Annotated in this window: 58 protein-coding genes (2 of these 58 cut by a window edge); 21 read left to right on the top strand and 37 right to left on the bottom strand. The window is 38.5% G+C overall.

Annotation, left to right across the window (positions count from 1 at the left end):
* Positions 1–556, top strand: partial view of an orotate phosphoribosyltransferase gene (gene pyrE, locus G6Q48_RS14205; RefSeq protein ID WP_166267144.1) — the 3' portion only. 89 nt of this gene lie to the left of the window's left edge; 556 of the gene's 645 nt are visible here — the last part of the coding sequence; its start codon lies off the left edge, out of view; the stop codon is at positions 554–556.
* Between the two features lie 50 nt (positions 557–606).
* Here pyrE and slmA read toward each other — a convergent pair whose 3' ends face one another.
* The 3 genes from slmA to coaBC all read right to left on the bottom strand — a co-directional run bounded on the left by slmA (position 607) and on the right by coaBC (position 3077).
* Positions 607–1206: a nucleoid occlusion factor SlmA gene (gene slmA, locus G6Q48_RS14200; RefSeq protein ID WP_004265112.1), complete on the bottom strand. Its 600-nt coding sequence runs from the start codon at positions 1204–1206 to the stop codon at positions 607–609.
* 217 nt (positions 1207–1423) lie between these two features.
* Positions 1424–1879 carry a dUTP diphosphatase gene (gene dut / locus G6Q48_RS14195; RefSeq protein WP_166267142.1) on the bottom strand — a complete coding sequence of 152 codons (456 nt, stop codon included), beginning with the start codon at positions 1877–1879 and terminating at the stop codon, positions 1424–1426.
* Positions 1866–3077, bottom strand: a complete 1212-nt coding sequence (coaBC, locus tag G6Q48_RS14190; RefSeq protein ID WP_166267140.1) for a bifunctional phosphopantothenoylcysteine decarboxylase/phosphopantothenate--cysteine ligase CoaBC — start codon at positions 3075–3077, stop codon at positions 1866–1868. The genes dut and coaBC overlap by 14 nt, the downstream gene beginning before the upstream one ends.
* A gap of 183 nt (positions 3078–3260) precedes the next feature.
* On the opposite strand from coaBC, the gene radC reads away from it, so the two are divergent.
* From radC to mutM, 11 genes are all read left to right on the top strand, one after another.
* Positions 3261–3926, top strand: a complete 666-nt coding sequence (gene radC / locus G6Q48_RS14185) for a RadC family protein (protein WP_166267222.1) — start codon at positions 3261–3263, stop codon at positions 3924–3926.
* 274 nt (positions 3927–4200) lie between these two features.
* Positions 4201–4437, top strand: coding sequence for a 50S ribosomal protein L28 (gene rpmB / locus G6Q48_RS14175; RefSeq protein ID WP_004265123.1), 237 nt, complete (start codon positions 4201–4203; stop codon positions 4435–4437).
* An 11-nt stretch (positions 4438–4448) separates the two neighbouring features.
* Complete coding sequence (gene rpmG / locus G6Q48_RS14170; protein WP_004265124.1) at positions 4449–4616, top strand: 50S ribosomal protein L33; 168 nt, start codon at positions 4449–4451, stop codon at positions 4614–4616.
* 198 nt (positions 4617–4814) lie between these two features.
* Positions 4815–5879, top strand: a complete 1065-nt coding sequence (rfaQ, locus tag G6Q48_RS14165) for a lipopolysaccharide core heptosyltransferase RfaQ (protein WP_166267138.1) — start codon at positions 4815–4817, stop codon at positions 5877–5879.
* 1 nt (position 5880) lies between these two features.
* Positions 5881–7002 carry a glycosyltransferase family 4 protein gene (locus G6Q48_RS14160; RefSeq protein ID WP_166267136.1) on the top strand — a complete coding sequence of 374 codons (1122 nt, stop codon included), beginning with the start codon at positions 5881–5883 and terminating at the stop codon, positions 7000–7002.
* A complete protein-coding gene (rfaP, locus tag G6Q48_RS14155) occupies positions 6999–7796 on the top strand; it encodes a lipopolysaccharide core heptose(I) kinase RfaP (protein ID WP_166267134.1) in 798 nt (265 codons plus the stop codon). Before G6Q48_RS14160 ends, rfaP begins: the two co-directional genes overlap by 4 nt.
* A gap of 23 nt (positions 7797–7819) precedes the next feature.
* The gene (waaO, locus tag G6Q48_RS14150) at positions 7820–8830 is read left to right on the top strand and encodes a lipopolysaccharide 3-alpha-galactosyltransferase (RefSeq protein WP_166267132.1); all 1011 of its coding nucleotides are present in this window, start codon (positions 7820–7822) and stop codon (positions 8828–8830) included.
* Positions 8831–8848: 18 nt separating this feature from the next.
* A complete protein-coding gene (gene rfaL / locus G6Q48_RS14145; protein WP_166267130.1) occupies positions 8849–10087 on the top strand; it encodes an O-antigen ligase RfaL in 1239 nt (412 codons plus the stop codon).
* Positions 10080–11096 (top strand): glycosyltransferase family 8 protein, encoded by a 1017-nt coding sequence (locus G6Q48_RS14140; RefSeq protein ID WP_166267128.1) that lies wholly within the window; start codon positions 10080–10082, stop codon positions 11094–11096. The genes rfaL and G6Q48_RS14140 overlap by 8 nt, the downstream gene beginning before the upstream one ends.
* 1 nt (position 11097) lies before the next feature.
* Positions 11098–12243: a glycosyltransferase gene (locus G6Q48_RS14135; protein ID WP_239979016.1), complete on the top strand. Its 1146-nt coding sequence runs from the start codon at positions 11098–11100 to the stop codon at positions 12241–12243.
* Positions 12244–12264: 21 nt separating this feature from the next.
* A complete protein-coding gene (mutM, locus tag G6Q48_RS14130) occupies positions 12265–13074 on the top strand; it encodes a bifunctional DNA-formamidopyrimidine glycosylase/DNA-(apurinic or apyrimidinic site) lyase (RefSeq protein WP_166267126.1) in 810 nt (269 codons plus the stop codon).
* A 10-nt stretch (positions 13075–13084) separates the two neighbouring features.
* Here the strand turns inward: mutM and coaD are convergent, their stop codons facing one another.
* Positions 13085–13570 (bottom strand): pantetheine-phosphate adenylyltransferase, encoded by a 486-nt coding sequence (gene coaD / locus G6Q48_RS14125; RefSeq protein WP_166267218.1) that lies wholly within the window; start codon positions 13568–13570, stop codon positions 13085–13087.
* 191 nt (positions 13571–13761) lie between these two features.
* Between coaD and waaA the strand changes: the two genes are divergently transcribed.
* Together waaA and G6Q48_RS14115 are read left to right on the top strand one after the other, a co-directional pair.
* The gene (gene waaA, locus G6Q48_RS14120) at positions 13762–15042 is read left to right on the top strand and encodes a lipid IV(A) 3-deoxy-D-manno-octulosonic acid transferase (RefSeq protein WP_166267124.1); all 1281 of its coding nucleotides are present in this window, start codon (positions 13762–13764) and stop codon (positions 15040–15042) included.
* A 199-nt stretch (positions 15043–15241) separates the two neighbouring features.
* Positions 15242–16702 carry a glycosyltransferase family 39 protein gene (locus tag G6Q48_RS14115; RefSeq protein ID WP_166267122.1) on the top strand — a complete coding sequence of 487 codons (1461 nt, stop codon included), beginning with the start codon at positions 15242–15244 and terminating at the stop codon, positions 16700–16702.
* A gap of 55 nt (positions 16703–16757) precedes the next feature.
* Here G6Q48_RS14115 and G6Q48_RS22445 read toward each other — a convergent pair whose 3' ends face one another.
* The 5 genes from G6Q48_RS22445 to rfaD all read right to left on the bottom strand — a co-directional run bounded on the left by G6Q48_RS22445 (position 16758) and on the right by rfaD (position 20649).
* Complete coding sequence (locus G6Q48_RS22445) at positions 16758–17102, bottom strand: WlaTC/HtrL family glycosyltransferase (protein WP_256372934.1); 345 nt, start codon at positions 17100–17102, stop codon at positions 16758–16760.
* A 38-nt stretch (positions 17103–17140) separates the two neighbouring features.
* Positions 17141–17584 (bottom strand): WlaTC/HtrL family glycosyltransferase, encoded by a 444-nt coding sequence (locus G6Q48_RS22440; RefSeq protein ID WP_256372933.1) that lies wholly within the window; start codon positions 17582–17584, stop codon positions 17141–17143.
* A 94-nt stretch (positions 17585–17678) separates the two neighbouring features.
* A complete protein-coding gene (gene rfaC, locus G6Q48_RS14105; protein ID WP_166267216.1) occupies positions 17679–18641 on the bottom strand; it encodes a lipopolysaccharide heptosyltransferase RfaC in 963 nt (320 codons plus the stop codon).
* A complete protein-coding gene (rfaF, locus tag G6Q48_RS14100; protein WP_166267120.1) occupies positions 18641–19687 on the bottom strand; it encodes an ADP-heptose--LPS heptosyltransferase RfaF in 1047 nt (348 codons plus the stop codon). The genes rfaC and rfaF overlap by 1 nt, the downstream gene beginning before the upstream one ends.
* A 23-nt stretch (positions 19688–19710) precedes the next feature.
* On the bottom strand, positions 19711–20649 hold the full coding sequence (gene rfaD / locus G6Q48_RS14095; RefSeq protein ID WP_166267118.1) for an ADP-glyceromanno-heptose 6-epimerase: 939 nt from the start codon (positions 20647–20649) through the stop codon (positions 19711–19713).
* A gap of 229 nt (positions 20650–20878) precedes the next feature.
* Here rfaD and G6Q48_RS14090 point away from each other — a divergent pair, with 229 nt between their 5' ends.
* Complete coding sequence (locus G6Q48_RS14090; RefSeq protein WP_166267116.1) at positions 20879–22075, top strand: glycine C-acetyltransferase; 1197 nt, start codon at positions 20879–20881, stop codon at positions 22073–22075.
* A gap of 10 nt (positions 22076–22085) precedes the next feature.
* Positions 22086–23111 (top strand): L-threonine 3-dehydrogenase, encoded by a 1026-nt coding sequence (tdh, locus tag G6Q48_RS14085; protein WP_166267114.1) that lies wholly within the window; start codon positions 22086–22088, stop codon positions 23109–23111.
* A gap of 67 nt (positions 23112–23178) precedes the next feature.
* Here the strand turns inward: tdh and G6Q48_RS14080 are convergent, their stop codons facing one another.
* Both G6Q48_RS14080 and envC read right to left on the bottom strand, forming a co-directional pair.
* On the bottom strand, positions 23179–24189 hold the full coding sequence (locus tag G6Q48_RS14080; protein ID WP_242685818.1) for a divergent polysaccharide deacetylase family protein: 1011 nt from the start codon (positions 24187–24189) through the stop codon (positions 23179–23181).
* 78 nt (positions 24190–24267) lie between these two features.
* Entirely contained in the window at positions 24268–25557 is a 1290-nt protein-coding gene (envC, locus tag G6Q48_RS14075; protein ID WP_166267110.1) for a murein hydrolase activator EnvC, read from the bottom strand.
* A 433-nt stretch (positions 25558–25990) separates the two neighbouring features.
* On the opposite strand from envC, the gene G6Q48_RS14070 reads away from it, so the two are divergent.
* From G6Q48_RS14070 to cysE, 4 genes are all read left to right on the top strand, one after another.
* Entirely contained in the window at positions 25991–26428 is a 438-nt protein-coding gene (locus G6Q48_RS14070) for a rhodanese-like domain-containing protein (RefSeq protein ID WP_004265159.1), read from the top strand.
* Between the two features lie 304 nt (positions 26429–26732).
* On the top strand, positions 26733–27209 hold the full coding sequence (gene secB, locus G6Q48_RS14065; RefSeq protein WP_004906947.1) for a protein-export chaperone SecB: 477 nt from the start codon (positions 26733–26735) through the stop codon (positions 27207–27209).
* Positions 27209–28237: an NAD(P)H-dependent glycerol-3-phosphate dehydrogenase gene (gene gpsA / locus G6Q48_RS14060; RefSeq protein WP_166267108.1), complete on the top strand. Its 1029-nt coding sequence runs from the start codon at positions 27209–27211 to the stop codon at positions 28235–28237. Before secB ends, gpsA begins: the two co-directional genes overlap by 1 nt.
* Before the next feature lie 23 nt (positions 28238–28260).
* A complete protein-coding gene (gene cysE / locus G6Q48_RS14055; RefSeq protein ID WP_094962928.1) occupies positions 28261–29082 on the top strand; it encodes a serine O-acetyltransferase in 822 nt (273 codons plus the stop codon).
* A 321-nt stretch (positions 29083–29403) separates the two neighbouring features.
* On the opposite strand, the gene trmL is transcribed toward cysE, so the two are convergent.
* The 24 genes from trmL to cpxR form a co-directional block, all read right to left on the bottom strand.
* Positions 29404–29907: a tRNA (uridine(34)/cytosine(34)/5-carboxymethylaminomethyluridine(34)-2'-O)-methyltransferase TrmL gene (gene trmL, locus G6Q48_RS14050; RefSeq protein ID WP_096863620.1), complete on the bottom strand. Its 504-nt coding sequence runs from the start codon at positions 29905–29907 to the stop codon at positions 29404–29406.
* Between the two features lie 159 nt (positions 29908–30066).
* Positions 30067–31092 (bottom strand): UDP-glucose 4-epimerase GalE, encoded by a 1026-nt coding sequence (galE, locus tag G6Q48_RS14045; RefSeq protein WP_166267106.1) that lies wholly within the window; start codon positions 31090–31092, stop codon positions 30067–30069.
* A 17-nt stretch (positions 31093–31109) separates the two neighbouring features.
* The gene (locus tag G6Q48_RS14040) at positions 31110–33188 is read right to left on the bottom strand and encodes a polysaccharide biosynthesis tyrosine autokinase (protein ID WP_207393041.1); all 2079 of its coding nucleotides are present in this window, start codon (positions 33186–33188) and stop codon (positions 31110–31112) included.
* A 35-nt stretch (positions 33189–33223) separates the two neighbouring features.
* Complete coding sequence (locus tag G6Q48_RS14035; RefSeq protein ID WP_166267104.1) at positions 33224–33652, bottom strand: arsenate reductase/protein-tyrosine-phosphatase family protein; 429 nt, start codon at positions 33650–33652, stop codon at positions 33224–33226.
* Positions 33653–33657: 5 nt separating this feature from the next.
* Positions 33658–34812: a polysaccharide export protein gene (locus tag G6Q48_RS14030; protein ID WP_166267102.1), complete on the bottom strand. Its 1155-nt coding sequence runs from the start codon at positions 34810–34812 to the stop codon at positions 33658–33660.
* Between the two features lie 56 nt (positions 34813–34868).
* Positions 34869–36773: a nucleoside-diphosphate sugar epimerase/dehydratase gene (locus tag G6Q48_RS14025; RefSeq protein WP_166267100.1), complete on the bottom strand. Its 1905-nt coding sequence runs from the start codon at positions 36771–36773 to the stop codon at positions 34869–34871.
* A 22-nt stretch (positions 36774–36795) separates the two neighbouring features.
* Positions 36796–37347: a sugar transferase gene (locus G6Q48_RS14020; protein WP_166267096.1), complete on the bottom strand. Its 552-nt coding sequence runs from the start codon at positions 37345–37347 to the stop codon at positions 36796–36798.
* Positions 37344–38273, bottom strand: coding sequence for an NAD-dependent epimerase/dehydratase family protein (locus tag G6Q48_RS14015; protein ID WP_166267094.1), 930 nt, complete (start codon positions 38271–38273; stop codon positions 37344–37346). The genes G6Q48_RS14020 and G6Q48_RS14015 overlap by 4 nt, the downstream gene beginning before the upstream one ends.
* A gap of 97 nt (positions 38274–38370) precedes the next feature.
* Entirely contained in the window at positions 38371–39801 is a 1431-nt protein-coding gene (locus G6Q48_RS14010) for a phosphomannomutase (RefSeq protein ID WP_305849244.1), read from the bottom strand.
* 67 nt (positions 39802–39868) lie between these two features.
* Positions 39869–40630, bottom strand: a complete 762-nt coding sequence (locus tag G6Q48_RS14005; RefSeq protein ID WP_166267090.1) for a glycosyltransferase family 2 protein — start codon at positions 40628–40630, stop codon at positions 39869–39871.
* A gap of 55 nt (positions 40631–40685) precedes the next feature.
* Positions 40686–42095 carry a mannose-1-phosphate guanylyltransferase/mannose-6-phosphate isomerase gene (locus G6Q48_RS14000; RefSeq protein ID WP_166267088.1) on the bottom strand — a complete coding sequence of 470 codons (1410 nt, stop codon included), beginning with the start codon at positions 42093–42095 and terminating at the stop codon, positions 40686–40688.
* 6 nt (positions 42096–42101) lie between these two features.
* Positions 42102–42578, bottom strand: a complete 477-nt coding sequence (locus tag G6Q48_RS13995) for a GDP-mannose mannosyl hydrolase (protein ID WP_166267086.1) — start codon at positions 42576–42578, stop codon at positions 42102–42104.
* A gap of 14 nt (positions 42579–42592) precedes the next feature.
* On the bottom strand, positions 42593–43555 hold the full coding sequence (gene fcl, locus G6Q48_RS13990) for a GDP-L-fucose synthase (protein ID WP_166267084.1): 963 nt from the start codon (positions 43553–43555) through the stop codon (positions 42593–42595).
* Between the two features lie 10 nt (positions 43556–43565).
* On the bottom strand, positions 43566–44675 hold the full coding sequence (gene gmd, locus G6Q48_RS13985) for a GDP-mannose 4,6-dehydratase (protein WP_166267082.1): 1110 nt from the start codon (positions 44673–44675) through the stop codon (positions 43566–43568).
* Positions 44668–45576: a hypothetical protein gene (locus G6Q48_RS13980; protein ID WP_166267080.1), complete on the bottom strand. Its 909-nt coding sequence runs from the start codon at positions 45574–45576 to the stop codon at positions 44668–44670. Before G6Q48_RS13980 ends, gmd begins: the two co-directional genes overlap by 8 nt.
* A complete protein-coding gene (locus tag G6Q48_RS13975; protein ID WP_166267078.1) occupies positions 45573–46565 on the bottom strand; it encodes a glycosyltransferase in 993 nt (330 codons plus the stop codon). Before G6Q48_RS13975 ends, G6Q48_RS13980 begins: the two co-directional genes overlap by 4 nt.
* Complete coding sequence (locus tag G6Q48_RS13970; protein WP_166267076.1) at positions 46555–47472, bottom strand: hypothetical protein; 918 nt, start codon at positions 47470–47472, stop codon at positions 46555–46557. Before G6Q48_RS13970 ends, G6Q48_RS13975 begins: the two co-directional genes overlap by 11 nt.
* Positions 47473–47842: 370 nt before the next feature.
* Positions 47843–48700 (bottom strand): alpha-1,2-fucosyltransferase, encoded by an 858-nt coding sequence (locus G6Q48_RS13965; protein ID WP_166267074.1) that lies wholly within the window; start codon positions 48698–48700, stop codon positions 47843–47845.
* Positions 48697–49395 (bottom strand): hypothetical protein, encoded by a 699-nt coding sequence (locus G6Q48_RS13960; protein ID WP_166267072.1) that lies wholly within the window; start codon positions 49393–49395, stop codon positions 48697–48699. Before G6Q48_RS13960 ends, G6Q48_RS13965 begins: the two co-directional genes overlap by 4 nt.
* Positions 49388–50275: a hypothetical protein gene (locus G6Q48_RS13955; RefSeq protein WP_166267070.1), complete on the bottom strand. Its 888-nt coding sequence runs from the start codon at positions 50273–50275 to the stop codon at positions 49388–49390. The genes G6Q48_RS13960 and G6Q48_RS13955 overlap by 8 nt, the downstream gene beginning before the upstream one ends.
* 9 nt (positions 50276–50284) lie before the next feature.
* The gene (locus tag G6Q48_RS13950) at positions 50285–51475 is read right to left on the bottom strand and encodes a hypothetical protein (protein ID WP_166267068.1); all 1191 of its coding nucleotides are present in this window, start codon (positions 51473–51475) and stop codon (positions 50285–50287) included.
* A 680-nt stretch (positions 51476–52155) separates the two neighbouring features.
* Positions 52156–53595, bottom strand: coding sequence for a capsule assembly Wzi family protein (locus G6Q48_RS13945; RefSeq protein ID WP_166267066.1), 1440 nt, complete (start codon positions 53593–53595; stop codon positions 52156–52158).
* A gap of 454 nt (positions 53596–54049) precedes the next feature.
* Positions 54050–55420 (bottom strand): envelope stress sensor histidine kinase CpxA, encoded by a 1371-nt coding sequence (gene cpxA, locus G6Q48_RS13940; protein WP_004906999.1) that lies wholly within the window; start codon positions 55418–55420, stop codon positions 54050–54052.
* On the bottom strand, positions 55417–56115 hold the full coding sequence (gene cpxR, locus G6Q48_RS13935; RefSeq protein ID WP_004265224.1) for an envelope stress response regulator transcription factor CpxR: 699 nt from the start codon (positions 56113–56115) through the stop codon (positions 55417–55419). The genes cpxA and cpxR overlap by 4 nt, the downstream gene beginning before the upstream one ends.
* A gap of 150 nt (positions 56116–56265) precedes the next feature.
* Between cpxR and G6Q48_RS13930 the strand changes: the two genes are divergently transcribed.
* Complete coding sequence (locus tag G6Q48_RS13930) at positions 56266–56838, top strand: Spy/CpxP family protein refolding chaperone (protein WP_166267064.1); 573 nt, start codon at positions 56266–56268, stop codon at positions 56836–56838.
* Between the two features lie 294 nt (positions 56839–57132).
* Here the strand turns inward: G6Q48_RS13930 and G6Q48_RS13925 are convergent, their stop codons facing one another.
* A complete protein-coding gene (locus tag G6Q48_RS13925) occupies positions 57133–57414 on the bottom strand; it encodes a type II toxin-antitoxin system YafQ family toxin (RefSeq protein ID WP_166267062.1) in 282 nt (93 codons plus the stop codon).
* On the bottom strand, positions 57395–57671 hold the 3' portion of the coding sequence (locus G6Q48_RS13920) for a type II toxin-antitoxin system RelB/DinJ family antitoxin (RefSeq protein WP_166267060.1). It continues 8 nt past the right edge of the window; only the last 277 of its 285 coding nucleotides appear in the window; the start codon falls outside the window, past its right edge — the gene reads right to left on this strand; the stop codon is at positions 57395–57397. Before G6Q48_RS13920 ends, G6Q48_RS13925 begins: the two co-directional genes overlap by 20 nt.

Raw genomic sequence — 57671 nt, 5'->3', positions numbered from 1 at the left:
AAGCCCTTACTTTTTTAATGCAGGGTTATTTAATACAGGGCGTGATCTGGCACTTGTCGGTCGTTTTTATGCACAAGCATTACAAGATAGTGCCATCGAGTGTGATGTCATATTTGGTCCAGCGTATAAAGGGATCCCAATCGCAACGACGACAGCAGTAGCGCTTTCTGAGCACCATGATATCGATATGCCATATTGCTTCAATCGCAAAGAAGCTAAAGACCATGGCGAGGGTGGTATGTTAGTCGGGAGTCCTTTGCAAGGGCGTGTTGTGGTCGTTGATGATGTCATTACTGCAGGAACGGCAATCCGTGAGTCAATGGAAATTATTAAACAACAACAAGCTACGTTGAACGGTGTTCTGCTATGCCTTGACCGCCAAGAAAAAGGGAAAGGTGAAATTTCAGCAGTACAAGAGGTTGAGCGTGACTATGGTTGTAAAGTTTACTCAATTATTACCATGAGCGATTTAATCACTTACCTCTCTGAGCAGGAAGGTATGCAGGAACATTTAGCGGCTATGAAGGCTTACCGTGAACAATACGGAATTGAATAAAAAAAAGCCCTCGCCCAATGATGGGCGGGGTGAGTAGTATAAATAATCGGTTATTGTAACTGAGCTAGAATTAAAGGCCAGCGTGATTCAAATTCGACGGTTGGCCGATAACGAAACTCAGAACGCACAAAACGAGAGAGCATTCCTTCACAAAAGGCTAGTAGCTGAGAAGCAAGTAGTGACTCATCATGAATAAACCCATGGCCATCACGTATTTTTTTCTCTTTTAGCACTTGCCGTAATTGTGATTCTATACGTTCAAATAATTGATTAATACGATCTTGCAGCCTATCTTGCTCAAACATCAGAGCATGGCCGGTCATTATACGCGTTAGCCCAGGGTTTTTCTCGGAAAAACCCAGTATTAGGGCAAGTATTAGTTTAATTCTAATTATCGTATCTTTTTCATCACTTAATATCAGATTAATGCGCGAAACCAACGAGTCTTCAATAAACCCAATGAGGCTATCGAACATTTTCATTTTACTCGGAAAATGACGATACAGCGCAGCCTCTGAAACACCAACCGTAGCAGCAAGTTTTGCTGTTGTGATACGTTGGCTACCATCACTACTTTCTAACATTAACGCAAGAGCCTGTAAAATCTCATCACGCCTGTTACGTTTTTGTGTTGTCGCTTTTTCTGCCATGTCTAATAAGACCCCTGCTAAAACAGCAAAACAAACTATCCAAAATTTTGCTCTTAGTAAAGAGACTTACGAAGCAAAATGGATTTAAACAATATTTAAAATGTAAGTAATGTTGAGCAAGCTTCCTGAAAGAAAATATGCGGCTGATTGTTTTTATCCATAAAGATAGAACCTAATTCAGGTTCTATCTAGCATATTCGTTATCAGGATATTCTATTTATTGACGGCCAGAGTGGCCGAAACCGCCAGCCCCACGCTCTGTTGCGTCAAAGTCATTAACAATATTAAATTCAGCTTGAACAACTGGGACAAATACCATTTGCGCCATACGTTCACCAGGTTCAACGGTAAAAGCTTTGTCACTGCGGTTCCATACAGACACCATGAGTTGGCCTTGGTAATCCGAATCAATGAGACCAACTAAGTTACCAAGTACAACACCATGTTTATGACCTAAACCGGAGCGAGGTAAGATGACAGCAGCAAGACTTTCATCAGCAATGTGAATAGCTAAACCTGTTGGAATAAGCTCTGTTTGACCTGGTGCCAAATCAATTGGTGCATCAATGCATGCACGTAAATCTAAACCAGCAGAACCCGTGGTGGCATAGGCTGGTAGAGGAAATTCATTACCGATACGGCTATCAAGGATTTTTAGGTCAATTTTTTTCATAACGTTGAAGTATCTCGTCAAGTAAATAGTGGCTTAATTCATTTTTATTACAGTGAGGCAAACGGGTATCACCGTTGGCATCAAAAAGATGTAACGCATTGTTATCGCTATTAAATCCGTTATCTGCTAGTGATACATCATTGGCACAAATAAGGTCGAGTTGTTTTTGTTGTCGTTTTTGGCGTGCATATTCTTCCACATTTTGGGTTTCAGCTGCAAACCCAACAACATATGGCCTATTGTGTTTTAGATTTCCAACACTCGCGACGATGTCTGGGTTTTTGATAAGTGTAATCGAAACTTCATCACCTTGTTTTTTTATTTTATTTTCAGCAATGTTTTTTGCTCGATAATCTGCAACTGCTGCGCAACCAATAAAAATATTTTGCGTTGAAATCGTTTTATGGACTTGTTCATACATTTCTAAGCCACTAATGACATCAACCCGGTTAACCCCTTCAGGTGTTCCAATATTTACAGGGCCCGCAATTAAAGTGACTTCTGCTCCACGTTGGCTAGCAGCCTTAGCAATGGCAAAACCCATCTTTCCCGAACTATGGTTACTGATAAAACGAACGGGGTCGAGTGCTTCCCGTGTTGGGCCCGCAGTGATCATTAATTTGATGCCTTGTAAGTCGAATTTAGGGGTAAAAAACTCACTGGTTAGACGAACAATTTCTAGTGGGTCAATCATGCGACCTGGGCCAATATCACCACAAGCTTGGCTACCTGCGTCTGGCCCCCAAATCATACATTGGCGTTGTTGCAATTTGATTAAATTTTCTTGCGTTGCTTTTGCTCTGTACATTTGCTGGTTCATTGCCGGCACAAGTGCAACTGGTGCTGCGGAAGCAAGACAAACCGTTGTGAGCAAATCATTTGCCATTCCTGCACTGAGGCGAGCAATTAAATCCGCAGTAGCAGGCGCGAGAATAATAATATCCGCCCACTTAGCGAGCTCAATGTGGCCCATTGCGGCCTCTGCGGCTGGGTCGAGTAGGTCATCAGAAACAGGGTGCCCTGAAACGGCTTGTAAGGTTAAAGGCGTAATAAAGGCTTTTGCACCGTCAGTCATGACAATGCGCACAACTGCCCCTTTATCGCGCAAACGGCGGGTGAGTTCAGGGATCTTATAAGCGGCAATGCCCCCACTGATACCTATAACTATCTGCTTACCTAATAGTGATAGTTGATTCATTATTTTTATCCAATACGGTCAACATGGGTGGCATATTACCACAGAGAAGCTAGAGGTGGCGCGCTCGATTTTTCGTCACAGTACTATTTTTGCGAAGCGCTACGCAAACCCATATGCGAGGGGTTGTGAATGTTTTCTAGGCTAGATAAAAAAGGTGAAATGGATTTAGGGACAAAGAATATGATGAGTGAACATCTAGACTTACCACCAAGAGAAAAGCTACTTGCATACGGTGCGGCTGCGTTATCTGATGCTGAGCTACTTGCTATTTTTTTGCGTACAGGGAGCCAAGGTGAACCTGTCTTGCAACTTGCGAAGCGTTTAATACAGGAGTTTGGTTCGGTCTATTTGCTTTTACAAGCAGACTACGAAAAACTAAAACAATGTAAAGGAATGGGGAGCTGTAAATTTACCCAATTGCAGGCTGTCAGTGAGTTGGCTCGCCGTTTTTTCTCTGAACAGTTTTTACATGAAGATGTGATGACTGGGCCTGAGCAATTGAAAGCAAAGTTGCTGGATTTATTCGCAGGGCAAGAGCGCGAAGTCTTTGTCGTGATATTTTTAAATAATAAAAATCAGATTATTTGTCATGAGGAATTGTTTAAAGGTACTTTGAACAAAGTTGAAGTTCACCCCAGAGAAATCATTCGCTTTACCATAAAAATGAATGCAAACGGGATTATACTTGCCCATAATCATCCATCTGGTAACCCAGAACCCAGCACCGCAGATAGGCAGGTGACAGAACGGATCCAGCGTGCTTGCGTTATTATGGGGATTAAACTACTTGACCATTTTGTCGTCGGACACAAGCAATGTGTGTCATTTGTAGAGCGAGGATGGTTATAAAATTATTTTTTTGTCTAAAAAATGACAACTTTCTTTGCGTTGGGCTTGAGTGAAAACGATGTAAAGCGTATACTACGCCACCTTTAAGGATCTTGGGTTTGGCGAGAAGGGCCTATCTCAGTAAATTTTTACGTTTTAGTAAAGTAAATCTTTATTTAGGTATCAACGGTTTTTTCAGTCAATGAAAGTTTGCTGAGATGGGCTCCTAAGCCTGACGAGGCGGCCATACCCTGAACAAAAAAGCTCGAGCTGATTAGATTTTTGGAGAATAGACATGTCACGAGTCTGCCAAGTTACTGGCAAGCGTCCAATGAGCGGCAACAACCGTTCACACGCATTAAACGCGACCAAACGTCGTTTTTTGCCAAACCTGCACTCTCACCGTTTCTGGGTTGAGTCTGAGAAACGTTTCGTAACACTGCGTGTATCTGCTAAAGGTATGCGTGTTATCGATAAAAAGGGTATTGATGCTGTTCTTGCTGAACTGCGTACCCGTGGTGAGAAGTACTAAGGAGCTAAAAAATGGCTAAAGGTATTCGCGAGAAAATCAAGCTAGTCTCTTCTGAAGGTACAGGTCATTTCTATACCACTACGAAGAACAAGCGCACAATGCCAGAAAAACTGGAACTGAAAAAATTCGATCCAGTTGTTCGTAAGCATGTGATCTACAAAGAAGCAAAAATCAAATAATTTTGCTTTCTGCGTTAAAAACTCAGCTTCGGCTGAGTTTTTTTTTATCTAAAATTTGGGTTGTCGCTGATATGTGCATTCGAAGCTATGACCATGATTATGAAAGTAGTAACATAGTAAGTATTCATTGAATTAATAATGATATTTGTTGTCGAATGACTATCGTCTTTTACATATAGACTTGACTAAGAGTGCCTGGTGAAAAAACAGTTTAAAAAAATTCTTGTGATCAAGATGAGGTTTCATGGGGACATGTTGCTGACAACACCGGTTATCAGCTCATTAAAACACCGATATCCTGATGCTGAAATTGATGTTTTACTTTATCAGGATACTATCCCCATTCTCTCTGAAAATGCTGAAATTAACGCGTTATACGGCATATCTGGGAAAAAAAGTGGTGGGCTGAGTAAAGCATGTAATTTTATTAAGTTGCTGCTAAAGCTGCGTAAAAATAAATATGATTTAGTTGTTAATCTAGCAGACCAATGGATGGTGAGTGTATTGGTTCGGGCTATTCCTGCTAGCACAAAAATTTCCCATCAGTTTGCCCATCGAGATTCTAAATATTGGCGTAACAGTTTTACGCATTTGACAGAGCCTGAGGGCGAGCATGTTGTTCTAAATAACTTATCAGTGCTCAAGCCGTTAGAAATAAAAGAACTAAAAACACATCTAACGATGGCTTATTCAGAGCAGGATTGGAAAAATATTGATGAAAGGCTGTTAAGACTGGGTGTTCATAGCAGTTATGTCGTTATTCAACCAACAGCACGCCAAGCTTTTAAGTGCTGGGATAATGAAAAATTTTCAGCCGTCATCGATGCATTGCAATCTCGTGGCTATCAAGTAGTTTTAACTTCGGGGCCGAGTAAAGAAGATTTAGAATGTATCAATGAGATTGCAAATGGCTGCCAAACAAAGCCTGTTACTGAACTTGCAGGGAAAACTTCATTTCCTGAGCTAGGCGCATTGATTGCTCATGCCGCGTTATTCATTGGTGTTGATTCTGCACCAATGCACATTGCTGCAGCAGTCAATACACCCATTGTGTGCCTTTTTGGTGCGACAAATCATGTTTTTTGGCGGCCTTGGAGCGATAATAGCGTGCAATTTTGGGCGGGAGACTATGAACCCATGCCGCCGCGAAATGAACTTGATCGCAGTAAAAAATATTTATCTATTGTCCCTGCATCCGATGTAATTAAAGCAACAGAGAAAATGTTGCCGATGAATATTCGCTCTATGATGACAAGGTATTAACATGAATTTGGCATTTTGCTTATATAAATACTTTCCGTTTGGTGGGTTACAACGGGATTTTCTACGTATTGCAACCGAATGCCAATCACGTGGGCATCACGTACGTGTCTATACCCAATCATGGGAAGGTGATAAGCCGGATGGTTTTGAAATTATTATCGTGCCGGTGACATCGAAGACGAATCACGGACGCAATGCACAATATTATGACTGGGTGTTGGCGCATTTAAAGCAGCATCCTGTTGAGCGGGTAATTGGCTTCAATAAAATGCCAGGCCTGGATGTGTATTATGCAGCAGATGTCTGCTATGCCCAGAAAGTCGCTGAAGAAAAAGGTTTTTTTTATAAGCTGACACCTCGCTATAAACATTATGCCGAATTTGAAAAAGCCGTTTTTGCTGTGGGGAAACCGACACAGTTATTAATGTTAACGCCACATCAAATTAGTCATTTCAAAAAGCATTATGAAACCGAAAATGAGCGTTTCCATATGCTGCCTCCCGGTATCGCCCAAGATAGAAAGTATGATAAGCAAATTGTAGATGCGAAAAGAGTTTATCGTGAAAAAAATCAAATACCTGAGTCTGCATTTTTAGTATTACAGGTGGGTTCTGACTTCAAACGCAAAGGTGTTGACCGTACGATAAAAGCCATTGCGGCATTGCCCGATGAGATTAAGAAAAACACGTTATTGATGGTAGTTGGCCAAGATAAACCGGCGAAATACCAACAATTAGCGAAAACGTTAGGCATCGGTTCGCAAGTTTCTTTCTTTAGCGGCCGTAATGATATTGCAGAATTAATGGCTGCAGCCGATATATTAATGCACCCGGCTTATCAAGAAGCGGCAGGTATTGTGTTATTAGAAGCGATTACTGCAGGTTTACCGATTATTGTCACAGAAGTGTGTGGATATGCTTCATTTATTAGCCAAGCTCAATGCGGTATTGTGATAAGCGAACCCTTTGAACAAACGGTTTTAAATTTGGCATTAGTCGATAGCTTAAAGAATTCGGTTCAATTAGCGCAATGGGCAAGTAATGCGCGATATTTTGCGGATACAGAAGATTTGTATAGTTTACCAGAAAAAGCCGCAGATATTATTTTAGGGGGAAACAAATGATTGACTTAAAAACCCCTTTTAATGAATTGTGGAAAAACAAAGATCCTTTTATCGAGACAGATAAGTTACAAGGTGAAGTTTTTCGTGCGTTAGAGACGCGTAAAACGCTGCGTTTTGAACTTGAAGGGCGCAGCTATTTTATAAAAATTCATTATGGGACTACACTGAAAGAAGTCCTTAAAAACTTATTATCTTTTCGGTTACCTGTATTAGGGGCGGATAGAGAGTGGAATGCTATTCATCGACTTACTCAAGTGGGAGTTGATACTATGAATGGCCGAGCTTTTGGGCAAAAAGGGATTAATCCTCTTCGTCGCCACTCCTTTATTATTACTGAAGATTTAACTCCGACGGTGAGTTTAGAAGATTATTGTGCGAATTGGCTAGATAACCCACCAACGTTTAGTACTAAACAAATGATTATTCGTCGAGTGGCGAAGATGGTGCGTAAAATGCACGCGGCTGGTATTAACCATCGTGATTGTTATATTTGCCATTTTTTACTGCATTTGCCATTTGCGGGAAATGAAGAACAGCTAAAAATATCGGTTATTGATTTGCACAGAGCACAACTCAGAAATTCTGTTCCAACTCGCTGGCGAAATAAAGACTTAATTGGTTTATATTATTCATCATTAAATATTGGGCTCACTCAGCGTGATATTTTTCGTTTTATGAAGATCTATTTTGGCTTATCGCTACGAGATATCTTGCAACAGGAAGCGCTATTGATCGCTAAAGCGGAAAGTAAAGCAGCACAAATTAAAGAACGTACAATTAGAAAGTCATTGTGAGTCAAGAGAGAAGAGAGATATAAATGTTCTTCAATAAAGAAAATGCGGTTACACAGCAAATTGATTTATCGTCACCTGATGCGATTGTTAATAATGATAGCTTACATATTTCCTATGGTATTGACCGTAATTTTTTATATGGTTGTGGGATCTCGATGGCTTCTTTATTAAAAACAAATGCTGATATCTCTTTTTCATTTCATGTATTTACTGACTACTTTGATAACGAGCAAAGTCAATTATTTAAACAGCTTGCAGAGCAATATAAGACGAGTATTAGAGTTTACTTGGTTGACTGTGAACAGCTTAAATCGCTGCTGAGTACCAAAAATTGGTCATATGCAACGTATTTCAGGTTTATTATTGCGGATTACTTTTCAAATCAGCTAGATAGAATGATCTATATGGATGCAGATATTATGTGCCAAGGGACGCTGCAGCCATTGTTAAATATTCAATTTCAAGATGATGAAATCGCTGCTGTTGTGCCTGAAAGGGATCGCAATTGGTGGCAAAAAAGAGCTGATGCTTTAGGTGTCCCGGGTATTGCTTCGGGGTATTTTAATGCAGGGTTTTTAGTTTTAAATTTAGTGAATTGGTCAAAATTTGATATCTCAACGAAAGCAATGGATTTACTTTCCCAAGATACTGTGAAAGCAAAATTATCCTATTTAGACCAAGACATTTTAAATATGCTATTAACAGGGAAAGTTATTTACCTTGATAGCAAGTACAACACTCAATATAGCATCAATTATGAGCTGCAAAAAGGTAAAAAAGAGAACCCAATAACGTCTGAAACTGTATTGATTCATTATATTGGCCCAACTAAGCCTTGGCATGAGTGGGCAAATTACTCAACAGCTCAGCCCTTTATTAATGCAAAAAATGCATCACCTTGGAAAGACATTCCGTTACTGAAGGCTAAAAGCAGTAATCATTTGCGATATTGTGCGAAGCATATGTTTAACCAAGGAAAGGTTTTCTCTGGGATAAAAAATAATCTTCAGTATTTCTGGGTTAAACTAAGTTAAATAATAATTGGGTAAGTTATGTCTTTTTTAGAAAGAAATGAAAGTATTCTCTCAAAGTATAACAAGGCTTTGGTACTAATCTTTGTTGCTCTTTTTTTTGTGGAAAATGTAACCAGATATAAGCATATTCTGTTCTATTTGATGATAGCCACATCTTTGGTTTATCTGTCTTTAGATACAAAAAAAGTGTTAAAAAGATTAAATAATAAACTTTTATATTTAGTTGTTGCTTTTTCTATTTTTCTTTATGTATCAACATCTTATTCAGATATGTTAAGTGTATCTATTAAAACTATTAACAATAATTTATTGAATTATGGAATACTAAGTTTATCACTTTTATTGCCAATTATTTTATATAGAGAAAGCCTAAAAGAGATTTCAAAACTATTATTAACGAGTTTTACTGCATCGTTAGCCTTAGTTTTACTTGTTGAGTTATGCCGCTACTATATAGCCTATCAGCAGGGTATTTTACCGTTTACTACTTATGATTTTAGGCATGTTTCGGATGCGTTAGTTTTTTTCTTTCCAATACTTCCTATTCTTTGGTATTTATTACCCAAATCTAAACTTATTTATTTTTATCTTTTAAGTATTGTATTTCTGTTTGTTTTACTCGGAACGCTTGCTCGAGGGGCATGGGTTGCAGTTGCAGTCGCTGGGTTATTATTTTTATGTTTTAAACGTCCTTGGAAACTAATTGGAGTTGTATTATGCCTTTCGGTAATTTCACTTATTTCAATTAAACTAATTTATCCTGATACAAGTAAAAAACTGTTTTATAAGTTAGAGCAGACGGATAGTACTCACCGTTATACTAATGGAACTCAAGGAACCGCTTTTGAGCTTATATTGGAAAATCCAGTTATCGGATATGGGATTGGCGATAAAATATACCATGAGAAGTACAATAGTGTTGTAAAAAATCACCCGGAATGGACATTTAAGCAGTCTATTGGGCCCCATAATATTTGGCTTTATATTTGGTTTGGTGCGGGCATTGCAGGGTTAGCGATATTTAGTGCGGTATTTTTGTCAATGTGCTATTCCTCAATGCAAGGGATTAAAAATAGGTCTGATGCACCGGAAATTTACTTTGCCTTCATTGCATTGCTGTTAAGTCTTATTGGCTTTTATCTGGTTCGTGGAATGTTTGAACAAGTGGACCTTAAACCCTTAGGAGTTCTTTTGGGGTTTTTAATCGCCATGATGGGGCATAGTTCAACCAAGCAGAAGAGAGTTTGCCATGAATAACCTGATAACAAATAAATATCTGTTAAATGAGGGGGCTAATGCGAGTAATGCCTCATTACCATGTCTTGATGTTATTTATGGTTCGGATGAAAACTATCAGTTTGGTGCAGGTGTTTCAGCGGTCTCTTTACTTATTAATAACCCAAATACGTTCTTCAGATTTCATTATTTTTTAGATAAAGTCAGCCCTAGCTTTTTAGAGAAGTTGAAGGCTATTTCTCATCAGTTTTCAACTGAATTTCATGTTTATGAGTTGGATAATCAATTATTAAAAACATTACCGGCTTCTGATGTTTGGTCCTCAGCGATGTACTTTCGGTTAGTTGCTTTAGATTATCTTTCGAAAGATTATGATGTTGCCTTATATTTAGATGCGGATGTTATCTGTAATGGTCAATTAGATTTGGCAGCTAATTTAATTGAAGACAAAGTTTGTGGTGTTATTGCTGATGACATCGGTGTAAGAACAAAAAGTGAAACGCGACTACACACACCACAGTTAGCTGAGACCTATTTTAACTCGGGTGTTATGTTTGTGAATTTAAAGAAGTGGCACGAAAAACGAGTTACTCAGCAATGTTTTGAGTTATTGTCTGCAGAAAATGCGAAACAACGGTTTAAATACCCTGATCAAGATGTACTAAACCTTATTTTAAGAAATGACCTGATACTGCTTAATAAAAAGTTTAATACAGTTTATACCTTAAAAAATGAGCTGTATGACCGAACACATCAAAAATACCAAACCATTATTACACCTGAAACGGTTTTAATTCATTACACTGGTGTGAGTAAGCCTTGGCACACATGGGCGAACTATCCTTCTTCTCAGCCTTTCTATAAAGCATTAGCGCAATCACCTTGGACAAAGGATGATTTAAAACATGCCATTAAATTTGTTGAAAGGAAAAAAGAATATAAGCACCTATTAAAGCGAGGTGCGTATTTATCAGGTATTTTGTCAGGTATTCATTACTTGTTTGAAAAATATACAAAAAAAAGAAAATAATATGATGATTAATAAAATTGTCTTAACAGTTTCTCCTATATTTTCTATACCGCCTAAAAGTGCGGCAGCAATTGAATCGTGGATGTACAATGTCGCTAAACGATTAGACATTGAAAACCGAATCGTTTGTATACAAAATGATGGATATAGTGCTCATTCTGTTGTTAATGAGCATTGTGAAATTGAGCGCATTAAGTTTGGGAAAGTGTATACAAGGCTATTTAAGAAATGGACAAGATTAGACCCATATTCTTATGCAGATAGAATTGTCAAAATTAAACACCAATTTTCGCCAAATCCGAATGAAAGCGTTATTTTTGTTCACAATCATATTAAATCCTTCAAAAAAATAATTAAGAAAGAAGGGCATAATAACGTTGTGTTACACATGCATAATTTGTACGAGCCTAAAGATGTTCCTGAAGACATAAAAATCATTGTACCAAGCCACTTTATGAAAAATTGGTACAGGGAACGTTTACCAAATGCGTTTATTGAAGTGGTGCGTAACGGGTTCGATGGTGAAATTTATGCTCAATCACCTGAGGTCAAGCGTGAGGATTTTGGGCTAACAGTAGAGGATAGGACTGTTTTATTTGTCGGAAGAGCAGCCAAAGGCAAAGGACTGCTTGAATTAATGCAAGCATGTCAAATTTTCTTTGAAGAAGATCCTAGCTATAAACTTGTCATTGTGGGAGACCTAAATACGGCATCAAAAGGTGAGTTGGCGCAATATCAAAACGAAGTAAAAAATTTTGCAAAAATTTTGGGTGAGCAGTGTATTTGTTTAGGTGAGGTTCATCCTGAAAAAATTCGACACTATTATGCTCTCGGGGATATTATTGTTGTTCCCTCTATTGAGCCAGAATCATTTTGTATGGTTGCACTTGAAGCAATGGCTTCGGGTCGCCCTGTGATAGCAAGCCAGCGAGGGGCAATGGTGGAATTTATTTCCCATAATGAAACGGGGTTTATTTTCAGGGAGCCGCTTTCGCCTTTAAGTATGGCGGAGGATATTACTAGTGCGTTAAATCACCCAAATAGTCAAGAAATAGCCTATCATGCTAAGAAACATGCTTATGATAATTTTACTTGGGAAATTGTTAAAGATGAGCTCATGAGGGTGATTGCAAAATGGTATCCCTAAGCAAGGAATGTGAGTTTATATATGCCAGAACTACCAGAAGTTGAAACCAGCCGCCGTGGAATAGAGCCACATTTAGTCGGAAATACAATATCTTACGCAGTTGTACGCAATAGTCGATTACGTTGGGCGGTTAGTGAACAGATTAAAAGTTTATCAGACGAAATAGTTCTGAGTGTGCAACGTCGCGCTAAGTATTTGCTGATTGAATTACAAAAAGGTTGGGTTATTGTTCATCTGGGCATGTCTGGTAGTGTGCGTATTTTGACCGAAGAATTACCTGAGGAAAAACATGACCACGTGGATTTAGTCATGCGAGATGGCAAAGTGCTGCGCTATACAGACCCTCGTCGGTTTGGCGCTTGGCTCTGGTGTGATGATTTAGAAAATAGTTCTGTGCTTGCACACTTAGGCCCCGAGCCATTATCAGACGCATTTAACCCGCAGTATCTTTATGAATTAGCGCAAAAGAAAAAAGTGGCTGTTAAGCCGTGGTTAATGGATAACAAAGTGGTTGTTGGTGTAGGTAATATTTATGCCAATGAAGCATTATTTGCGACGAAAATATCACCTGAAAAAATCACTAATACATTAACATTGGTTGAAATTACCGAGCTCGTGCAACAGATCAAAAAGGTGTTACAACGCTCCATTGAGCAAGGCGGCACGACACTAAAAGATTTTTTACAGTCGGATGGTAAGCCAGGTTACTTTGCCCAAGAGTTGTTTGTCTATGGGAAAAAGGGGGAACCCTGTTCAATGTGTGGTACGCCAATAGAAAGCATTAAACAGGGGCAACGTAGCACCTTCTTTTGCCCACAGTGTCAAAAATAGTGCGCTTTTACTATTTTTTATTGAGTTTCTTTAGCATTGCCTCAGCAACCACTGGGGGTAGGAAAGATGAAATATCACCATCGTGAAGAGCAACATCTTTGATCAAAGAAGAAGAAACAAAGGATAAACTTTGCGATGGTAATAAAAATACGGTTTCCAAGTCAGGAACAAAATGGCGATTCATATTCGCTAATTGCCACTCATACTCGAAATCAGCTACAGAACGAACCCCTCGAATAAGAATATTGGCACCATTTTTTTGCGCAAAACTAGCCATCAATTCAGAAAACCCAACAACTTCAACATTATCAAGGTGAGAAGTGACTTCTTTAGCTAGGGCAACGCGCTCATCAAGGGAAAACATCGGGTTTTTTCGTTGACTATTCGCAATAGCCAGCAAAACATGGTCAAACATTGCTGCTGCTCGGGTAACAATATCAACATGTCCTGATGTCACAGGGTCAAACGTACCAGGGTAAATAGCCTTATGTTTCATGGCGATAGTATCTCGTTGTTTGTATTTTCTATTCGAAAAAACAGCATGAATAAGCGCTAACATTATCGGCTATCTAGCATGGTTGCAACTGTAGATGAGATTTTACCGCTATTTTTAGGTGCATATTCTGCACACTTTTATTTGCGCTTTATGGTAAGATAGCGCCAATTTTGGTAAGTGAATCAGATCGAATGTTATTGCTGCGTCTATATCAGGTACTTCTTTATCTTATCCAACCATTTATATGGGTTCGCCTATTGCTGCGCAGCCGTAAAGCGCCTGCGTATCGTAAACGTTGGGGCGAACGTTATGGCTTTTGTGCAGGAAAAGTAAAACCTCAAGGCATTTTATTACATTCAGTTTCTGTCGGGGAAACCCTCGCAGCCGTTCCATTAGTCCGTGCACTTCGCCATCACTATCCGTCTTTGCCAATTACAGTGACCACGATGACGCCAACTGGCTCAGAACGTGTTCTTTCTGCGTTTGGTGATGATGTCGACCACGTCTATTTACCTTATGACCTCCCTGGTTCAATGCGCCGTTTTCTGAAACAAGTCGACCCAAAACTTGTGATCATTATGGAAACTGAGTTATGGCCAAACATGATTAATCAATTGCATAAACGTAAAATTCCATTGGTTATTGCAAATGCGAGACTTTCTGAGCGCTCTGCTGCGGGGTATCAAAAGCTCGGTAGCTTTGTGAAACGTATGCTACGTAATGTCACGATGGTCGCAGCACAACATCAGGAAGATGGTGAACGCTTCGTTCAATTAGGGTTACGGCGGATGCAATTGAGTGTAACGGGGAGCTTGAAGTTTGATATCTCAGTGACGCCTGAATTAGCTGTAAGGGCAATAACTTTGCGCCGCCAATGGGCAGCACATCGCCCTGTCTGGATAGCGACCAGTACTCATGAGGGTGAAGAAGCCATTGTATTAGAAACCCATCAAAAATTGCTATCCCGTTTTCCTGATTTGCTTTTAATTTTAGTTCCTCGCCATCCAGAACGTTTTGCAAAAGCAGAAGAGTTGACCCAAAAAGCTGGCTTAACGTTTATTCGTCGTAGCGCTAATACAATCCCTACAGCAGATATCCAAGTGGTGATCGGTGACACGATGGGTGAATTGATGCTGTTATATGGAATTGCAGATATTGCCTTTGTTGGGGGAAGCTTGGTCGAAACTGGGGGGCATAACCCACTCGAAGCAGCAGCCCATGCGCTACCCGTGTTAATGGGGCCTCACACATTCAATTTTAAAGATATTTGCGGAAAACTGACTCAAGCCGATGGATTGATTACGGTAACAGACAGTGAATCGATGGCCCAAGCCGTGACGAGTTTGCTTTCTGATGAAGATTACCGGTTATATTATGGACGTCATGCCGCCGAAGTTCTTCATGAGAACCAAGGTGCCCTCCAAAGATTATTAAAATTATTGCAACCCTATTTGCCTCCGCGAGAGCAATAATGCCAAGTAATGTCTTTTTTTGAATATTAACTTGAACATTACAACAATAGATTGTGAATATTTTCTGGCACATCCTAGTATTGCATTTAAACTATAGTAGACTTCCCTGCTTATTATAGAGTCATTCGATTTGGTTTATTGCTATTAGGGTAGTATCCAAATGGAATGTTGGAACTTTTGTTTATTTTTCTAAGACTATATGCCAGCCACTAATCAATCAATTTCAAATAAATATGTTTATGTATGGGTCATAAGCTATGCCATAGCTTGGATCTTAGCGAGTTTTTATTTCGACCCAACCGTACCTTATGACACAGTAGAAGCGGTAAATTGGGGGATGAACGGGGAGTGGGGATCACCTAAAAACCCATGGTTTGTTGGCGTCATGATGTGGCCTGCAATTTACCTTGATATTTCCTATAGTTTTTATTGGTATTTTAGCCACTTTGTGGGTATTGCATTCGGTTTACTTGGCGTGTGGAAGCTGGCTTTTCGTTTAACTGGGCGCCGCGACCTCGCTTGGTTTGCAATGCTAATGTTGAATTTATCAGGTGTCATTAATTTCGATATCATTCCTTATAATGATAACTATATTTTAGTGACATTATGGCCTTGGGTTATTTATTTCTTTTTACGTGCCGTTGATGATAATCCTGCATGGTGGTTACCGTTTGCTTTATTTGCTGGCCTTGCAACAATGGGGAAATACTCAACTTTGGCGCTAGTTGGGTCTGTTTTCTTGTTAACTATATTTGTGAAACACGTTCGCCAAAGTTATCGCCACCCTGTTTTTTACCTTGCGATTGCGTTGTGGTTTGCTTTGGTATTACCAAATTTCTTTTGGTTGATGGCAACGGACTTTTCGGCTTTCAAATGGGTAGATTCACAAATCGACCCTGGGTTTAATCTTCATACCACACAAGCGGCGCTGAGCGTGTTTTATCCGTTAGTGATTGCAGCGATTATCATTTATTGCAGCGGTGGAAAGTTAGGGTGGCCGAAAGCGGCAGCGAATCGTATGGCTAACTTTATTCTTCTTTTTCCTCTGATTGTGATCTACGGTTGGTTCTCTTTTCACGATGGCGGCCGAATAACTGAATGGCTGCAGCCATTTATGGCGATTAGTGCACCGTTATTTGTCGGCTCTATAACAGTGATGCCTAAACAGCCATTGAAAAAATCGCTAATTGGTTTGGCTATCTTTGGTGGCGTGGTTATTGCGGGGTACCTTATTGTTCAAGCAGCTAATATTCGCGGAGCAGGGCAAAAATTTATTGGCGTGAAAACCTTGATAGCAGACGGTGAGCAGCGCTGGTATCAGCGCTATGGTATGCCAGTTAAATATGTTGGCGGGGAAGATAACCAATATCAATGGTTTATTATTTATGGCAAGGATAGGCCACATGTCATTCAGCCTTGGTCGATGGAAAAGCATATGCCACCGAATATCTATAACCGTGATATTACGGAAGCTGAAATTCGCCAACATGGGGCGTTATTGCTGGGTAAGAAATATGATGATTGCGCCCATGAAAACTTCGCTAAGGTACGTAAGTTCTGGCCACAATTTACGATAGAAAAAGAAGATGTGGTTTATCGTTCTGAACCGGATGCCGCACCTGAAACCATGTGCTTTGGGTTTATTGCACCAGAGAAGTAATTTCTAGTTGAGAATAGCGCCTTTTTAAAGGCCTATTCTTACATATTAGACATATTTACCGAATTAATTTTAACGATATAGCCAAACGTATAAAACGGTTGTATTTTGAACCATGGTTGAATAATCTAAATACATCACGCCATTTCATATACCCTAAGTAATTTAATTGGAAAATGTCTGGGTATTTACTAGCGCAGGTTAAGAATATACCTTGGTCATCATCAACAATGCCTGAGGATAAAAATTCTTTTTGAGTTTCAAATACAATTTTATAAAACTCTGGCCATTTTTCTTTACTGGCCACTAATACACCACCAATTATATGTGGATTATTATTTAGAACTGTTTCTAATATTGCATTTTTATCTGTTAGAGCTAGTGTATTTTGTATAGAAAACAAATGGATCTTATTAGGATTAAAAGAATGATGCCACTCAGTTATACCATAAATACTTCCATTGTTTCGTAATCAACAAGGTCTAGATCAATCGCTTTTTTGACAAAAAAAGGTTTTAGGTTATTAATCAAAACATACTGTGGCGACCAGTACTCAGGCGCACGTAGTAATTTAGGCTTAATTAGTTTTTTAAATTCATCGCTATTTTGAATTTGTGCAATTTTTTTTAGAATAAACTTAAATTTTTTATCAAGATTAATTGTGATTATATGAGTTACTTTACCTTTTCTCATGGAGAGAATTTCTTCTTGTAAATCTGAAGTTGTAAAGATAATCATATCGTTATCAAGTTTTGCTAACCTATTAAAATACTTAAAGTAAGTTTCATTTGTACATTCTAGTGAATTTGGACGACCATTTTTTCTATTCCAATTTCCTCTACCGATGTCAAAAAATGCCGTTATGATTGTAATTGAATTATTCATTATAATTAATGTCTGGTATTGGGTAGACGAAAAAGGTTGCCTACGTAAATGATGTGGTAAAAGATTAAAAAGTTTGAGTAGCTAAGATACCTTTCTATAGAAAATGTTTCAACTGTTCATAAGTGTATGTAGCACTTATATCCTCGATATGGTTACTCGGAGATTGAATCGTATGCTGCCCTTGCCCATATCCCCCAATCAAGCCGGGGTCAGTGGGGCCAAATAGGGTAAAATTAGGTTTATCAAGTGCCGCGGTTAAATGGCTAAGCCCAGTATCGACAGAAACGACAGCTTTAGCATTAGCAATTTGCTGTGCAACTTCGGCTAAAGTGAGCTTGGGTAAAACTTCTACAAAATCAAAGTCTTTTGCTAATCGTTCTGCACGTTGCTGCTCATGAGGTGCACCCCAGGGCAACTTGATTTTGATACCACTCCCAGCCATTAGCCCGATGAGTTCTCGCCAATTTTTTTCAGGCCAGTGTTTATCATCACGGGTGGTTGAATGCAGAAAAATGACATAAGGGCTTTGAGGCTCTTCTTGTGACTGCAAAAAGTGTTGAGCAATCGCATAATCCCCTTGCTGCGTTGGGCAGGTATAACCAAGGCTTTTGGCAAATAATTGGCGAATACGTTCAACGGCATGTTGTTGCTTGCTGATTGCGTAACGGTGGTCATAAAAGAAGCTGGCTAATGGTTCGCGGATGCTATGGCGGTCATAGCCATGTTTATCACCATGAGCCAAGCGGGTGACAAGAAAAGCGCTCTTTAATAACCCTTGCGCGTCAATAATCGCGTCATAATGTGTTGCTTGTAATTTCTTGCGAAATTCCGCACGTTCGGCCCTGATCGGTGCAGAAAACCAATTTTTTCGCCAGCGGCGAATGGCCACAGGGATCACTTGGTTAACGCCACTGTGCCATGTTGGGATTTGCGCGAAGCCTTCTTCAACGACCCAATCGAATTGGATATTGGGTATGGCTTGTTGTGCGTCGGTCAGTGCAGGTAATGAGTGTAAAACATCCCCCATTGAAGATGTTTTGACTAATAATACTCTCATCATTCAATACCTATATTTAACCGAGCTAACGCATCGATAACTAATTGAGGTTGGATATCAATCAAACTTTGGTGATAACCACTTTCACCATCACCTTTACGCACTTTGTGATACCCCGTAATTAGGCGGATCACTTCTGCTTTATCTGATAATGGCGGGGTGAAATCAGGGCTACTTGGGCCATATAAAGCGACAAGCGGTTTACCGAGTGCAGCTGCAACATGCATCAAACCCGAATCATTACTGACAACGGCATGGCAGGCATCGATTAGATTAACAGCTTGTTCTAACGATGTTTTCCCTGAAAAATTATGGCAATGCAATCTAGCATCATCGGTCAGCTCTAAACGAATAGCTTCACCAGCTTCGTGGTCTTTTTGCGAACCAAATAGCAGCACCTGATAGCCTTTTTGGCTAATCAGTGTTTGAGCAAGAGAAGCGTAGTGGTAGTGAGGCCAGCGTTTGGCAGGCCCGAACTCTGCCCCTGGGCAAAAACCAATAATAGGGCGAGAGCCATCAACCCCAAAGGTTTGCAGAGTTTCAGTGACTTCTTGCGGTTCAGTGACTAGTTTAGGTGGTAAAATGGGTGTCGGAATATCGGAAGCTGATTGAATAGTTTGCTTATCATAAGCAAGAGCAACATATCGTTGTACCATTAAAGGAAACGCTTCTTTATTCAATGGGCGAATATCATTGAGTAGACCATAGCGCATCTCTCCACGCCACCCCGTTCTTTTGGGGATCTTTGCAAAAAAAGGCACAAGTGCAGACTTTAAGGAGTTTGGTAATACAATAGCTTGATCATAGCCATTTGCCTGCAAACTTTTGCCTAATCGACGACGTTCACCAATTTCCAGTGCACCATGCCCAAGCGGCATAGGAATAGCTTCGCTAACTTCAGGCATTTTGGCGAGTAAAGGACGGCACCATTGTGGCGCCATCACATCAATCTGTGTATGGGGATGTAAAGCCTTGATCGTACGATAAAGGCTTTGTGACATCATCATATCCCCTACCCATGAAGGGCCGATCACCAATATTTTCATAAATGATTTTTCAGAAATAAGCGTTACGCGTCTTTATTGAGCAAGTGCATATATTCGGTGACACCTTCAGCAACCGTTTTAAATGGCGCAGTGTAGCCAGCGGCACGTAATTTGGTCAGGTCAGCTTGTGTGAAGCTTTGGTAGCGACCTTTTAATTTCTCAGGGAATTCAATGTATTCGATGGCCACATTTTTGTCTTTGTGGAATTCAGTGACTGCATCAGCAACAGCTTGGAAAGATTCTGCACGTCCTGTACCACAGTTAAAAATACCTGAAACATTATTTTCCCAGAACCATAAATTTACCGCAGCCACATCGCCTACATAAATAAAGTCACGGCGGAAAGTATCGCTACCTTCGAACAGTTTTGGGTTCTGCCCTTCATTAATTTGTTTATTTAAGTGATACGCAACGCTCGCCATGCTGCCTTTATGGTCTTCATTTGGTCCATAGACGTTGAAATAGCGGAAACCACAGACTTGTGAATCGGCTTCTGGCAGAATTTCACGTACATATTGGTCAAATTGGAATTTTGAATAACCATAAACATTTAATGGTTTTTCGAATTGACGTTCTTCAATAAAGTTATCGCTACGACCGCCATAAGTTGCTGCAGAAGAGGCGTATAAGAATGGAATTTCGCGCTCTAAGCAATAATGTAATAACTCTTTAGAAAACTGGTAGTTATTGTCCATCATATACTTGCCATCCCACTCTGTGGTTGATGAACAAGCACCTTCGTGGAATACCGCGTCAATTTCACCGAAATCATCACCCGCGATGATACTAACAATGAAATCTTCTTTATCTGCGTAATCCGCAATATCAAGGTCAACAAGGTTGGCAAATTTAGTGCCATCTTTCAGGTTATCGACCACTAGGATATCTGTGCGGCCGATTGCATTTAGGGCTTTAATAATATTGCTGCCAATAAAACCAGCTCCACCAGTGACTATGATCATTGGGTATACCTCAAATGGGTTAAGAAAGTAGGATCGTCATTGGTGACTATAATAACATCTCTTGGCGCAGACGGTAGCATTGATAGAAGAGAATTGAACTGGCGCTAAAATGAGAACAAGGTAAATATCGTGATCTTGGCTACAAACTTGACTTATTTATGCTGTGAATATCGCCACACATAGAGACTATTATTAAACTCTATTAATAGAAACTATTCAGGAAGAAATCATGTCAGAAAGATTTTATCAGCAGATTCAAGAGCAGTTAGTACAAATTGAAGCCGATGGATTATTTAAAAACGAGCGTATTATTACGACTTCACAAGATGCTGACATTGAAATTGTAGGTGGCCAGCGAGTTATTAATTTCTGTGCTAATAATTATCTTGGTCTTGCAAACCACCCCGCGCTCATCGAAGCGGCTAAACAAGGAATGGATAGCCATGGTTTTGGTATGGCATCGGTGCGCTTTATTTGTGGAACGCAAGATAACCACAAAGTTTTAGAGCGCAAACTGGCGGATTTTCTGGGCATGGAAGATGCCATTCTCTATTCGTCCTGTTTTGATGCAAATGGCGGTCTGTTTGAAACCTTATTAGGAGCAGAAGATGCCATTATTTCAGATGCATTAAATCATGCATCAATTATTGATGGGGTTCGCTTAAGCAAGGCAAAACGCTACCGTTACAGCAATAATAATATGGTGGAATTAAAAGCGCGCTTAGAAGAAGCCAAAGCCGCAGGGGCTCGCCATATTTTAATCGCAACAGATGGTGTGTTCTCGATGGATGGTGTGATCGCGGATTTGAAATCCATTTGTGACCTTGCGGACGAATACCAAGCTTTGGTGATGGTGGATGACTCACATGCTGTTGGTTTTGTTGGGGAAAATGGTCGTGGTAGCCATGAGTACTGCGATGTGATGGGCCGTATCGATATTATCACGGGGACATTGGGTAAAGCCTTGGGCGGTGCATCCGGTGGTTATACGGCAGCGAAAAAAGAGGTGGTTGAATGGCTGCGTCAGCGTTCTCGTCCTTATTTGTTTTCGAACTCACTCGCTCCTGCGATTGTTGCCGCATCTATCAAAGTGATTGATATGATGAAAGAAGGCCATTCATTACGTGAAAAATTATGGCGTAATGCCGTGTTATTTAGAGAAAAAATGACAGCGGCAGGTTTTACCCTCGCAGGCGCTGACCATGCCATCATCCCTGTGATGTTAGGTGACGCCAAGCTTGCCCAAATTTTTGCAAAAGAGCTACTTGATGAAGGTATCTATGTCACGGGCTTTTTCTACCCTGTGGTGCCGCAAGGTCAGGCACGTATTCGTACTCAGATGTCCGCAGCACATAGTGAGGAGGATATTTTACACGCTGTTGAAGCATTCACCCGCATTGGTAGAAAACTAAAAATAATCAAATAAAAGGTCTTTTATGAAAGCACTGTCCAAACTGAAAGCTGAACCAGGTATATGGATGACAGAAGTTCCGAAACCGGAACTCGGGCACAATGATGTGATGATCAAAATTCGTAAAACTGCGATTTGCGGTACGGATGTACATATCTATAACTGGGATGAATGGTCGCAGAAAACCATTCCTGTCCCAATGGTTGTCGGTCATGAATATATAGGGGAAATTGTTGCGATTGGACAGGAAGTCAAAGGCTTTAAAATTGGTGACCGAGTGTCAGGGGAAGGGCATATTACTTGCGGCCACTGCAGAAACTGCCGTGGTGGCCGTACCCATCTTTGCCGCAATACGATTGGGGTGGGCGTTAACCGAGAAGGGTGTTTTGCAGAATACCTAGTGATCCCCGCATTCAATGCTTTTAAAATTCCCGACAATATCCCTGATGAAATCGCGGCTATTTTTGACCCATTTGGTAACGCAGTTCATACGGCACTTTCCTTTGATTTAGTGGGGGAAGATGTGCTGGTTTCAGGGGCTGGCCCTATTGGTATCATGGCAGCCGCGGTGTGCCGACATGTAGGTGCACGCCATGTTGTTATCACTGATGTGAATGACTATCGGCTTGAATTGGCGAAAAAAATGGGTGTTTCTCGTGCAGTGAATGTCAGTCGTGAAAATTTAAAAGATGTGATAAACGAACTGGGAATGAAAGAGGGTTTTGACGTAGCATTAGAAGTTTCTGGTGCCCCGGCAGCTTTCCAAACCATGTTAGACACCATGAACCACGGTGGCAGAATTGCCCTATTAGGTATTCCCCCATCCTCGATGGCAACAGATTGGAGCCAAGTGATCTTCAAAGGGCTATTTATTAAGGGGATCTACGGCCGAGAAATGTTCGAAACATGGTATAAAATGGTGACACTCATTCAATCTGGTTTGGATTTATCACCGATAATTACCCATCAATTCTCGATTGATGAGTTCCAAAAAGGCTTTGATATCATGCGTTCAGGCCAATCTGGTAAAGTGATTTTAAACTGGGATTAAATTGATTATCTCAATTCCCCTTTTTGGCTTTTTTGAACCAAGAAGGGGAATCGAAAATGAGCTACTGCTATTGTTTGAAAAGCGGGCGCTTTTGGGCTTTATCGCCCTGCACCAACAAAGGTTGTAAAGCCTTATCGTTATAAATCCCCTCGACAACAAACATAATAAAATCAATTCCCTGTAGCTTCGAAGAGGGTAATGTAAACTCACAGATACCGAGCTCTTGCGGAATAATCATATTTTCTGGTTGGCTGGCTGTTTCCGGTTGCTCAACTGCTGCATCTTCGGTTAGAGGGGTTTTGATCTCATCTTGTATTGCTTGCTCGGTTTTAGGCTGCGCTGAGGTCTTCTTCGCTTCTTCAGATAACATTCTTAATGATGTTGGCTGTTTCGTTGTAGGTTGAGAGCTCAGCAGGGCACTAACACCCACTAATTCAACATCAGCAGGAAGTTGGGCAAGGTATTTTTGTAACGCACGAACGGTAGATGGATGTGGGTGACCGATTGCAACTGCACTGCCGTGCTTACGTGCATAGGCAACGGCTTTATTCAATTGAGTACGCGTTTCTTCTTCCGATTGGTGGTTATCAATAAAAATATGGCGACGTAACGTGGGAACACCGTATTCTTTGGCGGCATTACCTGCTTGGGTATTGCCAATAGTCACACTATCAAGGAAAAATAAGTTTGACTTTGACAGGCTCTGCATCACATTACGCATTCCTGCTAAGTTAGATGTCATCTCACTTCCCATGTGGTTATTCATCCCTTTTGCATAAGGAACTCGGCTTATCGCATTTTTAATAATGCGGTCAATTTCCTCTGCATTCATTGAGGGTGCTAATGTGTCTTTCTCTAATGGCTGTTTGCTCAATGGTTTCATTGGCATATGGATGAGAATATCACGGCCTTGCTGATGGGCTTTTTCTGCGACTTCACGGCCATGAGGAGAGCTCGGTAAAATTGCAATAGTCACCGCGGGGGATAAGGCTAAAATTTGGTTATCTTCTTTAACGCGATAACCAAAATCATCAATCACAATCGCTAGCTTTGCCGCACTCACCGGTAGACACATCATTAATAATGAGAAAACAATGAGTAGTCGAACGGGTAAGTGCTTCAGCATAACGTTATCCTAATTAATTGAATTTAAAATTTATCGCCCTAACCATGGACGTGGGTTTACGGTTTTACCTTGTCTGCGGATTTCAAAATAGAGTGCTGGGCGTTCTTGGCCGCCACTGCTCCCCACTAAGGCGATTGGTTGCCCTGCTCTAACCTCTTGGCCGACATTCACTAAGGCGCTCTGGTTATAGCCATAGAGACTCATATCCCCTTTACCGTGTTCAACGACGACAACTAGCCCATAGCCTTGTAACCAGTCGGCCAGTAGTACGCGCCCATCAGCGATAGCTTTGACTTGGGTTCCTTCGTTAGCGGCGATAACCATGCCTTTCCAACGTAATTCACTGGAAATGACATCGCCATAGTTATGGAGCAATGAGCCGCGAACAGGCCAAATAGCTTGCCCTGCAGGGCGCCCTAAACCACCAGTACGAGACATCAGTGAGCGTTCACTCTCTGACGGCTTATAGGTTGAACCTTTCTGTTTGGCTTGCCGTTCTTTTTCTGCCACTTGGACACGAATGCGGGCCGCTTCTTTAGCTTCTCGTTCTGCTCTGGCTTTGGCCTCACGTTCGGCTTTGGCAATTTTATCGCGTAATCTTGCTTCGTTCTGTTTTAGGACAGCAAGATTTTTTTGGTCTTCTTTTAATGTACTTTCAAGGACATTCAAGGTTTTTTGCCGCGAAGTGCGTGCGTTATCCAACTTACGCTTTTCTTGTTGTTGGCGAGCCAGCGTCGTTTTTTGTTCGGCTTGTTTTTTTTGTTCGAGTTGTTTTTGTTCTTGCAGCTCTTTAGTGGTTTCTTCTAAAGCGATAATGTTTTTTTCACGCGCCTGATTTAAATAGCTGTAATAGGCCAAAATACGCTCTTCTCGTTGGCCTTCTTCACCTTTGAACATCAGGGTGAGTCCTTGGTGTTTACCTAACCGGAAAGCTGCGTCTAGTTGGTCAGCTAATAATTTTTCCTGTTGTTGTTTTTTGGTTTGTAGCTGCTTGATATTGCTATTTAAGGAAACAATTTCTTTGTCTAATTGTTTTAATTGGTTTTGCGTTTCATGCAGACTACGACCCGCCGCAGAAATACTTTGTTCTTGTTGTTTGAGTTGCTCAAGTAGTGCTGAGCGCTTGGCTTGTTGCTCTTTTACGCTTTTCTCTTTTTCAGCAATACTTTTGAGTAAATCATGTAACTGGCCTTTATTTTCAGTGATCTGGTTGGCAAACACAGTTTGTGTTGGGGCGAGAACAAGCAGCCCTAACCCAAAGAGAGCGCTAATAGCCTGACGAATAAATGAAATTTTCATTCGATGATGTGTATTGGCCATCGTGATAAATCACCTCAATTAAATGCAATATCTGATTATTTCATCTGCAAGTGATGGTTTCCAGCACTGTCTAACAAATAGTATTGAAAACATTTATAAATTCGGATTTTTGCCCTGAATCAGAACTATACTAAGTCAAATAACACAGTTTTATTATCACTGATTTATTTTGTATAGCCAGTTTTCAATACTTTTTTCTTATTCATTGCCTATTTGAAGCACAGCTTAGACCTGTTTAGCACGTTTATGTTAAAATATTTGCGTGCCGCCTCGAAACAGAAACGTGGTTTTTCAGTGAACAGTGTTAATTTTGCGTGCCTTAGCGCAAAAAAAACAAGCGAGTTTGCGGGAATTGGCTGTAATTAGCTCAACACAAAGGTATACTCAGAACCCTTTGATATTTGATTTTAACTAACGGGAGTGATTGCCCCCCATGATCCAAGAAATCATGCAATTTGTAAGCCGGAACATGTTATTGAGTCTGGTTTGGATAGCGCTATTAGTGGCTGTGGTTGTTATGACCTTTAAAGGCCTTTTCTCTAAAACGAAAGTGATTGCTCGTTCACAAGCGATTACACTGATTAATAAAGAAGAGGCGGTTGTTGTCGATTTACGTTCTCGTGACGATTTCCGTAAAGGGCACATTATTGATTCTATTAACTTAACACCGTCTGAAATTAAAGAGAATAATTTAGGTGAATTAGAAAAACACAAACAGAAACCAGTGATTATCGTTTCTGCAAGTGGTATGGAATCAGGTAAACCAGCTGAACAGCTGGCACAACACGGTTTTGAAAAAGTCTTTGTCCTAAAAGAAGGGATCTCTGGCTGGGCAGGTGAAAACCTCCCTTTAGCTCGTGGTAAGAAGTAATTATCTGGTATCTAGTTGCTCCCAAGTTATATATGTAGCAAGTAATTTGGGGAGCACAATGCAGAAAATTTTTCTGTAACACAATACAGCGAAAACCCATTTGGGTAGCGCAATGCAGCGAACATTCCAGTAGCTCAGAATAACAGGGTTTCCCTTAAATTATTTGGGCTACAGGTAGGCAGCAAGTGAAGATATCCAAGGAGCATACATCAGTATGTGACTTGGGTAGCGCAACGCAGCGAACACCCCTGTAGCTCAAAGAATAACAGGGAAAATTCATATGGAAGTTAAAGGTACATAAACTATGTCAGAACAAAACAACTCAGAAATGGTCTTTCAAATTCAACGCATTTATGCAAAAGACGTTTCATTTGAAGCACCTAATGCACCACACATCTTTCAACACGAGTGGCAGCCAGAAATCAAATTGGATTTAGATACTTCTTCAACTCAGCTATCTGAAGGTGTTTATGAAGTTGTTTTACGCGTCACCACGACAGCAACTTTAGGTGAAGAAACGGCTTTCTTGTGTGAAGTGCAGCAGGCGGGTGTTTTCTCTATCGAAGGCATTGAAGGTACTCAAATGGCACATTGCTTAGGTGCATACTGCCCGAACATCCTGTTCCCATATGCACGTGAAGCGATCACAAGCTTAGTGGGCCGTGGTACATTCCCACAATTGAACTTAGCGCCAGTTAACTTTGATGCACTGTTCATGAACTATTTACAGCAGCAACAAGGTGAACAAGCGCAGAACTCAGAAGCTCAACAGGACGCTTAATGAATACTGCTTCAATGACAGTGATCGGTGCCGGCTCGTACGGCACCGCTTTAGCCATTACGCTTGCACGTAATGCACATCAGGTTGTGTTATGGGGCCATGACCCAAAACACATTCATCAATTAGAACAAGATCGCAGCAATCAGGCGTTTTTGCCTGGCGTTTCTTTCCCTGATAGTTTATTTCTTGAAACGGACTTAAAACGTGCCGTTGAAGCGAGCCCCAATATCTTGATTGTCGTACCTAGCCATGTTTTTGGTGATGTACTAAAACAAATCCAACCTTACTTACGCGCAGACTCCCGCATTATTTGGGCGACTAAAGGTTTAGAACGGGATACAGGTCGTTTGTTGCAAGAAGTGGCACGTGAGGTATTAGGTAATGAAATTCCTCTGGCTGTGTTGTCTGGCCCAACGTTTGCAAAAGAGTTAGCTGCGGGTTTACCGACAGCAATTTCTGTAGCGGCAAGCGATAGCCAATTTGGTGATGATTTACAAAAATTATTCCATTGTGGCAAAAGTTTCCGTGTCTATAAAAACCCCGATATGGTAGGGGTGCAGCTGGGCGGAGCAGTAAAAAATGTCATCGCAATTGGCGCAGGGATCTCCGATGGTATGGGGTTTGGTGCAAATGCGCGTACTGCATTGATTACCCGTGGTTTAGCAGAAATGAGCCGTTTAGGTGCAGCTTTAGGAGCAGACCCTGCAACTTTTATGGGGATGGCGGGTTTAGGTGACCTTGTGTTAACGTGTACCGATAACCAATCCCGTAACCGCCGTTTTGGCATGATGCTAGGCGATGGCGTTAGCGTTGAAGACGCAGAAAAAGAGATTGGCCAAGTGGTTGAAGGCTATCGTAATACTAAGGAAGTCCGCGCACTGGCTGAGCGGGCTGGTGTTGAAATGCCAATTACTGAGCAAATTTATCAAATCCTCTATCGTCATAAAAATGTGTTAGAGGCAGCGCAAGCCCTATTGGGGCGTGCGACGAAAGATGAAATTGCCGATATGCCAAAGCTGCATGATTAATAAAAATAGATAGGTGAGTGATTATGTCGCGTGAAGAACTGGATAGAATTTGGGGTTTCATTAAAGATGAAGCGAAGTCTCTTGCGGACTGCGAACCACTTCTCGCCAGTTTTTTTAACGCGACATTGTTAAAGCATGACAATTTAGGCAGTGCGCTCAGCTATATGCTAGCGAATAAACTGAGCTCTCCTATCATGCCTGCGCTTGAAGTCCGCGAAATTGTGGAAGCCGCTTATCGCAATGACGAAAGTATGATTTTTTCTGCGGCAATGGACTTAGCAGCCGTTCGCTTACGTGACCCTGCCGTTGATAAATATTCCACGCCACTATTGTATTTGAAAGGTTTCCACGCCTTGCAAGCCTATCGCATCGGTAATTGGTTGTGGAAAGAAGGCCGCCAAGCGTTAGCGGTTTATTTACAAAATCAAATTTCCGTTTCCTTTGGTGTCGATATCCACCCAGCTGCCCGTATTGGTTGTGGCATCATGCTTGACCACGCAACCGGTATTGTGATTGGGGAAACCGCAATTGTCGAAAATGATGTCTCAATTTTGCAATCCGTCACACTAGGCGGTACAGGCAAAACCTGTGGCGATCGCCATCCTAAAGTAAGAGAGGGGGTGATGATTGGTGCAGGGGCAAAAATTTTAGGTAATATTGAAATTGGCCGAGGTGCAAAAATTGGCGCAGGTTCTGTTGTACTTCACCCCGTTCCACCGCATACCACAGTGGCAGGCGTTCCAGCACGTATTGTTGGCAAACCAACCAGTGACAAACCGTCCTTAGAAATGGACCAAAACTTTAATGGCACTATTTGGGGGTTTGAAAATGGGGATGGGATTTGAGAGAGTTAATTATTTCTGAAACTCGTTATGCCTATTTTTCAAAGATCTTTCTTTTGAATATGTTACCTGCTTTAAACTGAGCAATAGATTTTTTTAGGTGTTCAGCATTGGCTGGAGAATATAATAAGTAGGCGGTTTCTGTCAGTTTACTATCACTATTTACAGTTTCAGTAGTCGTATTTTTAATTTGCTTTTTAAGACTAATTTTTACCTAATCTCCTCCTTCATTATTTAATGAGAAAATAAAAGCTTATTTTCATAAATCGAGCTGTAATAGGATTCAAAGAATCGGAGTCCATACTATACAGCTCGAATATGGCATTAATCTTTCAATAACGCCCCTGCATACCCTAACTGCCTCCATGCCTCAAACACCACAACTGCCACAGAGTTGGATAAATTCATACTGCGGCTATCTGCCAACATAGGAATACGAATTTTTTGCTCCATTGGCATATTATCCAGCACATAAGGCGGTAACCCACGGGTTTCAGGACCAAACATTAAATAGTCATTTTCTTGGTAGCTGACATTGCTGTGACTTGGCTTACCTTTAGTGGTTAAGGCAAACACGCGAGCCCCACTTTCAGATTGGTTATTATCAGGGTTCAGCCCTTCACTTTTTAAAAAAGCAAAATAATCATGATGGTGTTTGATATCGGCAAATTCGCTATAGTCCAACCCTGCACGGCGTAAGCGTTTATCATCCCATGTAAACCCAAGTGGGTGAATAAGATGTAAATCAAAGCCAGTATTGGCACAGAGGCGAATGATATTGCCAGTATTTGGCGGTATTTCTGGTTCGAATAAAACAATGTGTGGCATAACGTTAAGCTGATATTTGTGATAATAAATGATGGGAAGAGTTTACGCGCAAATGGCTTTGTTTTCATGTGGAACTTTTATATGTGTCATAAAATTTATTTGCACCCTGAAAACAAAAAACGAGCCATAGAGGCTCGTTTGTGAAATAACTCGTTGAGGTTAGCTGTTATAACCATTAGGGTTCATGGACTGCCAACGCCAGCTATCATTGACCATATCTTGGATAGAATACTGCGCTTTCCAGTTTAAATCTTTCAATGCTTTCTCTGGGCTAGACCAACATTCCGCGATATCACCGGGACGCCTTGCTACAATCTCATATTTAATTGGTTTACCTGACGCTTTTTCAAACGCAGTAATAATTTCTAGCACACTTGTGCCAGTTCCTGTTCCAAGATTGTAGACATGTAAGCCCGCTTGCTGGCTAACTTCATTCAGGGCGGCAATATGGCCATCCGCTAAATCCATTACGTGAATATAGTCACGTACGCCAGTACCATCCGGTGTTGGGTAATCATTACCAAATACCATGACTTGTGGGCGGCGTCCTACAGCGACTTGGGAAACAAACGGCGCCAAGTTATTTGGAATACCTTGCGGGTCTTCACCCATGGTTCCCGATGGGTGTGCACCAACAGGGTTAAAATAACGCAGTAAGGTCAGTGACCAGTCATCTTCCGCAATATATAAATCCGAAAGGATACGTTCAACCATATACTTACTGGTTCCGTATGGGTTGGTAGTCCCACCGACTTTGGAATTTTCTGTTAACGGTACCTCTTCAGGGTCACCATATACGGTCGCTGATGAGCTAAAAATCAGGCTTTTAACACCTGCTTTTTTCATGCTTTCGACTAATACCAACGTGCCATTGACATTAACATCATAGTATTCAATCGGTTTTTCAACCGACTCACCAACGGCTTTTAACCCAGCAAAGTGGATCACTGACTGGATTTGATGACTAGCAAAAATAGACGCTAGAACTTGCCTATCACGGACATCACCTTGATAAAAGATGGGTTTAACACCAGTGATAGCTTCAATACGGTTAAGTACTTCAAGGTTGGCATTATGCAAGTTATCTAGAATAACCGGTTGCATCCCTTGCTGGATCATCTGCACACAGGTGTGGCTACCAATGTAGCCAAGGCCACCAGTGACGAGAACTTGTTGATTATGCATCGCAATATTCCTGAGTTTTAATATTCGTAATGGTAGTTATAGTCGTCAGATCTTGCATCGATACCATTTAGGATCACACCCGTAATTTCGATATCATTTTGCTTAAAGCGTTTTAGCGATAAATCAACATCTTTCACAGTATTCACACCATAGAAAGCAATTAACAATGAAGTACCGACATATTTACCAATAATCGCGGAGTCCGTAATGGCTAAGATTGGCGCGGTATCTATCACCACAATATCGTATTGGTTTTTGACTTTATCTAATAACTGCTTAAAGCGCTCACCCATTAATAACTCAGAGGAGTGAGTGACGTTTTTACCACGGCAAATCACATCAAGGTTTTCAATCACGTTAGCATGAATAGTGGGTGATTCTAAACTTTGCTGTGATAAGTATTCAGATAAGCCTGCTTTATTGTTTAACCCAAAAGCTTTGTGTAAACGGCCTTTACGTAAGTCGGTATCGATTAATAATACTTTTTTACCTGCGTTAGCCAGTACCACCGCCATGTTGGAGGTAACAAAACTTTTTCCCACACCAGGAGACGCACTGGTGACCATAACGAGGTTGTTACCTTGGTTCATCACCGAGAAGTACACACTGGTACGCAGTGAGCGGATGGCTTCCACAGCGGTATCCGCTGGGTTTTCTATCGCTAATGGGCTCTTATTGCCGGCTTCAATGAGTTTTTTCTCATAATTAGAGAAAGGGATAGTGGCATACACATTGACACCCAATGCATCGATATCTTCCGTGCTTTTAATTTTATTATTAAAGAACTCGCGGGCAATTACATACGCACAGCCGATAATAAAGCCAAGGATAGTGGCAAGAACAACAATCAGCGATTTTTTCGGTGCCACAGCATTTGGTTGGGACTCTGCGGAGTCAATAATACGCACATCGGCCGTAATACCGGAGTTCAACACGCTGAGTTCCTGCTGTTTTGCCACTAATTGGGTGTAGATGGCCTGCTCTGCTTCAACATCGCGGGTTAAACGGACGATTTCTTGTTGGGTATTCGGTAGTTTTTGGATATTTTTACTGATTTTTTCTTTTTCACGTAACAGTTGCTGGCGTTTATCTAACAGGGACTGATAAGCGGGGTGGTTACGAGTATATAATTGCTGAATTTCCACTTCTTTAAAGGTTAGCTCATTAAGCTTTTCTTCGACCTGCAAAGCAGTATCTAAAGCAGCTTTTGCTTCTAAAGAAAGGTCAATGGATTCATTCTTTTTACGAAAGGCATTTAACTGATTTTCGTAGTTATCTAATTTCTTTTTAATTGTAGGTAAATAGTCATCTAAGAATACGAGCGTATTGTTAGTCACCTCTTTCTTACGCTCGGTATTTTGGTCTACATAGTTTTGGATAACACTGTTGAGGATGTTAACATTCTCAACTTTATCCGCACCTTTAATGGCTAAGCTGATAATACCAGTGCCTTTACCGACTTCAGCGATGGTTAGAGTGTTGCGTAAGTCTTCAATGGTGGAGTAACGGGCATTTTTGATTAATGCAAATTCTTCACCAGTTTCAGCCGTGAAACTGGAAATCAATAAGTTAATTTCACTTTGTTTAAGGACTTCACCGACTTTACCTTGCAAAACTTGGCCATCCACATTTAGGGAATAATTGTTATCCCCTAAATAAGTCAGGGTAAATGGTTGGCCAATTAAGTTTTCAGGTATTTGAAATAGGTCAACATGAACGGGAGCCACTTCACCCAGTAATTTACTGACAAAGCCTTCAGGGGCTGTTTGCGTGTATAAGTTCAGGTCTGCAACGGTTTTACCCAACACCATGCGGGACTTGATGACTTCAATTTCAGAGTCTACTTGGTTATTGCTGTTACCAAATGGCATGACATCACTCATTTGGTCGAGTAATGAGACTTGGCCTAATTTATCATACTGTAAGGTCGCATTGGCTTGGTAAATTGGTGTTGCTAATAGGCTATATGCTATTGCAATAGCGGCAAAAAACACAGTAAAAAACCCAATTTTAATGGTATTGGATTTCAAAACTTTAAACAGAGCGAGCAGATCGATTTCATCTGAGGCAGGGGAGCTATTCTTTGTTGTGTTCATAATAGGTTAAATGTTAAGTCGTCCAATAAATAAAATTAAATTTTGCCTTGCCAAGTCATCGAGGCTTTTTCCATCAACTGGTAAACATGTTCAAACATTTCATCACTGCGTTTGTGCGGATCAGGGATTTCGGTTTTATTGATCCATTGCCCAAATAACATCACTTTGCCGCGAGTTTCAGGAAACTGTTGGTGGATTTTAGCAATATGTTCGTTTTCCATCACTAGGATTAAGTCTGCTTTATTACATAATTCGCTAGTTAAGCGACGTGATTGATGGTTTTCAAGGGAAAGGCTATGTTGCTCGGCAATCCGAATAGCACTGTCATAAGCTGGCATGTCATTTTTGGCGATAATACCCGCGGAATGAACCGTTTTTTCGGGAAAATAGCGTTGCAATAAACGCTCCCCCGTAGGAGAGTGGCAGATATTTCCCATACAAACAACGAGAATATTATTAAACATATCGATTACCAGTCGTGAATACGCTTGGTACCTTCGGTTAATTGATTATATGAAGCGATAGTTGGTAATAACTGAGTGATTAGACGGTTCCAACGTACCACAGGTGCTGCGGTAACATACACTAAGTCATAAGGCTGTAGTTTAAATTCAGTACCCATTACAAGCGATGTCGCATCTGATAGGTCTAGCTGATATACCGCGGCCATTTTTTTCGGTAACAGGGCTTCAAGTTCTTTGTCTTCCGCTGGTTGGTTTTTAATTGGGCGAATAACAAATACCCCTGTTGCATTAGCGGTTGTTTGGTTAAGGCCGCTCGCTTTGCTTAGGGCTTCAGTAATACTCATACCTGCGCGGTCAATAGTTAAGGTCGTTGGTTGGCCGACTTCACCCATCACAAATACTTTCTGGCTATCATTACGTGGTACATACAGCACATCACCCGGTAGCATCAGGTAGTTTTGGGTTAAATCCCCATACTGAACTAAATCTTGTAATGAGACTTTGATTTCTTTGCCATTACGGGTAAGCACCACATTATCCCAATCGGCTTTTTCGGTTAAGCCGCCGGCATTATTAAAGGCTTCTAAGATAGTCAGTGGGACGTTAGTGATAGGCAGCGTACCCGGTTTGGCAACTTCGCCAGAGACATACATTTTTTGTGAACGGAAGGCGGCGATACTGACATCCACTTGTGGGGATTCGATATAGGTGGCTAAACGATTGCTGATCAGGGTACGGATTTCAGTGACCGTTTTACCGATCACTTTGACTTTACCAATATACGGGTAGTAGATGGTGCCGTCAGAGTGAACCCAGTTACCTGAGTCTTGCGCACTACGGTATGAACCCGCAGGGATAGTCAGTTCAGGGTGGTCCCAAACTGTAATGGTTAATACATCGCCTGCACCCACGCGATATTCATAGTGAGTCAGTTGCTTTTCTAACTGTGCATTCGGTTTAGCAATGGTTGGAGCGGTGTACATATCATCCAATAATTTTGGTGAGATTGGATAGATATCAACCAATTTAGTAATGTCACGGTCACCCGTATCAACCACATTTTTGCCTGAGGTTGATACATAGGCGCCGGGGGTGACGGTGCAGCCTGTGAGTAAAATACTCACTGCTAATAGAGTAAGTGGAAGACGCTTGTTAATCACTAGAGTATCCTGTTAAAAAGTTATTTATTTTTAAAATGAATATTATTGTTTGAGGACTAGTGTCGGGCATTCCACACTAAATCACCAATGCCATCCGTTGGATTAAATTCGGTTGGCGTTTCAAGTAAAATCTGGCGTATAGCTTCCAGGTCATAATTTTGACATGCTATGTTTAATTTATCTAATACTTTAATGAAATCATCTAAGGGGATGAAAACTTCATTGGCAGACATGATCCGTTGGTGTTCTGTTGAATGGACATTATCACCGATAAGAAGTTCTTCAAACAGCTTTTCTCCCGGTCGTAAACCTGTAAATTTGATTTCAATGTCACCGTTGGGATTTTTATCAGTTTTTAACTCAAGTCCCGAAAGTTGAACCAGATTTTTTGCTAAATCGACGATCTTAACGGGTTCCCCCATATCCAATACGAAGACATCCCCCCCTTTTCCCATCGCCCCCGCCTGTAAGACTAATTGAGCAGCTTCAGGGATAGTCATAAAGTAGCGGATAATATCTGGATGGGTGACTGTAATGGCCTTGCCTCGGGCGATTTGTTGCTTAAATAAGGGGATCACTGACCCTGATGAACCTAGTACGTTACCAAATCTGACCATGCAAAACCGAGTTCCATGTTCCTTTTCACTTTCCTGTTTAGAGAGTGCTTGTAAGGCTAGCTCTGCTACTCGTTTTGATGTTCCCATCACATTCGTTGGGCGTACCGCTTTATCGGTAGATATTAGAACGAAAGATTCTACTTTAGCTTCAATTGCGGCTTTGGCCGCATTATAAGTACCAAATATATTGTTACGAACCCCCTCAACAACATTATATTCAACAAGGGGGACGTGTTTATAGGCTGCAGCATGATAAACAGTCTGAACATGAAAAGTTTCTAATGCATTTTTTAATCGTTCAAACTCTTGGACGCTTCCTAATAGAGGCACAATTTTAACTTTCAGTTTTTCAGCATTAGCAATATTGTTTAGCTCTTTATCAATCTCGTACAAATTAAATTCTGAGATTTCAAATAATACTAATGTTAATGGTTTTTGACGAATAATCTGTCGGCACAGTTCTGAACCGATAGAACCCCCAGCTCCCGTGACCATTACAATTTTATTTGTGATATTGGCACCGATTAAGTCTGGATTAGGGGCAACAGGGTCACGGCCTAAAAGATCTTCAATAGCAACATCTTTTAAGTCATCAACTGTAGCGTGACCTTCAACAATATCGTTAAAATCAGGTACTGTTAGAACTTCGACAGACAAATGTAATAGTCCATTAATAATCGCTTTGCGCTCAGAACGAGAAGCGCGCGGCATGGCTAATAATATTTTTTCAATGCCTAATTTATTAACTAATTCTTCAATTTTATCGGATGAATAAACAGTGATGCCCTGTATTACGGTGTGATGCAGTGATGGGTCGTTATCAATAAAGCCTTTAACTTGATAAGACACGGCATTTCGTAACGCGATAGCGAGTTGGCGCCCTGTGCTACCGGCACCATAAATTAGAACTGGCTCACACCCTTTACGACTTGCTTGCACAATCATTGAGCGTACTAACATTCTTGCTCCACCACATAATAAAATGAGGAAGGTCATATAGATAAATGGAATAGTGCGCGGAATATTTGCTTCTAAGTAATAGGAAAATGTCGTAATGGAAAATGCAGAAATTAATGCGCCTACCATGGCAACAGTTAATGCGTGGAAAGTGAGGTAGCGTAAGACTGCGCGGTATAACCCTAATTTTACAAAAGCCAGCAGGGTCACGATAATCGTACCCAGCAGGGTTAGCCAAGTATGATAAGACAGGTGAATGACAACCTCACCCAGCCTTACCCATAGGGCGAGAAAGAATGAAACAATAATAAGTAGCGTGTCGATACCCAAGCCAATGAGCCTTTTATAAACTCGGGGTAGAGACCAGATGCGATTAAGTTTATCCATAATGATTACTTCTTTTTGTTTTTCACTTGGCAGCAGCATCGCCGGAACCACTGCCGGTGACTGTCATCATGATATATTTAAAATAATTTTTAAGGTTCAGGTTATCTATCATTTCTTTATCTGTAGCCGCTAATAACTGAGGAGTAGACATATCAATATTTTTAATTTGTGCTAATCCAGTTATACCCGGGCGAACATCATAGATATTTAGTGCTGAACGTTGTTGTATTAATTCTTCTTGGTTAAATAAATTAGGCCGAGGGCCGACTAAACTCATCTCACCTTTTAATACATTAATTAATTGTGGAAGTTCATCTATTTTAGTTTTACGTAAAATCGTCCCATATTTAGTTATAGAGTTAGTATCAACTAAATGGCTGGCGACAGATGAGGTGCCTACTTTCATTGTTCTAAATTTAACTAACTTGAAGGGTTTTTTATTTTTGCCAACGCGAGTTTGAATAAAAATAGGTGAACCTGTTTCAAAATAACCAATAATAGAGGTAATAAGTAGTACAGGAGATAAAACGATTAACCCAATTAAGGCAGAAAAGAAATCAATTATACGTATCATTTCTTGTTGTTTCCTAAGTAACTCATTGTTTGCTCTATGGTATAAGGTGGAGTCCAGCCGAGTTCATTGAACATATTTGAGGAGTCGACCTCTAAATTTTGATAAAGTTGGGTAAAAAGACCTTGCTTGCCAACGGCACTTAATAGAGTTTTCATGAGGAGCTTAGGAACAGGTAGTTGAATGATATTCTTTCCTAGGCTTGTACCTATAACGCTAGTGAGTTCTTTTGTGGAAAGGTTCTTTCCATCTGAAACTAAAAAGACTTTACCTGCAGCATTGGGGTGTTGAGTACATATTGCAATAAAATGCGCTAAGTTCTTTACAGATATATAACTTCGTGAATTATTCGTTAGCCCAAAAGGTAACATAGGTATTTTTTGAATCAACTTTAAAAGAAGAGCAAAATTACCAGGTGCATTTTCACCATAGACTAAAACAGGGCGTATGATAACAAGTTCCATACCTGTTTTGGCACAGATATCTGAGAGGCCCTGTTCCGCAACTAACTTAGACCGAGCGTACTCATTATGTGGTGCTGGAGGGTCTTGTGGGGAGAATGGCTTTTCATGTGTGATATTACCATTCACACCAATGGAGCTTATAAATACAAAGCGTTTGACGCCTGCTTTAGCTGCCTCATTTGCGAAATGCAACGTTCCTTCGACATTAACACTCCATAATTCCTTTTGCTCATTATCATTTGGTGTTTTTACCTTCGTACGATGCGCAATAGCAGCAAGATGAATAATACTATCTATACCATCAAATGCACCATTCCAATCTGTATTTTGATTAAAGGATTGAATGGTAAAACAGTCATTTAATTCAGATATATGATTTCGAGTAATTATTCGATAGTTACTTTTTAATTCTTTAAGAACTGCTTTTCCAATAAATCCGGTAGATCCGCTAATTAAAGTTTTCATGTATAGTGAGCCGTACTATTTTTTACTTATACAGGTTGTATTATTCGCATGTTATTTTAGACTATTGTGATTTATAAGCTAAAAACAGCATTGTAAATTAAAGTGAAGAGAAGGTCTGAATGTTTTTTAGTGATTGTTGCACAATGTATTGTGCGGTTTGCTGATCATTAGCTTCGGCATAGCACCTTAATTCCGGCGCATTGCCTGACGGTCTTAGATGAATAATATTGCCACTTGACAGTGTTATTCTTAGCCCATCAATTGTATTTAGATCTAATAAAGTATCATCGCCAAAACCTAAATGTTGCAATAAATACGTTGGATTTTCTTTCGCTTTCTCAATGATAGTTTTACTTTTTTCTGTTGCGAAGTTTTGTATTCTATCACTAAAGGTTATGCGTTGCGGCAATGAATCAACTAATTGAGCTATGCCTTTTTCTTTTGCGGCTGATAACAACATTAAGAAGGGTAAAATGGCATCTCGAGTTGGTAGGGCTGATAATTGTTTGCCATTTATTTCAATGTTAGACCCTAAAAGAAAACCGCCGTTAGCTTCAAATCCTGCAATTTTTTTATAATTTTTAGCTAAGTCTACAAATGCTTCAATAACATAAGGAGAGCCAATTTTAGTTTGTTTTACACACTTAAAACCTTTATGAGATGAAATGATTGTATTGCAGCTAACTGGAACTGCTAATACTTCTATTTTCATCTCTAATGCGCACAATAAACCTAATATATCGCCTCGTAACCATTCACCATTTTCATCAGCAACAAGTGGGCGATCTCCATCCCCATCAGTAGAAAAAATAGCATCAAGATTGTACAAATTTGACCAATTTCTTGCTTTTATTTTGTCTTCTTCAGACACGGCCTCGGTATCAATTGGAACAAACATGTCACTTCGTTCTAGAGAAATAACCTCAGCCCCGAGTTTTTTAAATAGAATCGGGTATATATCACGCCCTGCACTAGAATGTTCATAAATACCAATACGTTTACCAGCTAATAAATTTTCATCAAATATAGATAAATAACGATAGAGATACTCTTCAGTCGCTAATGTATTTATTGATAGAGGTTGTGGAATTATATCGGAAATTTCAAATTGAGAGTTGTTATTTAAAATAGCGACTTCATCAACTTTAGTGATTTCACCATCAGGGCGGTAAAATTTTAGTCCATTTCTATCAAAAGGGATATGACTACCAGTCACCATGATGCAAGGAATATTATTTTTCATTGCAGTATATGCAAGGGCAGGTGTTGGAATTACACCGTAATATAGGGGTTCTATTCCTTGTTGCTTTATTGCCTCTATACAAGCAATCGCAATAAATTCACTACTTGGGCGATTATCTATAGCGATGGCTATTTGGTCAAAACTAAATTTGCTTTTGATGCTATTAATAAATGCATGGGTAAATGCAGCACATGATTCTTCAGTAAATTGAGAGACTAATCCACGGGCTCCGCTAGTACCAAACTGTATGCCTGAATCAAGGATGATGTTTTTAGTGGTATTCATAATTATCAAAATTTACTTTTATAGAGAGATACTTTCACCATGATATAAGTGGCGATGAGATTAGGTATTATTTAATAAGCAATTTATTGATTATTTTTAAAGGAATTAAAAATAAAGGTGGAGCTATATTATTTTTCTCCCATGATAAATAAACCTCCTTACTTCCTATATATCTGCTTTTAAAGCCAGAAGTGCTTTCTCCACCCATGCGCATAGCAACTAAATATTTATTTAGAATAGAGTGTTTGTAGTTATTTATAAAGATAGCTCGTAGAAGAAATTCATAATCAGAAGAAATTTTAAATTCACTATGATAATAGCCTATTTCTTTATATACCGAGAGTTTTACAAATGTGGATGGATGTGGTGGTTGTTTTCCTTTTTTCCACTTAGCTTTTGAGTTCATATCTTCACAAGGATATTTTCTAATGACCTGACTAGGGTCATTATTGAAATAGTATAAATTGCCAGAAACAAGGTCAGCATTGTTTTGATTAAATTCAGCAAGCACATCAGATAATACATAATCGTTTATGTACAGGTCATCAGAATTTAATATAGCTACAATCTTTCCTTTTGCTTTAGCTATACCTTTATTCATAGCATCATATAAACCTTTATCAGGCTCTGAGCTGTATTTCAGCCTGCTATCATTATTATTATTCAATATATCAATGGTTCCATCCGTAGATGCACCATCTATAATAATATATTCAAGTGTTACTCTTTTTTGGTTTAATACAGATGATATTGTTTCTTGTATTGTACTCGCAGAATTATAGCAAACAGTTATAACAGTAAAGTCAAGGTCATGGTCATCTTTAAGCATATTTTTTAACTTAAGTATGTTATTTATAAAAGAGTAGAAAACCATTCAGTAATAGCTAGTTATGGTTTTTACCATACTCTTCTAGCCTAATGATATCGTCTTCTTGTAAATAATTACCTGAGCGAACCTCAATTAAATGTAGGTCAACTTTACCAGGATTTTCTATTCTATGAGGAGATCCAATAGGAATATAAGTGGATTCATTTTCGCTAATTATGAACGTTTTATCGCCATTGGTTACTTTTGCAGTCCCTTGTACCACAACCCAATGTTCAGCTCGGTGATAGTGCATTTGTAAGGCGGTTTTTTCTCCAGGTTTTACTTTAAGATGTTTAACATGGAAACGTTGGCCTTCAGCGATATCATCATGGGTCCCCCATGGGCGGTATGCTTCGCGATGTTGTTCGCATTCAGAACGGCCTGCATTCTTTAATTGAGCAACAATACTTTTTACATCTTGAACGTTGTTTTTATTGGCGACTAACACTGCATCTTTAGTTTCTACTATCACCAAATTATCAATACCAACAGTGGATACGAGTTTATTTTGGGAGTAGATATAACTGTTTGTTGTATTTTCTGTTAATACGTCACCAATAATGACATTAGATTGTGTATCTTTGGGGGAAACCTCCCAAAGAGAGCTGAAAGAACCAACATCACTCCAGCCTGCATCCATCGGAACGACTTGAACGTTGTTTGCCTTTTCCATCACAGCGTAATCTATTGAATCATCAGGGCACGCACTAAAAATGTCCGGTTGTATACGAATAAAGTCCAAATCATTTTGTGAATTAAGAATTGCTTGTTCGCATATTTTTAAAATATCAGGGCAGTGTTTTTTTAATTCATTGAGATAACAGGATGCCTTGAAGAGAAACATACCGCTATTCCAGAGGTATTCACCGCTTGAAAGGTAACTTTCAGCGGTAGTTAAATCTGGTTTTTCAACGAAGCGTTCGACTTGATAAGTTGCAATATTAACAGGGGAGCCTTTTTTAATATAGCCGTACCCAGTTTCAGGTGTTGTTGGAATGATACCAAAAGTAATTAAAGCACCTTCTTCAGCAGCCTCAATTGCGTTTTCAATAGAATGAGTAAATCCTATTTGGTTTTGTATGACATGATCTGCGGCTAAAACTAATAATAAAGGGTCATTTCCATTCTGTATTGCCCTAATAGCCGCTAATGCTATAGCAGGTGCTGTATTTCGACCAATGGGCTCTAAAATGATGCCACTGTGCTTGACATTTTCTTGTCGTAATTGCTCTGCAACAATAAAACGATGCTCTTCGTTGCAGATAAATACAGGGGGCTGATGTTGCAGCGTTTTTAACCGCGCTGCAGTTTCTTGCAACATTGTTTTTTTGCTAGTTAGGCTAATAAACTGTTTTGGATATAGGCTACGAGAAAGAGGCCATAAACGACTACCTGAGCCTCCTGCCATAATAACAGGCAATAACATAATAATTTACCGTAAATTTAAATGGTTATTAATAAAATAGGCTTTTGTATTATCGTGTACTTTAGATGAATCCAGAAGTTCGTTGATATCCCACCATTGATAGTTTCTATGTTGTTCCAAAGGTAATTTATTGAGATCAAGGTCTTCTTTAATTAAATATCCCAAGACGACATAATGAGTAGAAAAATTATCCTCTGAAAAATTATCTTGATAGAGATGCTGGTAATGACCAATAAACTTTGCATCATTGATATTATAACTGATACCAAGCTCATCAATCGTTAACCGCCGAAATGCGATGTCAAATGTTTCATCTTTGCAAATACGCCCACCTGGTACAAACCAATAACCTTGGGCGGGACGATTATTTCGTAGCCCTAACAATGCTTGGTTTTTTGAATTACAAATGACCAGATCAATAGAAACTAAAGGAGTAGATGCAACGATAGTTTTAAACGTATTTAATGCTAATCGCTGCGCCATATTTATTTAATCCGTTATTTACGAAAATTTTGCTGATTTTGCAGGAACCACTGGTAAGCTTCACTTAATCCATTTTCAAGCTCGACAGAATATGTCCATCCTAGGTTTTTTAAACGAGATACATCCATTAATTTTCTAGGGGTTCCATCTGGTTTAGTGCTGTCGAATATAATTCTTCCCTTAAAGCCAACAACTTTAGCCATAGTTTCAGCCATTTCACGAATCGTGCAGTCGACACCTGTACCAACATTAATGTGGGATAACATTGGTTGAGTGTTTGCTTGATATGTTTTTTTGTTTAATTCCATAACATAGACTGAGGCTGCAGCCATATCATCGACATAAAGAAACTCTCGCATAGGTGTTCCTGTACCCCAAACAACTACTTCTTCGTCATTATTCAGCTTAGCTTCATGGAAGCGGCGCATTAACGCAGGAATAACATGTGAGTTCTCTGGATGAAAATTATCGTTTTCACCATATAAATTAGTTGGCATTACACTGCGGTAATCACGACCATATTGTCGATTATACGATTCACAAAGTTTAATACCTGCAATTTTAGCAACAGCATAAGGCTCATTCGTTGATTCAAGAATACCCGTTAACAGTGCATCTTCAGACATCGGTTGTGATGCTAATTTTGGATAAATACAAGATGAACCTAAAAACAGTAAATGTTGAACATTATGTTTATGAGCAGAATGGATAATGTTGCATTCCATTATTAAATTTTCATAAATGAAATCTGCTGGATAGGTATTATTTGCGTGGATGCCACCAACTTTGGCAGCGGCTAAATAGACTTCGTCAATTTTGCTTTGCTCGAAAAAACTATCAACAGCCATTTGGCTTGTGAGATCCAACTCGTGACGTGATTTTGTTATTAATTCAATGTCGTTACGATTTTGTAATTGCCTTACTATTGCGGAGCCAACCATGCCATTATGACCAGCAACAAAAACTCTTTTTTTCACGGAGTGATCCTTAATTCTCTAAAGAAATAGCAACATCAAACCCATTTGCTTTAAGTAAAGCATGCTGTTTTGCTTTTTCTATATCAGATGCAACCATTTCTGAGCACATTTCTTCCACGGTGATCTCTGGCACCCAACCTAATTTTTCTTTTGCTTTAGAAGGATCGCCTAGAAGGGTTTCAACTTCTGCAGGGCGGAAGAATTTTGGGCTAACACGGACTATGATATCACCGACATTTACATTTGGTGCTAGTGCGTTATTTACGCTAGTAACAGTTGCAATTTCATCTACACCAGTGCCACTAAATGAGAGCTCAATTCCAGCCTCTTTAGCAGACATACGTACAAATTCACGTACGGAAATTTGTTTACCTGTAGCAATAACGAAATCATCAGCGTGATCTTGTTGTAACATCATCCATTGCATACGAACGTAATCTTTTGCGTGTCCCCAATCACGTAAAGCATCCATGTTACCTAAATATAGGCACTGCTCTAGGCCTTGTGAAATATTGGCAATAGTACGTGTAATTTTACGTGTAACGAAAGTTTCACCGCGGCGCGGGGATTCATGATTAAATAAAGTACCATTACAAGCATACATTCCGTATGACTCACGGTAGTTCACTGTAATCCAATAAGCGTACATTTTCGCTACGGCATACGGTGAGCGAGGGTGGAAAGGCGTTGTTTCTTTTTGTGGTATTTCTTGAACTTCACCATAAAGTTCTGATGTTGATGCTTGATAAAAGCGAGTTTTCTTTTCTAGGCCGTTAATACGGATGGCCTCTAATAAACGTAGTGTACCGATAGCATCGACATCTGCAGTATATTCAGGAGACTCAAAAGATACAGCCACATGGGACATTGCACCTAAGTTATAAATCTCATCTGGTTGGATTTCTTTTACTAAACGGATTAAGTTCGAGGTATCAGTTAAATCACCATAGTGTAATTTAATCTTATCACTGTTATTAACGACAGAGTCAATTCTCTCCGTATTGAAAGAAGAGGCTCTACGAATTAAACCGTGAACTTCATAGCCTTTTTCTAAAAGAAACTCTGCAAGATAAGAGCCATCTTGTCCAGTGATACCTGTGATTATAGCAATTTTATTCATATAGATTCCTCTCAAGTTTTGAACATAGACCAATTAATCTTAAACGAGCTAACTTTAATCCTTTAATTCCAATAAATAAAAATCTAAAGGAATTTAAAATAAAAAATAATAAACTAAAAAAATATTTTCGGGGCGATCTTTTAAATAGATATGCTAGTATTGCACCATGACCATAAGCATATAAAAAATGTTTATCAAGATTTTTAGGTCGAGCCTCTCGAAATATCTTACTACCTACTTTTTTTATATCAAAATAACATTTTTTAGACAGTTGATAGAGATAGAATACATCTTCTGCAGAGTTGATTTTTGTCATATCACCAGGGCCGAGATTCTCATTAAAGCGAACATCATTTAAAATATGAACTTTAAATATCCATCTAGATAATGTGCAATATTGTAGAAGGTTAACATCATTAATATTAATGTTGTTTTTAGAGGCTTTAGTGTTATTACCATTATATGATGGCGTTTTTTTTAATTTATCTTCAATCATGTTGGCTGGTAAAAACTCTATATTTCCTAACATAGCTTTATCTTTTGAGCTGGAGAAGTCTAATAAGTTAGAAAAGAAAGTAGAGCTAACTAAAATCTTAGAATCTAAAAAATAACATGTGTCATTTTCAGATGTACTGGTTTTTTTTATAAAGTCAAGACCCATATTTCTTGCTAAGGATACACCGCTTATACTAGATGTTATTATTTTTATAGAGTACCCTGAAAAATATTTATTGATTTTATCTATGGAGATTTTTTTAGATTCTGGCGTTTCATATTGAAGTACAATAATAAAATAAAACTGTGTTTTAACAGGTTCGGTTTTAGCTAAAAAATTCAGGATGATTTTATGAAAACTATCATTTACTTCATTTTGCAGAATCGGAATTATAATATAAATCAAATTGACTTCCTCAATATACTGAGAATAAATATAATTATTATGCGTCTAACTTTAGGTTCTTTAGTGTTTTTGATATATAAATTAAATAATTTTAATCCATAATTTGAATTTTTTCGACAGAACCTAAAGAAATAATATTCTGAAATATTTCTATCAAATCTGTCAATAAAAGAAAAAAAGGCAGGAACTTTTTCTTTTAGCTCTGTAAATTCATTAAAATCATTTGATATTATCTTCTTGAAATTTTTAATCAAATTAGGATCATCAGAAAAGAATCGTAATGCTGAAATTTTGGATGATAATGAATTTTCTATCTGCTCTAACCTGTTGCTCTGAGATACACTTCCTGAGTGAATTCTATACTTAATTCCATATTTAGGTAAATTTGCTAAAATAAATTTTTTTGAAATTCTTATCCATAAGTCATAATCTTCAGCATGTTTTTTATCTGGGTCATATAGGTAACCACTTTCAATTATTTCTTTTCTTAGCATTATAGAGGGATGGATCATTCTACATTCAAAAATATGGGCTAAAACTATCTGTTTGTGGTTTAAAGGTGGCTTGAAAGAGGCCGAGAATGAAAGAATAAAATTTTTAATACTAAACTTATAAAATAAAGGTTTTGCATACATACCACAGACAGATATAGTGCTATTGTTTTCTAAAAATAATACTTGTGATTCAATTCTATGTGGATAACAAATGTCATCAGCATCTATTCTTGCTATATACTTGCCTGTGCATAATAGTAAACCTCTATTTAGGGTATATACCAGTCCACGGTTACAATCATTTTCAATTATATTAATCCTTGGATCATTAAATGTTTTTACGATATTTATGCTATTATCAGTAGAGCCATCATTTATTATTAATAGTTCAAATCTAGTATATGTTTGATTTAGTATACTGATAATTGTTTCTTCTATGAAATTTTCTGAGTTATATAATGGTAAAACAATAGATACTAAAGGGTTATTTTGCATTTTTTTTCGCTAAATCAATAAATATAAATAAAAATCCGAAGGTTGTTATTAGATATATCGGGTAAAGGGCTAATTCATAAAAGCTATATCTAAATATTGGCAGTAATTGGATACAATACAATATATATAGTTGGTTTGTTGAAATAAAACCAAGAGATGGAAGAAAACTAATAATAAAGAAAAAACAACAAAATAAAATTGGGGCAACTATTAATAGAAAATTACTTTTAAAGGCTAATGATTCTGCAATTAGATTACCTGCTAAACCATAGTCTAAAGGATTTATAGCTGTAGATATTGCAGTATATGATATGTAATCATCAAAAAATATAGAGATATATGGAGAAGGTAGAGCTCGTAAAAAGAAAAAACCTAATGTATATAAAAAATCTTGTTCTTTTGTTGAAGACTGTATTAAATAACCAACTTCCCAGGTATTTAAAAATTCCCCCAGCATTTGGGTCATAAATGATATTTCAAAATAACCTACACGTAAATATGTTCTTAACACAGTAAAGCTTGCTAAAAGCAAAATAGAAAAATAGATATATTTAAAATGCATTTTTCTACGTAATATTGCAGAGCAAATACAATAGATTACTATAATAAAAAGAATATATAGTTTTCCAAATAAAAGTAAATCAAGAAATAAAAATGGAGCGAATATAAATATATACTTTAAGTTGTTAAATCTAAGAGTTAGGTATGTAATAATTAATACTAAAATATAAAATATAGTATTAAGTTTAAAAACATTCTGAAGGTATTCATTTAGTAAACTTTGTTTGGGACGATTTCCAAAAACACTTAATATATTTCCAAGGTTACTGATTATTATTGCAAGTGTAATTATAAATAAAATTGCTGAAATTAATTTTAAGATGAAACTTAATTTATCACCCTTCATATTAACTGTATGGTGAAAATTATTTTTATTTTTTATAAATGTACTAAATAAAAAAAATAAAGTGCATATGAAACTGTAGTACAAACCATATATAGATGTGTACTGTATAGTATCTTGGCTAGCTCCAACCATTGACAAATTGGTTGATAGAGCAAAAAGTGAAGGTAAGGTTATATAAAATGTACTGAGTATATTTATAAAGAAGAATATGTTTAAAAAAACTAATGAGTTGTTTTTTTTTATATAATATGCGGTATAAATACACTGAAATATAAATAGTAAGCATCCAATAGCTATCATCTAGGATTCCTAACTTTGACTATAAGTGTATTGGCTAAAATATTTTAATTTACATTAATGCCATTGATAACTAGTATAAGATCCAGCTATCGGGATAAATATCTATTTTATTATTATTGTTAAACCAATTTTTCGGAGCGATTACTATATTATCTTTGCTATTCAAATATGCTCCCCACCAACTAAATGTACTATTTGCAATAATATTATGATCACAAAGAGTCATTAATGATAAATCTTCAAAGTGAGACTCAGTATAGTCGACAAATGTCTTGTTTTTTAACCAATCAAACTCTTCTTTGCACCATTTTATATCATCAGAAAAAATAAAAAAATGAGGCGTTATAAATTTGTTTTCGAAATAATTGATGGCTTGTTTATAATAATTAGTGTTAGATAATGTGCCATGAATTGAGTTGGTTAGCATGTTTTCAACATAATCCCCTCTTCTGACATGGAGTGAAATATTAATATTATTTTTACTGAAATTACTAATTGTTAACAATTTTTTCGTTAAGTATGGCTCGAGATTAACTAATTCAAGAATTATATTTCGTATTTTTGAAAAGTAATGAGGTGATTGCCAATAGCCTTTATAGGAAGAAATTCCATAGTTGGCCTTTGATAATGGTTTGTATTGTAAGTTTTCTTCTTGCTTGTATCCTAAAATTGGAGTGTTTAACTTTTTAGATATTTTATACATTAATTTTTCAAAAAAATTTTTTTCTTTATCTGTAATAAAAATATAATTAAGCTTATGTAAGTCAATTATCTTATCTAGCTCAAAATTTCTTAGTTCATCCTTAGAGAATGAGCTTATATTTAGTATCAAATCATTATTATAGGTAGAGTATAAGTTTAAAGCAAAAGCAAACTGAAATAATTGATTTCCCAAGCCACCTTCAATATCAATTGTTATTTTTTTCATTTTATTTTTGCCATTACTTTAGCCATTGTTTTTTTTATTCCATGTTTTTTTATATAGCTAGTAGATCTAATAAGTAGTTCAAGATAATAATTAAATAGCTCAGCTATTTTTTTTCTAAATGTTTTTTTTGACTGTTTTTTTATAGGAAACTTTAGGTACCGGTGTAATCTCGATACGTATTCTTCAATTTCATCTTCATTATATTTTTTCTGGATTATATCAATATGTTTTATTTTATCTGGTCGTGACTCGAACCATTCATGATATTCAATGTAGCGAATAATAAATTCATCACTAGAATTGGTAATATTTACTTTTATTGATTTATCTTTGAATAGGTTTTCTTCTACAACTTTACCTTCAATTACCACATCAAAATAGGAATCTTTTATTTCTATATTTTTATACTTTGGAAATTGGGAACATAAATCGAATCTTATATTTATTTTTTCGTCAAGTATTAAATCAATATATCTTCTGCCTATTGTATCTTTTATGTCAATAATTAAATCATTATTCTCAACGTAAGGGGTTAGCAGACTAATGATTTTAGCCGATACATCTTCTAGTTCATTTGTAAAAATATCAAGATCAGAACCATAAGTATAGTCATCTAAGCTGGATGGAGCTTTCAATAGTACATATGATGAATTCGATATCTCTGAGAATATTTCTTTTAAATTTATTTTAGTCATATAGTTCACATACCACCAATTTATTAACTTTTTTATCTTTAATAGCTATACTTGCTCTATGTAGCCCATCAACAACGATATACTGGCCATTTGTTTTTTTTACCATTATATATTTATCTTTATCTTTATCTTTATTTTTTAGGTATTCAAAATTTGATCTTAATGTAGAATACTTTTCTATAGAGTAATATGCTTGAAGGTTAGTCCCTATATTATTATCAATATATTCTTTATAAGAGTTGTCTATTTCATTTTCTTTTAGTGACTTAAATTGGATCGATTGAGTAATATGGACTACGATCGTTTCTGATTCACTGTTTTGTCTACAATAAATATCATCGACATTTAGAAGTTTGATTTTATATCGATTAGACCCTAAGAGAAACCATGGGAGGTTTAGAGCATGGTTTATATCAAGAGATTGGATAGGTAGTTGTGCTATTTTCAACATTTCGTATGTTTGTACTTCATTATCTGTAGCATGAATTACGTGATGGTGTGATAAATTACCATTTAAATCTTTTGGATTGTATTTCTCTCTAATGGCAGATTTTAGCCTTTTTATACATGCGCATTCAGCATGTCTGAACTTACCTTCATCAACAAGTTCTACTTCTGGATTTTTATTTTCTACAAATATAAAACAGACTTCATTTCCAACTTTGCGTAAATATTTTGTTTTTTCTTTTAAATGATGCCAAGGTGCGTAATCAAATGAGTATATTTTTTTTACAAACTTACTAAAATTTGAAACCTTATGCTTTTTTATCACTAAAATAGTGAAGTTTTCATTCAAATATATATCTTTTAAAATGAGATCCAGTTTTTGTATTGCATGAGGCCAAACTAAAATGCAATCGTATCTTTTTTTTATATCCATTTTATCCACTTAACTAAAATAGTTTGACTTTTTAAGTATTATTAGTTTAAAAAGTGCGATTAAAACACGCGAAATAGCAAAGATTGATATCATGATTTCCATGCTTTTTTCTACAGATAAAGGCCCACTTAAAAATAAAAGTATAGCCCCTCCCACTAAAAGAAAGCCCATTATTTCTGGAATAATATTTTTTGAAGGATTGTATACCATTGATAAAATCATGTTACAGGGACCTAAATATGATTCTAATATACCTGACATAGCTAAAATAATTAGTAAATTTAATTCGAAATTATAACCATGTAAAATGTAAGATACTGTTATCCAATATAAGGGTAATGATAATATAAACATTATTGATGTGTATATTACAGAAGTCTTTCTGACTTTATAATAATAGTTTACATTATTGATTTCTGATATTAATTGGTTTGTAATCACCATTTTAGGTTGTATGGCTAAGTTATAAATAGCCATTAATAACATATAATCAGCATAGTTAGAAGAAGGAAGTGCAATTGACAAGTAAAGTTTATCAATAAATATATTTAAAAGTGAAAATACTAATAAAACTGTGAAAAATATATTTTCTTTTATTATATTAATAACATTTGTTATTCTTGACTTTATTATTTCATTTTTATAGTTTATAAAAAAGACAAATAAAAATATTATGATTGCAATTAGCCTATTTATTTCCAAATCAAAATATACATTTTTTTCTGATGAAAAATATGTGTAAAAATAAGAAATAATAAGAAGTAATGCTGATAAAAAAGTTATGAATATAAAGTGATGGTATTTTTTGTGTATTTTTGCAAATACCTCTAACCATTTTGATATAAATAATAAAATGAAGCTAAGGGTAAAAACCCCATAAATATTATTTAATTCAACTAGATGGTCTACCTTGTAAAATAAAAATGTAAGACTGACAGACATCATTAGGCTTATGATGAAATAAGCGGTTTTAGCTTCAATAAATTTATTCTTATTAGGGGATATACCATATTTTACTACAGCTTGATCACCTCCTAAGAATACAATTTGTGATAAAAAATTTGCCCAAAGAAAAGCAGTACCTAACTGTCCTGCAATTTCTTTACTAAACAAAATAAAAACTATTAAAGAAGCTAATTGGCTCAAAACAAGAGTTAAGAGCCCTATTAAGGGATTAATTCTATCCCAATTTAAAATCAAGTTGGTTTTTCCTATTTTTACGTTGGTGAACGCATTTATTTGTAGACTTTCATTTTATGAGAATATTTTGGTGAAAGTATTGTTTAATTAATCTAAAAACCCATAGCTACCGCACTGGGTTATCGGGTCCCAGAGCACCATTGAAATTGTAAAAGCATACTTATCAATTGAAAACATTGCATTTTTTGCTAACTTGTTCAATTGATAAGCAAAGCTTATTGTTTTTTAGCCGACCAAGGGTATGCTTCAGCATTTATTTGGTCAAGTAAAAAGCGCTTAATAATACCATTAAAGCTAGTTACTGACTATCACTGTGATAGTGTTAGGGAATAGTCCTAGTAGGAGTAGCAATGAAATAAATTATTTTAAATTATCAGGTTATAATCCTATTGTTACGCTTTGTACGTGATTATATATTTAAGTTAAGTTATTCTTTATATATCATTGCCTTTAGTGTGGGTTTAATAAAAGTAAGATGCTTATATATCCAAATTTATCCCAATTGAGAGTAACAATAGATTAATAAAATACTTAATTGATTATATTAATTCACTTGGGTATTGATTGGGATTATATGGATAATATATTTTTAACTAAAATAATAATGCTAAGGGGATAAAAAAATGGATTATGCTAAGAACATAACCCATTTTTGTTTAAATATGCTTAATTGGTGCCAACTACCACTTAAACGGCACGTTTACTGTAACGGCTGCGCCTAAATCATTGCGTGTTTCGTAATCAGTTTTAGACACCCAAACCTTCGCATCAGTGCTGATGTCATAGTCAAAGTTGTGCCACCAACCGAAATCAACGCCTTTGATGGTTTCTGATTTAGGGAATAACTTGTTGCCATCAAAGTTAGATTTATTCACTTTCGCATACATTAGGCGGGTGCTGACACGGTTATCATCATCGAGAGTGTATTCCACTTTAGTGGTGAGCATGCGTCCGTCGCCGCCCATCGCGTGGCCTAGTGATGCACCTTGTTGGTAATAACCATTTTTGTAGATAAAGTGGCGATACATTACGCCGTCTTTGTCCCACTCAGTATGGGTATTCGCGCCTTCAATATACCAATTTAGTGGTTGGCCCCATAAGGTGTGGTAACCTTCGATACCGCCCATGAAGGCGTTTTTCGATGGGAAAAGGTTGGCTTCATCTTCACCCACCATTTGGCCGTAGAAACTGACGGGTATGTCAATTAATGGATAAAGTTTTAGTTTGAAGTCTAAGCCTGCCAACTGGTTACCTGGGTCATCGTTATAGTCACCAGTATTATCCCTACCGCCCATCGCGTTCCAGAAAGAGTTCCAGTTATTAGGGCGGCCATCGCCTCCCCACATGACTACGCGAGAACCACCGAGTTCGAAGAAGTCAGTTGGGTTCATGGTCATGCGTAAACCAATCAGTTTAGTGTTGGGTTGGGAAGAGTATTGTTTGATTTGCCCTGCGGTGAGCTGGTATTGCCACGAACCAATCCAAGAAAGCCATGGAGTTTCAAATGGGCTTTGGTCAGCACGTTGAATTAAGAAGCCAGTAACAGGGCGAGCCGCATCGGTACGAATTAAGCTACCATCGTGGCCTGGTCCCCACCATTGTGGGATTTCACCAAAGGATACCCATTGGTTCCAAATTTTTACACCACCATATGAGCCGTTGAGGTTGTAGTCAGAGCCATTTTCAACGCGTAAAGCCCGTTCGCCATTAGCCGTCAGGTTTAAGTCTACATCGTCAGTGCTGTAGTTGCCTGAAACGGTATAGCGAATGTCACTATATTCACTTTGGGCAAAGCCTTGTGGCATGGAGTTATGGCTAGATGCAAAGTGAGTTTCGAGTTGAACGCTGTTTTTCTTACGGTCGAGGTTCTTTTTAATGCGCTGAATAATAGCTTCTTGCTCGCTATTCGTAATATTGGCATTATTTAAAGAGCGGGTGATCTCTTCTTGGGACAGCGGCCAAGTGGATAAGCTAATTTGGATAACGTTGCGTTCAGAAAGCCAAGCAAGGTCACTACGTAAGTTGTTATCTGGTAGAACTAATCCCCCTGCAACGCTTTGTGCACTTATAGCACCGAGGACAGCAAGTATTGCTAGCTTGGTGAGCTTGAAATTTTTCATTGATAAATCCATTTGAAGTTGAGTTCGCCTAATATTGAATAGGTAAATAAAACCTATAAATAAAATTAAAATATGATTATTAGCAGCCTATTATTATAAGTATCAAAATAGCTATTAGGTTGGGCTTCTGTGCCTTCTATGAAAATAGAAATCATCACACTTTAACTAGGTAAAACAGAATATCAGATAAATATGCAAGGTATAGGATTTAGTAACATATTAAGATATAAAACAATATGTATATGTCTGGGGTTATATATTAATAATTTTTTTTTATCTTGCTGATTATTTTTATATTGAATGAAAAATACGCTATAAATGGAGTTATATATTAGTATTTTGTTTAGGGATTATGGGTTTTAGGTGCAATATAAGAACATTCTAGGCGCTAGATTTATTTTGTGGGTAAATATCAAAGGCCTTCTCTTTTAAAAGAAGGCCTAGGTTTAGGGGGCTAACGTCCGTGCTCAGGTAACCAGATTTGTAACCTTAAACCACCCAATGGGCTATCATCCGCTTTAACCCAACCTTTATGTTGCGTTATTGCGGTTTCAACAATTGCAAGGCCTAAACCAGTTCCACCTGTTTCTCGGTCTCGAGCTTCATCTGTGCGGTAGAACGGGCGGAAAATGTGCTCGCGGTCAGCAGGGCTAACACCCGGGCCATCATCATCGACAGTGATTAAAATGCCGTTATTTTCTTCTTTGAAATCAACAGCAATGTGCGTATGTGAATAACGTAATGCGTTACGCACAATATTTTCAAATGCACTACCGACAGCGGAAGGGTTGCAATATAATGGCCAAGGCCCAGGGTGAGAAGTGACCTCGAGGGTTTTGTTCATCTGTTCGGCTTCAAAGCTAGCGTCATCTAAGATATCGCCCCAAAGTTCATCGGCTTTGATATTTTCACGCAAGATCTCGTTTTTGTGCTGGCTACGGGATAACACCAGTAAATCGTTAATCATGCTATCTAGGCGATGGGTCTCGGTTTCGATGCGTTCTAGCTCTTTACTTTCACCATGGCGACGGCGTAATAAGGCTGTTGCCAGTTGCAAACGTGTCAGTGGAGTCCGTAGTTCATGAGAAATATCAGAGATTAAGCGTTGCTGGGCGCTAACCATACCATCAAGGGCACTGATCATCTGGTTAAAGCTATTTCCCGCAGACAAGAACTCTTGTGGGCCGGCTTCTAGCTCTGGGTGTGGCCGTAAATTTCCTTTCGCTACATCGTCTGCCGCCATTTTTAACTTACGAGCGGGGCGGGCAAGGCTCCAAGATAACCATAATAATAACGGAGCACTGATCAGCATTGTGGCGATCAGTAATAAGAAAGGCCTATCAAACAATAAGTTAATAAAGTCAGATTGTGGGCTGCTTGCTGGGCGAACTAAATACAGCTGGTAGTGGTCTTCCCCATCACGAATGGAGAATGGCCCGAGAATTTCGGCTCGTCCATATTTTTTCTTTTTCGGGTGATCCGCGTTATCGGACTGCCCAATAAAGTTACGTATCACCTGCATTTCACTTGGCATTGCGCCAATCACACGGCCTTCACTGGTGACGATAATCAAGCGTTGGCCGGGAGGCGCCCATTTTTTGATGGCGTTAGAAATACGCCGCCACCAAAGTAGGTCGTTCATCGGAGCTTGTGCGAGTTCGGCTTCAATATGCTGTTCAAGCATCTCCCCTTGGCGTTGTTCACTTTCCATAAGGACGGTGATTTGCCGAGAGTCGAGCTTGGGCACCATCAGCACTAGCATTAATACTAGTGCGAGGGTAAACCAGAAGATCGCAAAGATCCTTGCGGTTAAGCTGTTGATCATGTGGCAGAAACCATTAAGTATCCGCGGCCACGTAAGGTTTTAAACCACGGCTGGCCATCAGTGCGTTCTGGAAGTTTGCGACGTAAGTTTGAAATATGCATATCAATAGCACGGTCAAACGGTGTTAAGCGCTTACCAAGTACTTCTTGGCTAAGGTGTTCACGAGAAACCACTTGGCCTAGGTGCTGTGCGAGCAGATATAACAACGTAAATTCGGTGCCTGTTAAGTCCAAAATTTCATCATCAAAGCTGGCTTCTTGGCGACCTGGGTTAAGTTGCAGTTTATCAACTTGTAAAACAGGGGTATTGCTATTGTCGCCTTGAGTTTGCTCGCTCCAGTTAGAACGGCGTAATAAAGCGCGAATACGCGCGACCAGTTCACGGTCATTGAACGGTTTAGGTAGATAGTCGTCTGCACCTAATTCTAGGCCCAGAACCTTATCTAACTCACTACCGCGAGCCGTTAACATGATAACGGGGGTCTGATGGATTTGGCGCAGTTCTTTTAATGTCTCAATACCATTTTTTTTCGGCATCATGACATCAAGCAGTAACAGGTCAATGGATGAGTCAATTTGTTGTAATGCCTGTTCACCATCATAGGCGATGACAACATTGAAACCTTCCATTTCCAGCAGTTCTTTTAATAGCGACGTGAGTTCACGGTCGTCATCAACTAATAGGATTTTATGCATTTTTTAAGTCCTCCAACTGCCAAAATACGATAACAATCTGTACGATTCCATGACTTTACGTTCTTTTACATGCTCTGACGCTAGTTTGCAGCCACAGGTGTATATTTGTTCACATTGAATCACGAGCACAGTTCGGAGACAAGGTGTCAAATGCTGAGAACAACGCATAGCAAAGTACATAAAACCGCAATGTTAGTTTTAGCTTCTGCGTTTGTGTTCGGGCCAGCGGTTGCTTTTGCAGAAGAACCAAAAAGTGCTGCAAATGAAAGTTCAACACCTTTGATGTTACAGATGCAGTCTGGGCCAATAGCGCCAACGGGCCATGCGGTTGTGCCTTTCCAACATCATGAGTTATCTAGCAGTGAAGAACGTGCCAGTACCTTTATGTTTAATGGTATCACGTTAAATGAAAAACAGCGTCAGCAATTACGCGATTTAATGGCAACACAGCGCCATTATCATGTTGATAACACTGCTTTAGTTAAAGAACGTGAAGCACTGCACAAATTAATTATAGCGGATAGCTTTGATGACAAAGCGGTTCGTGAAGAGCTTGAAAAACGAATGCAAAAAGAATTGGAACAACGTGTTGAAATGGCTCGAATTCACCATGAATTGTACCAGTTATTAACGCCAGAACAGAAAACAGAGCTTGAACATATTCACCAACAAGAAATGCAGCAATACAAAATGTCGGAATTTCAAGCGATGCAGTTTCAGTAAGTTTAGTTGTTAGTACCCGTAGTAATGCAAGTTAGTTAGTTTCATATCCTGAGTTCCATAGTAAGTAGTGAAGTAGCAATAAGTGAAGTTTTTCCTTGCCATAGACACCATCCCTGTCTTTTATAGCCCCTGTTAGGGGCTTTTTTTTATCTCAAAAATAAATAAATTGTTTAAAAATATAGGGTTATGGCTTATTAAAAGGCTCTGAAAGTTCATCAAAGTTCGCCGAGGTGGACGGAAAGTGGACGGTCACCCACTTCAATTTAATTATTTTAGGTTGGAAAATGTGATGAATTAGCCAAATAATTCAGAATGTGAGCCACAGCGAACTAATATGATTTCATTGGTTTGGTAGTCTATATCCCAAATTAATAAAAAATCGGGTTGTATGTGGCATTCATAGCAAGGTTTCCAGTTTCCTTTTAAGGGATGAGGCAAATATTCTGCTGGAACAGAGCCAGTAATGCACAGATGGTTATCGATTAACTCTTTTAATAGCTGAGTATTTCTTTTTTTGTCAGATAACGACTTTTTTAAGTCTTTTTTGAATTGGGATTTAACGCGAATTTTTAGCATCGGACTTGCTCACTTGGCTAAATAAGTCATCAGCAGAGTCAAATATTTCGTCTGTAGTTGGTGCATTAATAGCTTCTAATGTAATTGAGTTTGGTGTTTTTAACTCAATCGGAAAAGCTTGTCGCAATGATATTTGCTTGACGAAAATACGAATAGCATCAGACATGCTAATCCCTAATTCAGATAGCACTGCTTCGGCATTTTCCCTGACTTTAGGTTCAATTCTCGCTCTGACAATATCTGTTTTGTGTTGAGTA

The organism is Providencia sp. M-27 (genome assembly GCF_011077905.1).
Classification (GTDB): Bacteria; Pseudomonadota; Gammaproteobacteria; order Enterobacterales; family Enterobacteriaceae; genus Providencia; species Providencia huaxiensis.
Note: the sequence above shows the minus strand (reverse complement) of the source record. Positions and strands in the feature narration are given on the sequence as shown.

Excerpts from the sequence above, each read along its gene's own strand:
- G6Q48_RS14025 (WP_166267100.1), bottom strand. The coding sequence starts at position 36,773 with ATGGATAAACTTAATCGCATCTGGTCTCTACCCCGAGTTTATAAAAGG.
- rfaF (WP_166267120.1), bottom strand. The coding sequence starts at position 19,687 with ATGAAAATATTGGTGATCGGCCCTTCATGGGTAGGGGATATGATGATG.
- dut (WP_166267142.1), bottom strand. The coding sequence starts at position 1,879 with ATGAAAAAAATTGACCTAAAAATCCTTGATAGCCGTATCGGTAATGAA.
- slmA (WP_004265112.1), bottom strand. The coding sequence starts at position 1,206 with ATGGCAGAAAAAGCGACAACACAAAAACGTAACAGGCGTGATGAGATT.
- G6Q48_RS13970 (WP_166267076.1), bottom strand. The coding sequence starts at position 47,472 with ATGAAGGGTGATAAATTAAGTTTCATCTTAAAATTAATTTCAGCAATT.
- rfaP (WP_166267134.1), top strand. The coding sequence starts at position 6,999 with ATGATTGACTTAAAAACCCCTTTTAATGAATTGTGGAAAAACAAAGAT.
- G6Q48_RS22440 (WP_256372933.1), bottom strand. The coding sequence starts at position 17,584 with ATGAATAATTCAATTACAATCATAACGGCATTTTTTGACATCGGTAGA.
- G6Q48_RS14020 (WP_166267096.1), bottom strand. The coding sequence starts at position 37,347 with ATGATACGTATAATTGATTTCTTTTCTGCCTTAATTGGGTTAATCGTT.
- gpsA (WP_166267108.1), top strand. The coding sequence starts at position 27,209 with ATGAATACTGCTTCAATGACAGTGATCGGTGCCGGCTCGTACGGCACC.
- cpxA (WP_004906999.1), bottom strand. The coding sequence starts at position 55,420 with ATGATCAACAGCTTAACCGCAAGGATCTTTGCGATCTTCTGGTTTACC.
- G6Q48_RS14140 (WP_166267128.1), top strand. The coding sequence starts at position 10,080 with ATGAATAACCTGATAACAAATAAATATCTGTTAAATGAGGGGGCTAAT.
- G6Q48_RS14000 (WP_166267088.1), bottom strand. The coding sequence starts at position 42,095 with ATGTTATTGCCTGTTATTATGGCAGGAGGCTCAGGTAGTCGTTTATGG.
- G6Q48_RS14160 (WP_166267136.1), top strand. The coding sequence starts at position 5,881 with ATGAATTTGGCATTTTGCTTATATAAATACTTTCCGTTTGGTGGGTTA.
- G6Q48_RS14115 (WP_166267122.1), top strand. The coding sequence starts at position 15,242 with ATGCCAGCCACTAATCAATCAATTTCAAATAAATATGTTTATGTATGG.
- gmd (WP_166267082.1), bottom strand. The coding sequence starts at position 44,675 with ATGAATAAAATTGCTATAATCACAGGTATCACTGGACAAGATGGCTCT.
- rfaL (WP_166267130.1), top strand. The coding sequence starts at position 8,849 with ATGTCTTTTTTAGAAAGAAATGAAAGTATTCTCTCAAAGTATAACAAG.
- G6Q48_RS14080 (WP_242685818.1), bottom strand. The coding sequence starts at position 24,189 with ATGATGTGTCTACCGGTGAGTGCGGCAAAGCTAGCGATTGTGATTGAT.
- G6Q48_RS13995 (WP_166267086.1), bottom strand. The coding sequence starts at position 42,578 with ATGGCGCAGCGATTAGCATTAAATACGTTTAAAACTATCGTTGCATCT.
- rfaD (WP_166267118.1), bottom strand. The coding sequence starts at position 20,649 with ATGATCATAGTCACTGGTGGAGCTGGTTTTATTGGCAGCAATATTATT.
- G6Q48_RS14035 (WP_166267104.1), bottom strand. The coding sequence starts at position 33,652 with ATGTTTAATAATATTCTCGTTGTTTGTATGGGAAATATCTGCCACTCT.
- cpxR (WP_004265224.1), bottom strand. The coding sequence starts at position 56,115 with ATGCATAAAATCCTATTAGTTGATGACGACCGTGAACTCACGTCGCTA.
- G6Q48_RS14015 (WP_166267094.1), bottom strand. The coding sequence starts at position 38,273 with ATGAAAACTTTAATTAGCGGATCTACCGGATTTATTGGAAAAGCAGTT.
- envC (WP_166267110.1), bottom strand. The coding sequence starts at position 25,557 with ATGGCCAATACACATCATCGAATGAAAATTTCATTTATTCGTCAGGCT.
- G6Q48_RS13975 (WP_166267078.1), bottom strand. The coding sequence starts at position 46,565 with ATGCAAAATAACCCTTTAGTATCTATTGTTTTACCATTATATAACTCA.
- G6Q48_RS13945 (WP_166267066.1), bottom strand. The coding sequence starts at position 53,595 with ATGAAAAATTTCAAGCTCACCAAGCTAGCAATACTTGCTGTCCTCGGT.
- G6Q48_RS14005 (WP_166267090.1), bottom strand. The coding sequence starts at position 40,630 with ATGCTTAAAGATGACCATGACCTTGACTTTACTGTTATAACTGTTTGC.
- rpmB (WP_004265123.1), top strand. The coding sequence starts at position 4,201 with ATGTCACGAGTCTGCCAAGTTACTGGCAAGCGTCCAATGAGCGGCAAC.
- G6Q48_RS13960 (WP_166267072.1), bottom strand. The coding sequence starts at position 49,395 with ATGACTAAAATAAATTTAAAAGAAATATTCTCAGAGATATCGAATTCA.
- mutM (WP_166267126.1), top strand. The coding sequence starts at position 12,265 with ATGCCAGAACTACCAGAAGTTGAAACCAGCCGCCGTGGAATAGAGCCA.
- G6Q48_RS14135 (WP_239979016.1), top strand. The coding sequence starts at position 11,098 with ATGATGATTAATAAAATTGTCTTAACAGTTTCTCCTATATTTTCTATA.
- G6Q48_RS13955 (WP_166267070.1), bottom strand. The coding sequence starts at position 50,275 with ATGGATATAAAAAAAAGATACGATTGCATTTTAGTTTGGCCTCATGCA.
- radC (WP_166267222.1), top strand. The coding sequence starts at position 3,261 with ATGAGTGAACATCTAGACTTACCACCAAGAGAAAAGCTACTTGCATAC.
- G6Q48_RS13930 (WP_166267064.1), top strand. The coding sequence starts at position 56,266 with ATGCTGAGAACAACGCATAGCAAAGTACATAAAACCGCAATGTTAGTT.
- waaO (WP_166267132.1), top strand. The coding sequence starts at position 7,820 with ATGTTCTTCAATAAAGAAAATGCGGTTACACAGCAAATTGATTTATCG.
- G6Q48_RS14010 (WP_305849244.1), bottom strand. The coding sequence starts at position 39,801 with ATGAATACCACTAAAAACATCATCCTTGATTCAGGCATACAGTTTGGT.
- secB (WP_004906947.1), top strand. The coding sequence starts at position 26,733 with ATGTCAGAACAAAACAACTCAGAAATGGTCTTTCAAATTCAACGCATT.
- coaD (WP_166267218.1), bottom strand. The coding sequence starts at position 13,570 with ATGAAACATAAGGCTATTTACCCTGGTACGTTTGACCCTGTGACATCA.
- G6Q48_RS13965 (WP_166267074.1), bottom strand. The coding sequence starts at position 48,700 with ATGAAAAAAATAACAATTGATATTGAAGGTGGCTTGGGAAATCAATTA.
- rpmG (WP_004265124.1), top strand. The coding sequence starts at position 4,449 with ATGGCTAAAGGTATTCGCGAGAAAATCAAGCTAGTCTCTTCTGAAGGT.
- coaBC (WP_166267140.1), bottom strand. The coding sequence starts at position 3,077 with ATGAATCAACTATCACTATTAGGTAAGCAGATAGTTATAGGTATCAGT.
- trmL (WP_096863620.1), bottom strand. The coding sequence starts at position 29,907 with ATGCCACACATTGTTTTATTCGAACCAGAAATACCGCCAAATACTGGC.
- tdh (WP_166267114.1), top strand. The coding sequence starts at position 22,086 with ATGAAAGCACTGTCCAAACTGAAAGCTGAACCAGGTATATGGATGACA.
- G6Q48_RS14090 (WP_166267116.1), top strand. The coding sequence starts at position 20,879 with ATGTCAGAAAGATTTTATCAGCAGATTCAAGAGCAGTTAGTACAAATT.
- galE (WP_166267106.1), bottom strand. The coding sequence starts at position 31,092 with ATGCATAATCAACAAGTTCTCGTCACTGGTGGCCTTGGCTACATTGGT.
- waaA (WP_166267124.1), top strand. The coding sequence starts at position 13,762 with ATGTTATTGCTGCGTCTATATCAGGTACTTCTTTATCTTATCCAACCA.
- G6Q48_RS14040 (WP_207393041.1), bottom strand. The coding sequence starts at position 33,188 with ATGAACACAACAAAGAATAGCTCCCCTGCCTCAGATGAAATCGATCTG.
- G6Q48_RS13925 (WP_166267062.1), bottom strand. The coding sequence starts at position 57,414 with ATGCTAAAAATTCGCGTTAAATCCCAATTCAAAAAAGACTTAAAAAAG.
- rfaC (WP_166267216.1), bottom strand. The coding sequence starts at position 18,641 with ATGAGAGTATTATTAGTCAAAACATCTTCAATGGGGGATGTTTTACAC.
- G6Q48_RS14070 (WP_004265159.1), top strand. The coding sequence starts at position 25,991 with ATGATCCAAGAAATCATGCAATTTGTAAGCCGGAACATGTTATTGAGT.
- cysE (WP_094962928.1), top strand. The coding sequence starts at position 28,261 with ATGTCGCGTGAAGAACTGGATAGAATTTGGGGTTTCATTAAAGATGAA.